Raw genomic sequence first — 56,338 nt, forward strand, 5'->3', positions numbered from 1 at the left:
TACTACGTTGGAATTTCCCTCATTGCTGCCGCCCGTTACGACAAGGCGGAACTCATATTCCGTTCCTGGGTTCAAGCCTGTTACGGTTGCGGTAGTCGAATTCGTTGCAATCGGACCGCTTGTTGTCGCTATTTCCCACGTGCTCGCGCCTTTTAACGACTGCTCGACTACTATTCCCGTCGCACCCGTCACTGCGCTCCAGCTAAAGTCAGCCGTGGTGCTCGTCTTCCCTGTACTCGCAAAATCGCTGACCGGTACCGCATCTGTCTTCACAGTTACTACGTTGGAATTTCCCTCATTGCTGCCGCCCGTTACGACAAGGCGGAACTCATATTCCGTTCCTGGGTTCAGACCCGTGACGGTTGCGGTAGTCGCATTCGTTGCAATCGGACCGCTTGTTGTCGAGGCTGCCCAAGCGTTCGCGCCTTTTAACGACTGCTCGACTTCTATTCCCGTCGCGCCATTCACTGCGCTCCAGCTAAAGTCAGCCGTGGTGCTCGTCTTCCCTGTACTCGCAAAATCGCTGACCGGTACCACGTCCGTTTTCACGCTGACTACGTTGGAATTTCCCTCATTGCTGCCGCCCGTTACGACAAGGCGGAACTCATATTCCGTTCCTGGGTTCAAGCCTGTTACGGTTGCGGTAGTCGCAGTCGTTGCAATCAGATCGCTTGTTGTCGAGGCTGCCCAAGCGTTCGCACCTTTAAGCGTCTGCTCGACTACAATTCCTGTCGCGCCCGTCACTGCGCTCCAGCTAAAGTCAGCCGTGGTGCTCGTCTTCCCTGTACTCGCAAAATCGCTGACCGGTACCGCATCTGTCTTCACAGTTACTACGTTGGAATTTCCCTCATTGCTGCCGCCCGTTACGACAAGGCGGAACTCATATTCCGTTCCTGGACTCAAACCCGTTACGGTTGCGCTTGTCGCATTCGTCGCAATAGTTCCTGTTGTCGAGGCAGACCACGTGTTCTGACCTTTCGGGGACTGCTGAACGATAATTCCCGTCGCACCTAATGTTGCGCTCCAGCTGAAGTTTGCTGTTGTACTCGTCTTCCCTGTGGTCGCAAAATCACTGATCGGAGCTGCGTTCGTCTTCACGCTGACTACGTTGGAATTACCTGCATTGCTGCCTCCCGTTACGACGAGCCGGAAATCATACTCCGTTCCAGGGGTCAAGCCCGTTACTGTCGCACTTGTCGCATTCGCCGCAATCGGACCGCTTGTTGACGATAAGGTCCACGTATTGGCATTTTTCGGCGACTGCTGAACGATAATTCCCGTCGCACCGAATGCAGCACTCCAGCTAAAGCTCGCTGTCGTGCTCGTTTTCCCCGTACCTGCAAAATTGTTGATTGGTACCGCATCTGTCTTCACGCCTACTACGTTGGAATTGCCCGCATTTCGGCCATCTGTTACGACGAGCCGGAAATCATACTCCGTTCCAGGGGTCAAGCCCGTTACTGTCGCACTTGTCGCATTCGTCGCAATCGTTCCCGTTGTCGATGTTGTCCACGTGTTTGCGCCTTTCAGCGACTGTTCGATGACAATCCCCGTCGCTCCCGATGCGGCGCTCCAGCTAAAGCTAGCCGTTGTCCCCGTCTTCGCCGTGTTAACAAAGTCGGCAACCGGGATCGGAGCTGGAGGGACAACCGTCCCTGCCTTGAATAGGCCAGATGCAAAAGCAAATACGCGATTATTAGCCGCTACCACATTCACGAAATTAGTCGAGGAGCTGGTCAAGTTCTCTGTTTCCCAGTTCACTCCATCAGCAGAAGAAATAATCGTTTCTGAAGTGCCGACGGCATAAAACTTACCGACTCCAAACGTTACCGCTGTGAAGATCTTGCTTGCAGTTGGAGCATAAGTGACTTCCGACCAGCTTAAACCATTGTCGGAGACATAGATGTAACCGCTATAACCTACAGCTACAAATTTCTCATTCCCGTATGCAATTCCTCTCAGTTCTTTGCCAGGGTTCGTTACTACTTCCCAGCTAAGGCCATCCGAAGAAGAATAAATATAAAATGAAGTTGAAGATGTCTTACCGACTGCATAGAACTTACCATTTGCGTAAGTTACGCCGTAAATAGCTGTTTTCGTGGAAAATGACACATCTGTAAAGCTGTTTCCTCCATCCTTTGAGGTCATGATCGCCCCATCCAGACTGGTATTCGGTTTCTCGCCTGTAACCACGATCGTTCCGTTCCCGTCGTGAGCAATCCCTGTCATGCCAGAGCCATTCACCGCTTTTCCGCGATTCACCCAATTCCCCTTTATCAGCGGGTCAGCACCATAGGCTAGCGTATAGATATCGCCGCTTGTGCATCCCATCACCCATATGCTCCCCGTAAAGCGCATACTTCTCGCCTGACATCCGAAATTTTGACCTTCTGATTTTGTCCAGTTGTCTCCATCCGTCGAAACAACGGGGTCGCCCGCATTCGTGACCATTACCCAACGTCCCCCGGGAACATCATTCCCGTAATCCGTTCTGTAAAAGTCTGTAGTACCGTTAGTTATCGTAACGTTCCTCCAAGTGCCCGTTGCCGCCTCTGCCGTATATACTCTTGCCCCCAGCCCTAATGATGTTAGTAGAACCGCAAAAGCAAGCACAGCTCGCATAACCTTAATAAAGCGCATAAGATCCCTCTTTCCACCAGTTCTACTTTCCTGCCCTACTAGAGGGCAATAAGGCCATTGCATGTCTATAGTCCTATATAAACTTCAGCGGCTGCCCCCTCTCAAAATTAAACTCGCATTCTTTTCACAACAACCGACAAATTTAGTAGAAAAAAGTCGAATGGCATGTCATTATAGATATAGGATTTATTTTTCTCGTTTGCATAAAAATTCTAGTTGAACATCTGATATGATTCTACTATGAAGCGAGATACAAATCTAGTAATTTCATCCTAATTGCCTCAAAGGAGATGCAATGATTCATACGTATCCTGTCGGAGAAGCTGACTCTCAATTTCTTTATGAGCTTTACGTTAGTACACGATGGGAAGAAGTAAGGTCTTGGGGTTGGGAGGAAACGATGATTCACCCGTTTCTGAAGCTGCAATGGACCGCTCAACAGCATTCCTATTCGCATCAGTATCCCGGAGCGGAGCATCTTATTCTTGCATATGACGAACAGAAGGTTGGACAAGCACTAGTAGCTAGAAGCGGCTCAAGCTTATCGTTGGTTGACCTGTCTATGCTTCCGGCTTGGCGCAATCGAGGGCTTGGTACATTGTTTATACAAGAATTGCAAGCGGAAGCCACCGCCGAGTCCATTCCGATCCGTCTCAGCGTCCTGCAGAACAACCGAGCGCTGCGCCTTTACGAGCGCTTAGGGTTTCGACACAAGGCCTACAACGGCCTGCATATCCAGATGGAATGGAGCTCTCTGCCTACAAAGTAGAAGACTCTCCCATATAAAAAATTAAGAGGTGAACATTGATGAGCGAATCCTATTTGGGCGAAATCCGTATGTTTGCAGGAAACTTTGCTCCTCAAGGCTGGGCCCTTTGCAATGGGCAGCTCCTCAGCATTGCGGAGAACGAGGCATTATTCGCTTTAATCGGCACGACCTATGGCGGTGACGGGCAAACCACTTTTGCTCTGCCTGATCTGCAAGGGCGAATCGCGGTGCATCCTAACTCCAGTCTGCCGCGAGGAAGCAAGGCCGGTACCGAGACGGTAACGCTTACGCTAAATCAACTGGCCCCCCACACCCATGTGCCTAATGCCATATCAGCATTTGGGCAAGGCGATAGCCCCAGCAACTCCGTATGGGCGCAAACCAGCTATTCCAACTACACCAACCCTACCGGTAATACTCTTGTTGGCATGAACGCCGCGGCGCTATCACCGGTTGGGGGCAATCAGCCGCATGATAACATGATGCCTACCACCGTTATATCTTTCATTATTTCTCTCTACGGGCTATTTCCGCCGCAGCCTTAATCGACAATTACCTAACTAGGAGGTCTTTCTATGTCTGAACCGTTTATAGGTGAAATTCGTTTGTTTGCCAATAATTACGCTCCGCGAGGCTGGATGTTTTGCGAAGGACAGATCCTGCAAATCAATACGAACCAAGCTTTATATTCCATATTGGGCAATGTATACGGGGGCAACGGCGTAACGACCTTCGCGCTACCCGATTACCGCGGCCGCGTCCCGATTCATGTCAGCCCTACGATTCCGCTTGGAACAAGCCAGGGAGAAGCGGCGCACACCCTTACCGTCAATGAAATCCCGCAGCATACCCACCAAGTTTCAGGATCGTCCAATCCGGCAAGCGCTCCATCGCCCCAAACCAACGTTTGGTCGGTCATAGACAACGCCTATGATCCGGCAGCAACGCTCGAGAATATGAGCAGCAGTGCGATTGGCATTGCCGGCGGAGGGCAAGCTCACAACAACATGCAGCCATACTTGGTTCTTAATTATGCAATCGCAGTTCAGGGAATTTTCCCAAGCAGAAACTAATAAGGAGGTCTTCACATGGCAGACGCGTATATCGGAGAAATTCGAATTTTTGCGGGTAACTTTGCCCCGAAGGGCTGGGCGCTTTGCAATGGGCAGCTTATGTCTATTGCCCAAAACACCGCGTTGTTCTCGATCCTAGGCGTACAATACGGCGGTGACGGAAAAACGACTTTTGCTTTGCCTAATTTGATGGGCTCCGCTACCATGAATCAAGGCAGCGGCGCCGGACTTACGCCGCGCAGTATGGGACAAAAGGTTGGGAGCTCCGCTGTTACGCTGCTCACAAACCAAATTCCTAGCCATACCCATATACCGCAAGCTGTCGATGCTTCAGGAACAGCCAACACTCCGGGACAAAACGTCTGGGCACAAAACCCGCCGCTTGACGACTTTTCGCCGCCTCAGAACTTGTATGATCCTGCAGTTAACGTCCAAATGTCTCCTGTTGCTCTCAATGTAGCAGGTGGTTCTCAGCCGCATAACAATATGCAGCCTTACATCGCACAGAACTTTATTATTTGCTTAAGCGGCGAGTTCCCATCGCGGGGTTAGCAAGCCGAGCAAGTTCTTATAGGCCAGCATCATAAATGAATTAGGAAACCCTTGATCCTTCAGGAACACTGATGAATCAAGGGTCTTCTTTTCTCTCGGCTTGCGAATCATTGAATCGTTTAGTTAAATTGTTCCCACGAAAGATAAACGGAAATCATGGCGACAGCAAAAAAGAGCAATGCAATTCGAGTACTTCTGCGAAATTTAATCCCATACGCCATAAAAAATATAGCTGCTGCTATTTTTGCTGCACCCTGGTAATAACCGTTAAAAGACGAGCTGCTAAACACGATCGCAATCAGCAGCATTGCGGAAATAACGATTTTAAACCACAAAGGCTCGCTTAGAAATTGTCGGTACATAAATTTGATTCGATTCATCGCCATTCCCCCCCATAAAATAAAACCCCCTTGAATCATCATGGTCTTACCGATGAATCAAGGGGAACCAACTAAATTTTATAAGCCTTCATCGCCTTGCGAATCTCTTTCCAGCTAGGGCGCTTGCCGTACATCAGCACGCCTGTGCGGTAGATCTTAGCCGATACATAGACCGCAGCGTAGATGGCTACGAGCAGAAGCACGATCGATACCGCGACTTCCCAGAACGGCACGCCTGTCAGACCGAGACGAAGGAGCATCACGAACGGCGAGAACAGCGGAATAAACGACGTTACTTTAACCAGCATGCTGTCCGGCGTATTCAAGCTGAAGATTGCGATATAGAAGCCGGCCAGCGAAATAATCGTCATCGGCATCGTCGCTTGGCCGAGATCTTCCGTGCGGCTTACGATCGAACCGACTGCCGCGTATAGTGTCGCGAACAGGAAGAAGCCAGCCAAGAAGTAGATAATCGCGTAAATGAGCAGCATCGGATCGATTTTGGACAGGTCGATGTCCAGGTCAAGCAAAGCGCCTTTGTTATGCGGCATCGAAGCGTTAACGAGCAGCACGATCACATAGACGGACACTTGGCTCAGCACGACGATGAACATACCGAATATTTTGCCGAACATTTGTTTAAGAGGGGCAACGCTCGTAATGAGAATTTCCATGACGCGGGAACTCTTCTCCGCCGTAATTTCGGAGGCGATAAGCTGCCCCGACGTCATAATGGCCATGAACAAGAAGATGATGATGATATAGATCAAGCCCATGTTGACCCCTTGCTCCGCCGGCGTCTTGCCTGATGTTTCGCCATCCACCGTGGAGATTTGAACCGAATCGATCTCGATTGGAGCATTCAGCATGCTGAGCTGCTCATCCGTTAATCCCGCATCCTGCAGAACAGTTGTGGTGCGAATCGTTTGCAGCGCGGTTTGGAGGTTGCCCGTCAGCGAAAATTCCATCATTTTCTCCGACTTATACGTCATCTCGGGGAAGCCGTTGCCCGTTGCATTCGAACCGAAGTCCAAATAACCGCTTATTTGTTTATCTTGAATAGCTTGCTTCAGCTGTTCTTCGTTAGCCGCGGAATCGCCTTTGTCTTCGTACGGCACAAGTTTGATATTCGCGCCCTCTTGCGCCTCGAAATACGTCCTCAGGCTGTCGCCTGTAGCTGAACCCGCTGCGAGCTCTTCCCGCGCCGACTGAATATACCCGACGCTCGTCACTTTGTCGCCTTTATCGAACTGCGAAAGAATATAAGGAAGGTTAACCCCGACACTCAAAATGATTGCAATGACTAATGTTGTAATGAGGAATGCTTTGCCCTTGAATTTGTTGCGAGCCGTAAACCCTACTACTGTCCAGAAACTATTCATGGCGATCACCTACCGTTTTTATAAAGATTTCGTTCAATGTCGGTTCCTTAATCTCGAATCTCGTAACCGTCGACTGCGCCATCGCATGACGCAATATATCTCCGCCTACCGCTTCGTTCTTAATCCCAATCTCATACCCGTATTCGTGAACGACCACTCCTGTTACGCCGGAAATGCTCTCCAGGCCCTTCACTTCGCTCTCGACAGCCAAAATCACTCTTTCTCTCGGGAACTGCTTCTTCAGCTCCTTGATGTTGCCTTTAAGTACGGTGTTCGAACGATGCAGAATCGTGATATTCCGGCACAGCTCCTCAACATGCTCCATTCGGTGAGTCGAGAAGAGGATGCTCGTTCCGGAATCGCGCAGCTCCTTGACCGTTGATTTGAGCAGCTCGACGTTTACCGGATCAAGACCGCTGAACGCTTCATCCAAAATGACGATGCTTGGTTTATGATTCACGGCGGCGATGAACTGGATTTTTTGCTGGTTTCCTTTCGAAAGCTCCTCGACCCTCTTATTGTAGTACTCGGGAACCTCGAACCGCTCCAGCCAATATTTCAGGTTTTGATCGGCATCCTTTTTGGACATACCCCTCAGTTGGGAGAGGTATAAAATTTGATCGCTGACGCGAACCTTCGGGTAAAGCCCTCTCTCTTCCGGCAAATAGCCTAGCGTGCGAAGCAGCTCTTTGCTGTACGGCTTACCGTGATAGTTAATGCTGCCGGCATCCGGATAAATGAGACCCAATACCATACGCATCGTGGTTGTTTTGCCGGCGCCGTTCGCACCTAGCAGACCGTAGATTTCTCCTTCGCTCACTTCAAAGCTGATGTTGTTCACCGCCGTTTTGTCGGCGTACTGCTTCGTGACTTGCTCCACTACCAATGGTTTCATGCCATATCCCCTCGCTTACGATTTTCGTTTTCCTCTTTGATCCTGCAATAATAAAGTGCTCATTATTTCATCTAACTCAAGCGCTTGCCGGCTTACGATTTGAAGCCCCTCCGCTTCGCACCACTGCTCGGCATCAAATGCCCGGTTGGTCGTAATTCGGAATGTGCTGCCGCCGATCGAATCGACGCCGCACTGTCCCGGGATGCCCGCAATCTTATGCTCCGCAAGGCCTTCGCCCCTGACGAAAAACGTAAACCAGCTGCTGAACAGTTCATCCTTCTCGTAGACGCCGAGCACTCGCCCCTGCGCCATAAAGACGATATAGTCGGCAAGACGTTTAACCTCTTCGACAATATGGGAGGTCATCAGAATCGTTCGGTCTCCAGGCTCCATGTAGCGGTGAAGAAGCTCGATCATCGTCTTCCAGGCGAGCGGGTCAAGCCCGGAGGACGGCTCGTCGAGGAGCAGCAAGTCCGGCGAGTGGGAGAGCGCGATTGCGAAGTCGCATTTTCTGCGCATCCCTTTGGACATCTTGCCGAGCGCCAAATTATCGTTGACCTGCAGCGTCAGCAGCAGCTCCTGATAGCGGTTCACATCCCAGCTTTCGTACCAGAAGCTGTTGAACCGCGCCTTTTCACTCGCCTTAAGCTTGCTCTCATGCTCGGACGGCTCCTCCGGCAAGTAGCCGATGCGCTGCTTCATATGCGCATCATCGCTACGGCCAACTGCATGGCCGAGCACAGTGACCGTACCGTCATCCGGCTTCTCTAGATCGAGCGCCATCTTGAACAATGTGCTCTTGCCGCTGCCGTTTGGCCCAACGATAGCCGTAATATAGCCTGCCGGTATTTCCAGCGTTATAGGCCCGAGCTTAAAATTCGGCTTCCTCTTGGCAATGCCATTGAATCGGATAGCCGCTTCCTCCCTCAGCTCCTCCATCATATCGCTCCGTCTCCTTGCTTATAATGTCTAACCATCGCTTCCTGGAACAGTTCCTTAAGCTCCTCCTCCGAGCATTGCATCCGTTTCCCCGCCGTAACCGCCTGGTCCAGCGCTTCGATAACCGAGGAAAGCCTATGCCGGTCCCTCTCCTGCTCGCCGACCTTCGCGACGTAAGTACCCGTTCCTTGCCTCGTTCGCAGCAAGCCCTCGTTTTCAAGGTCGCTGTATACGCGTTTTACGGTAATTACGCTGCATTTTACGGTTTGAGCCAGCTCGCGTATAGATGGAAGCAACGTGCCTTCCTCCAGTTGCCCGCTGACAATCAATGCTCTTAGCTGTACCTCGATCTGATGATAAAGCGGCTCTGCGCTTTGTTCATTGATCTGTATGGGCAGCCGCATCGCCTCACCTTCCTTCTAATCTAGCTGGTAAAACTTCTTGTTCTCACTTTCTTCTCCATCAAAGGCGGCATGGCCGCAAAAGCCGCTATCGCAAGAGCGACGCCAATTAACGCCAGCCACCATCCGCCATCCTCGATGAATCTGTAGCTGGATAACACAAAGCTTGTTTTAAGCAAGAGGGTGGTTACAACCATAGCCGCTAACAGACCGACTGTTACAGCCGTACAAAACCAGAAGTACTTAATGCCCGAAACGCCGGTTTCGAAATAAATAAAGATAACGCTTCCGGCCACGGCGTATCCTGCCCAAAAGATCGCAAAAGGAATAAAGGCGTAGGGCTCGATACTCGGGTTATTCGCATGGCCGATAAAATAAAAGGCGATAAAAAATAGGATAAGTGCGGGTATCGCGTTCGACAGTAGCAGCAGCAGCCTTCCCCAAACAATTTGTCTGATGGGAATCGGCATGACGCGCCAGCTTGCCAGCTTCTTTGTATTTGTGTCTGTTTTCCAGTAATATCCTTGCTGATTAGACATTAATCCTAAACAGGGGAGCAGAGATACCGTAATAAAATCCACGGACCAGAACACGATCCTGATATCATCCTCCCCTTTTAACGCATCGGAAAACATCGGGACGATGAACAGAATCAAATATCCAATAAAAACGATGGTGATCAGATGCTTCCATCTCGTTCTTCTTAACTCTTCCTTAGCCAGAAACCAGGCGCCTTGCCATGTCTTCATTCTTACGCTCCTTCCCATTTGCTGTGCTCACTGTGTCTGTTTATATACTGTATATATCTATATACACAGTATATGCATACTTTCATTCCTTGTCAACATTCTCCATTCCTTTTTCGCAAAAAAATAAGCCGTTCTCTAAGAGAACGGCTTAACTTACAAATCGTTAACCGAAAATCGCTTCGAACAACGGTTTGGCGTCAGCAGCTGGATATAGAACATATAGAATCGAATAAACCGCTACGCCAGTGATGGCTGTACAAAACCAAATGACCGAGGTTACTCTTCCAAGCTTCCGATGCTTGGCGAACTTCTTCCTGAAGCCGAGAACAATCGTCGTAATCCCGAACACCGCGGCAACGGTGGCCATCACGATATGGAATAGAAGGAAGGCCAAATAATAAGGCTTTAGGCCGTCCGGTCCATTATATGGCGTGCTGCCGATTACCAGCGTTCTTGTCGCGTAAATGATAAAAAATAAAATTGCCGCAATTGCGCCTGCTATCATCATCTTCTGATGCTGCTCCAGCTTTCGCTGGATGGCCAGCCTCCAACCGATCGCAACCAGAATGGCGCTTAATGCGATAAAGAAGGTGCTAATCGTCGGCAATATAATGTTCAAGTCCATGTTAATCCTCTCCGGCATTCAATTTAAGCGGTCTCTGGATTCGGCAATTCGTCATCAGCATGCTCGCGCTTGAACCATTGCTTGAAGATGTACGCCAATATGATGCCATACATGAGCTCTTGCACAAGCTTCATTACAATCCCGCCAAGCTGCTGGTCATCCGCTGTGCCCAGCATATTAAAAAACTCCGGTCCGCCGAACTGACCGATCAAGTAGCTGGTATCCCCCGACATGCAATATCCCATTGCAGTCGCCCAAACCTCTGGATCGTTATACGTTGCGTACATGCCGCCGTCCGAGAAAATAATGAGCGCGCAGGCAGGCGTCAATAACACGCCGTTGGCAAATACATACGCCATTCTTTTCACGTCGGTCAGCTTGCTCCACTCCGGCACGGGACATGCGATCTGCCACCACATCATGAATGCAGTAATAAACAGAACGACATAATAAAGACGATGCACGGTGAAATTCGTCATCACGTAGTCATGCACCATCGGCACATGATAGATCGAGAATAACATATTGAACAACACTAGAGTCATGATTGGATGCATGAGAATTCGAAGCTTTCTCCAAAAGCCGGCCGAAAACGCCGCACGCCATAAAAATGCCGGTATCCCCAGTAAAATCATCGGTGGAACAATCAAATACGAGATCGACATATTCACCATATGGAACGTGAACATCAGATGTCCTAGAAGATTCAGAGGACCGCCGTGGCACAAATAAACGAGAAGAATTCCCCCGACAAAGAGCGTCTTCTGCATCCCTGTTGCCGCTTCCGCTTCGGGATGGCGCTTCTCTCTCCAAGGTCCAATCATATAGAAATAGAGGATGATAAGCCCGATCATCGCAAAGAAAAACATAGGCGACCACAACTCAGCAAAGGAGAAATATTTGTTCAAGTCTAGCATTGTGAAGCTCCTTTCTCATGCATTCCACTTCAGACATGACTATGAAAGAAGAGGGACCCGAGAACCGGGACCCTCCTCCGCCAGCTTTACCACCAAACCCAATATTCGGCCATGATGACAGCGGTGAAAACGACAAACACGCCGGATAGTATTCCAATTAGCGCGAAAGTGTGACCGCGGTCTTTCATATGCATCCAGAATGCCATCTGTACGAATACTTGCAGAATGGCTGTACCGACCAAAATGATGTAGATAAAGTCTTTGTTAATCTCGCCGCTTATGACTGTCGCGAATGCGATGAATGTCAACAGGATCGAAAAAATAAACGCGACAATGTGTTTTTTTGGACCTTCAACCTTATGACGCTTGGTGTTTTGCTCTGTGGCGGAATGATTGCTTGCCATTCGTTAAACCACCTTTCCCATCAGGTATACAACCGTGAAGATGAATACCCAAACAACGTCGATAAAGTGCCAGTACATACCGGCTACATAGGTTTTCGGTGCCGTTACGACCGTCAACCCTTTGCGAGCCAGCTGAATAATCAGCAGCGTAATCCACAGGATACCGAACAAGACGTGCGCACCGTGGAAGCCGACCAGCGTATAGAAGGAGGAGCTGAACGCGCTTGTCGTAAAGCCGTGTCCTTCATGAACGTAATGGTAAAATTCGTAAATCTCGAGTCCCAAAAAGCATGCGCCAAGAACGACTGTTACAATCAACCAGTTGATTAAGGCCTTAACCTTATGCTGATGCATCGCTTGAATCGCGAATACGCTCGTCAAGCTTGATGTCAGCAGGATCGCGGTTGCTGCTGCAACCAGCTTCAAGTCAAACAAATGATCCGGTGTTGGACCGTCAAGCACTTGATCGCGGAGGGCCAGGAACGCCGCGAACAGCGTTCCGAACAATACCGTCTCGCCGCCAAGGAACAACCAGAAGCCTAATACTTTATTGCGTCCCTCAAGGGTTGCCTTCTCCGGCTCATGAGGCAACCCACCTTCTACATGCGTATGCGCGCTCATGCTTTACCCCCTAGATCCTTCAAAATTTCTTCCTCTTCGATATGGAAGCCATGATCATCGATTACGGAACGGAGAAGCATACAGATCAAGACGATCGCCAATCCGAAGATACCAAGCGCGTGGCCGTTCGTTAGATCCGTGCCTAAGAAATGTCCCCAATCCGGCGCGTACATAAAGCCGAAGCCTGCAATGAAGAAGCCAAGACCCATAAAGAACGGCAGAATCGATGGAGAAGGCATATGAATCGGACCAATCGGTTCTGCTGGCGTCATGCCGCTGTGGCCGTCCATCTTCTCTTTCCAATAAGCGTCATAACCGCGCACAAGCGGCGTTTGGGCAAAGTTGTATTCCGGCGGCGGAGATGGGATCGTCCACTCCAGCGTACGGCCGTCTTCCCAAGGATCGTTCGCTGCATTTTTCGGTTTAACTGCCGTAACCACAACGTTGATAATAAAGAAGATTGTACCAAAGCCCATCAAGAAAGCGCCGATCGTACTAATCATGTTCATTTCATTAAAGCCCATGCCGTCCAGGTACTGCCAAATACGGCGCGGCATACCCATCAGACCAAGGAAATGCTGTACAAAGAACGTCAGGTGGAAGCCGATAAAGAATGTCCAGAACGTCAGCTTGCCAAGTCCTTCGTTAAGCGTGCGCCCGAACATCTTCGGCCACCAGTAATGCAAGCCGGCGAAAATACCCAAAATCAAGCCGCCTACGATTACGTAGTGGAAATGCGCGACAACGAAGTAAGAGTCGTGATATTGGAAGTCAGCCGGCGCTGCAGCCAGCATAACGCCCGTTACGCCGCCCATTACGAAGGTTGGGATGAAACCAACCGCGAACAGGTTAGCAGCTGTAAATTTAATCGAGCCGCCCCACATCGTGAAGAGCCAGTTAAAGATCTTAATACCTGTCGGTACAGCGATAAGCATCGTCGCGATGGAGAACAGCGCGTTCGCTACCGGTCCAAGACCTGCTGTGAACATGTGATGCGCCCAAACCATGAAGCCCAAGAAGCCGATCAGAATGGTTGCGAACACCATGGAGCTGTAACCGAACAAGCGCTTCCGCGAGAACGTACTGATAACTTCTGAAATAACGCCGAATGCCGGCAGGATAAGAATATAAACCTCAGGATGCCCGAAAATCCAGAAGATATGCTCCCACAGAACCGCGTTACCGCCAGCCGCAGGATCAAAGAAGTTGGCATCGAACAACCGGTCGAACATCAGCGCCGCAAGTCCGACTGTCAGAGCAGGGAATGCGAACAGGATAAGAGCAGACGTAATGAACGCCGTCCATGTGAACAGCGGCATACGCATAAATGTCATGCCCGGCGCTCTCATGTTGATAATCGTAACGAGGAAGTTGATACCCCCGATTAGAGTACCGATACCCGCTATCTGGAGACCTAGCACATAATAGTCCATCCCATGATCGTCGCTGTAAGTCGTTCCGGCAAGCGGAGCATAGGATGTCCAGCCTGCGTCAGGAACATCGCCGATAATCCAGCTGACGTTGAGCAGCAGTCCGCCGAACAGGAATGTCCAGAAGCCAAGAGAGTTGACGAACGGGAACGCGACGTCGCGCGCGCCGATCTGAAGCGGTACAACCGCATTCATTAAGGCAAATAACAATGGCATCGCTGCCAAGAAGATCATCGTTGTTCCGTGCATCGTAAGCAGTTCATTATATGTATCTGCTCCAACGAAATCATTTTGCGGCTTCCAGAGCTGTACGCGGATCAGTATCGCTTCCAAGCCGCCTACCAGGAAGAAGAATCCTCCCGCAATCAAATACAATATACCGATTTTTTTATGGTCAACCGTTGTCAGCCAGTCCATTATGCCGCTGTAACGTTTGACCGCATGCCCGTGTGCGTGTGCATGAGCCAAGGTAGGTACCTCCTTCAATCACTGATGATCGTATTATTGTTCGTAGTCAAGCGTTAGCTCGGAAAGATACTGCGCAATACCTTCAAGCTCTTTTTCTGTCAGGTCCACCGTTGGCATCATATTGCCTGGCTTCACTTCTTGCGGATCTTTAATCCACTTGTAGAGGTTGTTGTATACGGTATCTTCATTGGCATACTTCTTATCATCAGCTTCCACATTGACCAAGATGCCGCCTACGCTCTCACGGCTGCCGATACCTGTCAAGTTCGGGAATGCCGGGCCGCCCAAATCGCCTACAGCATGGCAAGTCAAGCATTTGCTTTCGAAAGCAGCCGCTACTTCAGGATCGCTTGGAAGCGCTACAGGCTCTTGAATCGCCGCAGCCCAGCGATCGAACGAAGCCGGATCAACCGCTTTTACTTTAAAGTCCATCAAGCCGTGCGAAGGTCCGCATAACTCGGCGCACTTGCCTAAGAATACGCCTTCTTTCGGCGACGAGAAGTACATATGGTTCGTGTTGCCGCCTGGATTCGTATCGATCTTACCAGCCAGGGACGGAATCCAGAAGGAGTGAAGCACGTCCGCCGTCTTCGCTTCAACTGCAATCGTCTTTCCGGTTGGAATAACCAGCTCTTGGGCTGTCTTAATGCCTAGCTCCGGATATTCGAATTCCCACCAATACTGATGAGAAGTCACGATTACTTTAACGGCTTCAGGATCATTGCTGTAATCCTTCGACAGGTTGAATACCGATTGCACCGTCGGCACGCCAAGAATAATAAGCAGGATTATCGGAATAACGGTCCAAATAACCTCCAGCTTATGGTTACCTTCCACTTGCTTTGGAATCGTCTTGTCTCCAGAACGTCTGCGGAAACGAATAATTACATACAAAGAAATTGCAAATACGACAACAATTACGAGCGACATGATCATTATTGCCGTCTTCATCAGCCCGAATTGCTCTTCCGCTACTGGTCCCTGGGGATTCAGCGTAGACAGGTCTTCCCGTCCGCAAGCGGCCAGCACTAATACCATGAAGGCCATTAGCGGCGCAAGCCGTTTCATAAATTGCCACCGATTCATCATTAATCAACCCCACTTTTGACGTTTTCGCAGCTGCCTAATTTCACGTGGCAAGCGGCTTTGCTGCGTGTTTTCACAGATGTTATGACAACTCCTGTAACTTAAATCACTTTATTAAATATAAAGTTGGGAACCCTATTTGTCAATGTTCCACAGAGAGTTCACAAATTGTTCTCAAAGCTGTCAAAAACGCATAAGATCGCCGTTTTTCAGCTCTTGCATCTTGTCGAATGAACCCCTTTTCGGAGGCTCCGTCAGGAGTGTTCTCCCTTTCATTGTGCACCAAACCCATGGTCGATTATGTATACCCGCAAAACGTATATTTCCTCTTCCGTAATCAACACTAAGAGCACGACATTATCATGAAATTGGAGGTCTGCTGTTTATGATCAGACGAATGGCCTTTATCCTGCTCTCCGCGGCGGCGATCAGCTTCATGACCGGATGCAACTACAAGCAGCTTGTCCGGCAGAGCGATTACGACTATGGAAGCCGGAGCGCGGACGATCCGAAAATGCTCGGACCCAAAGCTTACGGCACGCTCTCGAGCAATCCATACCACCACGACAATGCCTTTTTCGAATACAGCTCTGTTCTTTCCAATAAAGTAAGCTCATTAAACGGCATTTCAACGGCAATCGTTATGCTGACGGACAAGAACGCTTATGCGGCAATTACGCTGGATTGGACCGCCGTCGGTACGAAAGGAAACACGGGCACCGATGAGCAGAATAACACCGGCACCAACTCGGGCACCTTTAACGCGGATAACGGAAGTCCGTACAGCGACGGCAGGCTCCATGTCTCGCCTTACAATTCGTATTACACCGTAAACGATCATCATGAACTGTCGCATGAGCTGAAACAGACAATCGCTTCCGTGATCCGTGAATATGTGCCGAACGTTCAGGAAGTGCACATATCGGCCAATATGGAATTTGTAAACTATTTTACGGAGTTCGCGAAGGAAGCCTGGGGCGGACGCTCTCTCACTCCATGGATTGACCAGTTCAATACCGTTGTTAAATATCATTTCGACGGGGGGACGGTCATGCCCGAACCCATTACGCAGCGCGGCCCGCAAAATGTTCCTACCGACTGGCAAAGACGCCGCTAAAAAAATCGCTTCCTATATATATGCACCAAATGCAATGCATCAGAGAGGCGGGCAATTGGATAGCCCGCCTCGGCATTTACTCCGATTCGCGATGATTCATTGCCATTTCTTGTTTTAATCCCATAGCGTCTAGGCTTTGCTGCAGGTGAAATTGGGCCGACTGATACATCTTACGGTCAGACTCGTTCCGGGCCATTAACTCCATGCGCCTGAATTCCTCTCGAAGCCCGCTGGTCAGCCTTTTGACCTTCTCCTTCGAATGAGACTGATGCTCCCCTGTTATACTCCGGCCGTCCATCGTGTGGATCATCATGCTGCCGTCATGGTTTAACTGCCATAATAAGACGTCCGCCTGTTTCAAATTATGACGTCTCAGCACATGCTTTAGCCATTCTTCATCATGCCCAGAAAGCGAAAGCTCGCTCTGAATGAGGTCGCCGTCCATGATGATCGTTCGAGGAGGATCGCTTTTGCTCATCGTCCAGCCCAGCATGTCCGGTGAAATCGGCTGATACTGCCTTTTTAATTGAACATTGAGCTCCCCGCTTGACTCCATGACCGCGAACTCCACGTCCGCTACGCGAAATACGTTTCTCTTCCGCAGCTGTTCCAGCAGCTCGTCAAGCGTTAGTCTTTCCTTGCGGAGCTTATCCTTTAACAATTGGCCGTCCTCAATCAGCACGGTTCCTTTGCCGTCGATTATATCCCGCGCCGTTTTGCTTTTCATCGTCAAGAGCTCGATCCCAACGGAAAAGCTGACCCACACAAACAGCGAAATGATGCCCAGATACCAGGTCTTTTCTAAATCGAGAGAGATATAAGCCGCTATATTGCCGATTGAAATGCCTGTCACATATTCAAACAGCGACAACTGGGATATTTGTCTTTTCCCGAGCAGCTTTGTCATTAAAAACATAACGACGATTGCCGCCAGTGTTCGAATACTAATCTGCACCCATTCCGGCACATTCTCCCTCCGTTCCTAGGTTTAGCTTGTCCATATCGAGGAAATAAATTCGCCTATTGCCATAATGCGAATGATGTGATATAGTTATGAGATTGTAGTATTTAACCCCTATAAAGATCCCCAGTTAGATTCAATTTTCCCTCTAATCTTGATTTCTTGACTGACAATTCCGGGCACATGTTTTACATTTCGTCATTCTGATTCACACTGGCGCGGTCATTGGAGCCGCAAGGACGAAAGAGAGGTAGGGCTTTCGTTGTTTTAGGATAGAAGTTTTCACAGCTTGGCATACATGTAGTTTGCGTTTTGAGCGGGGATGTTACGTTCTGCTGTTTCTGCAGACCGGTTAAATACAATAAATAAGGGCTGTCAGATTGGTTTGCGTCAAACGCATTGCCAATCCGGCAGCCCTGTCCAATTTCTATAGGTTAAACCCCTCGTTCTTAGTTTACGACATCATAGCCTTGATCCTCGATCGCAGCCTTCAACGCCTCCAAAGTCACCTTCGATTCATCATATTCGATTTCCACTTTCTTGCTAGCCAAATCTACTTTCCCGCGCGCTCCCGCTTGATCAAGCGCCTTCTCGACTGCGCTTACGCAATGTCCGCAGCTCATGCCTTCCACTTTCAATACGGTTTGTTTCATTATCCATTCTCCTTTTCACTTCATTAATTTATTGACGGTAACCATCAGCTCTTCAATAACCTCATTCTCCCCTGCCTGAATACGCTCAATGACACAGGATTTCAAATGGCCCTCGAGCAAGAGCTTAGCGACGCTCCCTAATGCGGACTGAGCCGCGGCGATCTGATTCAGCACATCGTCGCAATAGGTATCTTTCTCAATCATGCCTTTAATTCCGCGAATTTGTCCTTCAATCCGATTAAGCCGGGAGGTAAGACCCTGCTTCATTTTGTCGGAATGATGGCTTTTCCTCTCCTCGCCTGGCGTATGGCAGCAAGCATCGTCCACTGCGGCAGCTGTTTGATTCATTTCATCCATCCCACATACCTCCATAGGGTATTTTTCGCTTATATGCATCTTACCATACCCCCTTAGGGTATGTAAAGTGTTAGTCTTACAACAGTTCTATATAGAAATGGTACTATGACAACCGAATGGATTATGCTACGATCCAAATGATGGAGCAGCGATTTGATACTCTCTTTACAGTTTAGAGCTATAGTGGAACGTAAAGCTAAAGTACATACCATTAGAGAGGAAGTGGCCGTTTTGATTCAAACCATTAATTTTGCCCATCGAGGTGCAAGCGCTTATTGCCCGGAAAATACGATGGCTTCGTTTCGTAAAGCGCTTGAACTTGGCGCGGACGGCATAGAGACAGATGTGCAGCGCACAAAGGATGGCCGGCTCGTGCTGATTCACGACGAATCGCTGAAGCGGACAACCGGCGATGACCGCTTGGTAAAGGATGTCACGTATGCGGAGCTTGCGGCTTTGGACGCGGGAAGCTGGTTCGATACGGCCTTCGCGGATGAGAGAACTCCCGCCCTTGAGGAACTGCTCGCGCTCGTCAAAGATAAAGGAACTATCATTAACCTTGAGCTGAAGAACGGCGTCGTGTTTTATCCCGGCATCGAGGAGCAGCTGATTGAAGCCGTACGCGCCTTTGACTTAAGCGAACAGGTCATTATCTCCAGCTTTAATCATTATTCGCTTGCGCTCTGCAAACAACTGGCGCCTGAGATCAAAACCGGCATTTTATATATGGAAGGGTTATACCGGCCATGGGATTATGCCGCTACACTCTATGCTGACGCGCTTCATGCATACAAATATGCGGTTCTCCCGGAATGGGTTGCGGAAGCCGCCGCTCACGGTATCGCCTACCATCCGTTTACGGTTAATGATGAAGCCGAGATGGTTCGCCTCCTCGATTACGGCGTTTCAGGAATTATTACGGATTACCCGGATCGGCTGAACGCACTGCTCGCGAAGAGAGGAGCTACAGCTGAATGAAAAAAACTTGGCTATTAGGCTTAGGTTTTTTCAGCATAAGCATTACGTGGGCTTTATATAACGCTTTTGTTCCGTTTTTTCTGGAGAAATATATTACCACCATAAGCCTGGTCGGCTTCATGATGACCCTCGATAATTATTTTGCGATCTTCCTGCAGCCGTTAATCGGAAGGAAGAGCGACCGCACCAACACGCGGTTTGGCAAGCGGATGCCGTTTTTGATGATCGGCATGCCCCTTGCCGCCGTGTTCGGCGCGCTCATTCCTTGGCACAACGGACTTCTCCTGCTTGTCCTGTTCATGGTGCTCATGAATTTATCCATGAGCTTGTACCGTTCGCCGACTGTAGCGCTCATGCCGGATATAACTCCGTCTCACAAGCGGACGCAAGCGAATGGCATTATTAACTTTATGGGCGGTATCGGTTCGATCATCGCTTTCGGAGCCGGCTCTTTCTTGTATGACCAGCATCGTTCGCTGCCTTTCTTTACATCATCCGTTCTGACATTGCTTTGTCTAGCTGCGCTGATCTTTGTTATCCGGGAGAAACGCGATGCCGTGGCATACGTGCCCGCCGAATCGCAATCCTTCTCCAGCTATAAGCGGGAATGGAATATGCCGACTCTCTTTCTGCTTGGCGCTATCTTTTTCTGGTTTTTCTCGTATCAAGGCGTTGAAGCTCTCTTCACCTTATACGGCAAAAACCACCTTGGGCTGGAGGAATCGCAAGCTTCCTTCTCGCTGGCTTTCTTCTCGCTGGCGTTCGTTATTGCGGCGATCCCGAGCGGCCTTCTGGGCAGACGGTTTGGGAAAAAGCCGGTTATCATGATTGGCATTATCGGACTGATTATTATCTTCGCATCCGTCACCTTTGTAGAATCGCTGCTCGCTCTACGGGTCATCCTGCTGATCGGCGGCGTCTTCTGGGCGCTGATCAACATTAACTCATATCCTTTTATTGTAGCGCTCGGCAAAGAAAGCAGCATCGGAACACGAACGGGGATTTACTACATCGCCTCGTCCCTAGCCGCAGTCTTGTCGCCGCCGCTTATGGGCGGACTGATCGATCTGTTCGACTACTCGGTCTTATTCCCCGTCGCGTCCGGCGGCATGATCCTGGCCCTGCTCTGCCTAATGGGTGTGAAGGATAACGGATTATCAAAGTCTGCTCATACGGATGCTTCAACAAACGTCGTTTCATAGCGCATCAAAAAAGGGTTGTCCCTAAGCCGTAACCACGGCCGGTGACAACCCTTTTCCTTAGTGAATGCTGCTTTTGCTGAAATTGCCGCCCATCACATCGGACACATGCTCGACGGCGATAAACGCTTTTTCATCGACAGCATGCACGATACTTTTTAATTTAGCCAGCTCGAGACGGGATACGACGCAGTAAATGACCTGCGTTTCGTCTCCGGAGTACCCTCCGCGCGCTTGAAGCAGCGTCGTGCTGCGCCCCAGCCGGTCCATAATCGATTGGGAGATTTCCTCGTATTCCTTCGATATAATCGTGACCGATTTGGATTCTTCTAAACCTTCTACAACGATATCGATGACTTTAATCGCGATATAATACGTAACCATCGAATACATGGCAGACGACCATTCAAACACAAATCCCGCAATAAGGAAGATGACGACATTAAACAGCATAATAATTTGGCCGACTGCCATACGCAGCTTTTTCGAGATGAGAATGGATACGATTTCGATGCCGTCCAGCGCTCCACCGTACCGGATTACGAGACCGACACCGGCTCCGAGGATCATCCCCCCGAACAGAACCGCCAGCAGCTTATCGTCCGGGAAGGCATCCACATGATGCAGGAGAGCCGTCGTGATCGACATAATGGTAATGCCGTATAACGTGGAAATCGCAAAGGTTTTGCCAAGCTGCTTGTAGCCGAGTATGAGAAACGGAACGTTAACGATAAATAAGTACACGGAAAGCGGCAAAGGCGTAAGCGCGGATAACATAATGGATACCCCGGCAATGCCGCCGTCAATCACATCAAACGGAACAAGGAACAGCTCTAGGGCTACGCCCATCAGGACGGACCCAATCGTTATAAATACAGCTCGAATTACTATTTCGGTGAATGTCAGTTTCTTATGTTCTTTATGCGCCAATATCGTTTCCCCCTATAATGATGAATTAATCGATATAACCAGCCAATCCTTTCTCCGTCAAATAGTCCATCTCCAGCTCCAAAATTTCTTCCACCTGCGGCTCATGAAGCCCGATATCCCGCTTGCTCAGTATATAGTCCACCAAGTCGTCGATGTCGATATCGACTTCCCCGTTCTCGTCTGCTTTGGCTTTCCCGATATATTCTTGCTCGTACCGCAGCACGCGTTCAATCGCTTTCTGATCCAGCTTTGCGCGGCCGGCGATATATGCGGTCAATTCCTTCTCATTCAACTGCTCGCTCATCTGTCGCATCTCCATTCCTATCTGTTTACTATTCTTATTATACACAAAATGTATAGCGACACGCACGGCTTGAAATCTGCGCACGCAAAGTGACAGAATCGTCACCTGCCGAACCGCTAACTCGATGGATAGAAGCCGGCAATCGATATATAGTAAGGAAAAGAAAGGAGAGAACAAGATGAATGCGATGATACGCGCAAGCCAAGTTACCAAAACCTATGGCAAAACACAGGTGCTCAAAAGCATCGATCTCACAATAAACGCCGGGGAATTCACCGCTATCATGGGTCCGTCAGGCTCCGGCAAATCGACGCTCATGAACGTGCTTTCCACCATCGACCGACTATCCGGCGGAGAGGTATGGCTGGATGGGCAATCCTTACTGGATCTGGACAAAAAAGCGCTTCGGAAATTCCGCCAGGACCGTATGGGCTTTATTTTCCAGGATTACAATTTGCTTGATACGTTAACGGTGAAGGAAAATATTTTGCTCCCGCTGTCGCTTCGAGGGATGAAGACGCAGGAGATGGAGGATCGCTTGAAGCCTCTCGTCCAATCCTTGCACATTGAGAAGATACTGGATCAATACCCGAGCGAAATATCCGGAGGGCAGAAGCAAAGAACGGCATCCGCCAGAGCGCTCATTACGAAGCCTGCCGTCGTCTTTGCGGATGAGCCGACCGGCGCGCTCGACTCCCGCTCCGCAACGGAGCTGCTGGAGGAGCTGTCTCAGCTGAACAAAGCTTTTGGAGCGACTATATTGATGGTCACGCATGATCCTTACGCCGCTAGCTACTGTCGGCGCGTCATCTTCTTGAGAGATGGCAGCATCGTCAATGAGCTGTATGCGGGCGAACAATCGAGGAAAATGTTTTTCGACCGGATCCTGGAGACGCAAAGCCTGCTTGGGGGGGCTTACCGATGAGCTTGATGGAGCTGACGCTCAGAAACGTTAGGCGGAACTTTCGCATTTATACCATTTATTTGCTTGCGATGATCGCCGGCGTTGTCATTCACTTTACGTTTTCGTCGCTAATGTTCAAGGAAGATATATTGTCCGCAATGCGCAACAGCGCGAACTTCCAGACCGGCGTCATGATCGCGTCGGCCGCTATCTTTCTATTTATTATATTTTTTATCCTGTACGCCAATTCGTTCTTTATGAAGCAGCGAAAAAAAGAAATCGGCCTCTACCTGCTGCTTGGCATGAGCGAGAGTCAAGTGACCCGTATGCTGTTCTATGAAACCATTGCGCTAGGCGCCGTATCGCTGGTCAGCGGCATCCTGCTTGGCGGCCTGCTGTCCAAATGGTTCGGCATGCTGCTCATGAAGCTGATGGAGTATGACCAGACCGTATCGTTATCCTTCCCGATCGAAGCGATCGGAACTACGGTTGCGGTTGTTCTCGCGATCGCGGTCATCATCAGCGTCCAAAACCTGGTGATGTCGCGCCGCGTGCAGCTCGTCGAGCTCTTCCGCGCCAAAGCCGCAATGGAGAAGCCGCCCCGCATCTCGGCTTGGCTTGCGCTGCTTGCCGTCCTGCTTCTCGGCGAAGCATACGGCTTGATCATTGCCGGCAGAGGCTCGTATATGTGGGTGAATCACGCGCAGCTTAGTCTTGCGCTCGTTGCCGCTGGCATCATCGCCGGCACTTGGCTGTTTTTCCGCCAATTTACCGGCTGGATGCTGCTTCGTCTGCAGAAGAGAGCGCGTTATTTCGAAGGCAACCAGATGCTGTGGACGTCAGCCCTGCGGTTCCGCACGCGCAGCAGCGCCATGAATTTGAGCTTTATTACGTTATTCAGCGCGGCGCTTATTCTGCTCACTTCATTTGTCGCGATCAATTACAGCGTACAGTTTACCGCGACGGCTGCTAATTTGCCGAATGACATTGCGTTTGAATCGTTAGGGAGCGGCAAAGATAAGGAGCTCGACCAATTGATCCGGTCGTCCACCGAGCATCCCGTTACCGATTACCGGGCGTTGGAGGCCATAAGGGTCACACCGGGAACCGGGATGGAGAGCGCGTTCGAAAACGCGGAATATTTCGAAACGGAGCCTTTGCTGGTTCCGCAAAGCGTATACCAGGCATTTATCGAATTTCGAGGAGATGAAGAGCGGGTTCAGCTAAGCGGAAACGAAGCGGTCGCGCTGTCGCAAGGACGCGATATGAGCGTCAGTTATAGCAGAGACGATGCTCCTGCCTTTCCCATTCAAAGCGGCAGCAACGCCATCGAATTGTCGATAGTTGCGCTGAAGGATTACGCGCTGCTCGGCTGGGCTAGCGATCCTCTCACGTCCATGTCCAAGAAACCAGCCGTGCTTGTCGTAACGGATGAAGTCTATAACAGCCTTCGTCAGGGCGGCGCCGAGGTCCGTACCTATCATATTTATGAAATCGAAGATGCAGGCAACGCGGAGCAGCTGTCTGCGCAGGTTCATGCCGTGGTGAAGGAAGCGAATCCGAACGCGTATTACTCCTCCTTCTCCGATGTGTATTCCAAACAAATCGAAGGCTCATCGCTGATGCTGTTCTCCGCGGCATTCCTTGCGGTTATCGCGTTATTCACGCTTGCGAGCGTCATCTATTTCAATCAGCTTCGCGAAGCGACGGAGGAGCAGCGGCAGTACAGCATATTGCGAAAGATCGGCGTCCAGCACCGTCACATTGTGAGCACGATTCGGAAGCAGCTGCTGTTCGTTTTTGCTCCGCCGCTTGTTCTTGGTCTTCTGCACAGCTGGCTAATTATCGATTCCTACATCCTCGAATCCGTCCAGGGCTACGAGCATATAACCGGCATCATCGCAGGAACGATGCTTGCTTATTTCCTCATTTACTTTCTGCTTTATTCGTCCGCCGTCAACGTATACAGCCGGATCGTCAACCGGAAGCCTTAGCGCTTCCGGTTAACGCGTCCAAATAGGGATCATGATTGATCGGGAAATGGATCGTCATCTCCGTAAAGCTGCCGGGAGAGGATCGGCACGTCAAATAATGCCCCAGCTTCCGGGAAAGCTCCTGCGCAAGAAACAGGCCCATCCCCGTCGATTTCACCTTTGTCCGCCCGTTCGTTCCGGTAAAGCCCCGATTGAAAATGCGAGGCAAATCGGCGGCTTCGATGCCGACGCCGTTATCCCGCACCGTAAGCAGCTTCTCTTTCCCCGTTACGCTTGCCGTTATCGTAATCTCGCCTTCTTCTTCCGTATACTTGAGGCTGTTAGACAGCAGCTGGCTCACAATAAATTCAAGCCACTTCGAATCGGTATGCACCTCAACGCCGCCAAGCGTCATGGACATTTTTATTTTTTTGGAAATAAACGCCTTTGCATATTGCTTCACAACTTTCCTGACAATAGGCTCCAGCTCGCGCGTGCCGATCGCATAATCCTGATGGAAGCTGTCCAGCTTGGCGTAATAAAGCGCCATATCGACATAATGCTCGATGCGGCTCAGCTCCTCCTCGACGCTTGCCGGATCCAGCTTCGTCTGCTGCAGCAGCCGCAGCACCGCAATCGGCGTCTTAATCTCATGAAACCATGACACGATAAAGTCATACGTGTCCCGCTGCTTAGCCTGCGCTTCATTCATCGCCCGAATATGCGCGGTCTCTTTCCTCTGCAGCTCCTTCCGGTAGCCTTCCGACTCCAGCGACATCGGTTCCGTATCCTCATCCCCCATACGAGAGAGGGAGCGTTCCGTCCGGTAATAGCGATAAATAAAAAAAAGAGCCGACATCCCGATCCAGAGCGCCGCTCCATACCAAAACGTGTCCCAATGCCATTTCGACCGGGGATCGGCATAAAATATACCGATTGCAAGCGCATAGCTGGCCGCGCACAAATACAAATAAGACCGTTCATAAGCAAGAAACCGCAAAAATCTCATTCGACGATGTACCCCATTCCTTTGCGAGTCCCGATAAAATCATCCCGTCCCATCTCCGCGATTTTCCGGCGAAGACGATTGACATTAACGGTAAGCGTATTGTCATCGACAAATTGGTCGTCATGCCATAACGCCTGCATCAATTCCTCGCGCGATACGATTTTGCCTGCATTGCGCATGAGCAGCTGCAAAATAATCGATTCGTTGCGCGACAATTCCGCGACAGCGCCGTCCAGCTGTACGGTTGAATTCGCGAGATTGAATGCAAGCTCCCGGTGCTGCAGCTTCAGCCCATCGTCCTGATACGTATAATTGCGTCTTAAGACCGCGCTGATCTTGGCCACAAGCACGGACAAATCGAACGGCTTCTGCACATAATCGTCGCCGCCCATATTCATTGCCATAATAATATCCATGTTCTGATCGCGGGAGGAGAGGAAAATAATCGGCACATGAGAGACGGCGCGAATTTGCTGACACCAATAATACCCGTCGAAGGCAGGCAAATTAATATCAAGCAGCACCAAGTGAGGCTGGTGCTCCTTGAAATCCTCCAGCACCCGTTCGAAATCCGTCCCCTCGAACACTTCGTATTTCCACTTACGAAGCGTATCGGTCACGATACCGCGAATTTTCTCGTCATCCTCTACCAGCATGATGCGGAACAAACCGATTCCCCCCTTTTAAGCCACTATCACCTTATACCTTCGCAAGCAGCTTTTTTATAGGCTCTTCGAGCTTCTCGGGCTCCTCCGTAGAGCCGTAACGCTTCACCACATTCCCTTCACGGTCGACCAGAAACTTCGTAAAGTTCCACTTGATCGACTTCGACCCGAGCACGCCGCGCGCTTCATTCGTCAAATATTGAAATAACGGGTGAGCGTCGCTGCCGTTCACATTAATGCGCGAAAATAACGGGAAGTTTACGCCAAAGTTAATCTCGCATGCCTGCACGATATCGCGGTCATGCTCCTTCTCCTGATTCGCGAACTGTGAGCACGGAAAGCCCAGCACGGCGAAGCCTTGATCGCGGTACTTGTCATGCAGCAGTTGCAGTCCTTTGAACTGCGGCGCAAATCCGCAGCCCGTCGCCGTATTGACGATGAGCAGAACCTTGCCTTTGTAGGAAGCAAGCGTCTGCGTCTCTCCTTGGATGGTTTTGACCTCGATGTCATAAATGGACATAGGAATCCCCCTCGGTTACTAGATCTATCTCCATTGTAAGAGAATTCGCGAGCGCCATCAAATCCGTGTTCCTTCCCAAAATGATGAAGGGCTCCGGAGCAAGCCTTGCTTCCCCCGAAACCCTTCGAATGTAATCTATAGGTGGACCGCAGCCTGAATCTGCTTCGTGTAGAACAGCCGTACAACGAAAAAATAAATGATTTGTATAAGGAGGAAAACGCCAAGCACAATCGCGGATTCCTTGGCCAGATTATAGAAGAATAGGTGGGATAGCGCCGTCAATGCGACTGCCCCGTGTATCAGCGCAACGATAATCGGAGCGAAAAACAAAATCGCCGTTTGCCGGGTGAGCACCTTTTTCAGTTCTTTTTCGCTGAGACCCATCTTCGCAATCATTTTGAACTTCTGTTTATCTCCATCCACATCCGTATACAGGCGGAAATAAAGGAAGCTTCCGGCCGAGACGAAAAAGACGATGCCGATAAACAATCCGACAAACATAATCGGTCCATACCCTTTATTTAATTGGTAAATGTCATATTCGCCGGAAGTCACCTCATACGGCAATTGCTGATACAGCTTTTCCGCGGCCGAGAGAACATGCTGCTTGCCTTCCGTCGCTTGCCAGGCATGGTAGCTTTTAATGTCAGCCGGGGCGGGAAGCTTCTCGTAATCGTTGTCCGAGACGATATAATAGTCCGACGACGGCAAAGCGCTTGATTGCAAGATTTCCTCCTGGTCCAGCACAACGCCTGACTCTAGTTCAATCGCCCGATTCTGCTGCTTATTTGGCAGTCCAAACGTTAAGGCTTCTGACTTCACAAGGAACGTTTGTCCGTCCTTGACGTTAACCGTCTCTTCGCCTATCAGCTCCGCAAAGCGGTTGTAATCGGATTGTTTTACAATCAGCACAGAATCGCCCGCTGCATCGTAATAGTGAAGCTCGGCATGCGCTTTGTTCGCCTTCATATGTTCTTCCTGCAGCGTCGCGTTAATCCGCGCAACATCCTGCTCTTCTTGCTCATCCCCGTAATAAGTGAACGTGTTCGGGTTCGCTTTTTCGATGCCTGCGCTCAAAAAGGTTTGAAAGCCGTATAATGTCCCGATTGCGCTAAACGCAACAGTGGAGATAATGGCCACAAGAAAGAACGTCCGGGCATTATCTTTCATCCGGTAAGAGAGATCGGAGAACAGAATCATATTGGTATGGCGCCAGGAGAAAGACTCCTTGTTCTTTAGCCGCCGGATGACAAAGACGCTTAATTGCGTAAAAAGCAGATACGTGCCGATAATCACCATTACAGTCACGGGCAGCATCGCGGCAATGACAAGCATCCCCTTCACGACGAACGCAATCGCATAGCCCCCGCCAAGCAATAAGGCCGCTAATAGGGTTAACAACAAACTGGCCTTCGGTTCCCCTTTTGATTTTTTGTCTCCTTTGAGCAAATCGATCAGCTTTCCGCTTCGCAGCACGAAGGAAACAAAGACGGAAATAAAGAAAAACAAAACGATAAAGGATACAAAGGTTAGAACAACCGCCTGTGACGGGATATAAAAATTTAACTTGTTATCGATAATCAGCACATTCTCGGCCAGCAGCAATATGGCTTTTGCAAAGACCAGCCCAAGCACAATACCGCCTAGCGTAGCAAAAAATCCGATGATCATATTTTCAAGAAACACCATGGAGCGGATTTGCTTCATCGACATCCCATGGATCATCAGCAGCCCGAATTCCTTCTTTCGCGACTGCAAAAAGGAGCTCATCGAATAAAGGATAAAGAAGAAAGAGAACACATAGATAATGCCCGCGGCAATATTCATGCCTTGCGCAACGCTGCTGTTCATATCATCTCCGCTCAGCGCAGGATGAAAAGCGAATATGGAAAACGTGAAAAAAACCATAACCGTGAACATGCTGCTTAAGAAATAGGCGGCATACAGCCTTTTATTTCGGGCGACGTTATTGAACGCGAATTGACGAAAGGTCATTGGCGTGCCCCCCCAACAAAGCAAGTGTGTCGATAATCTTCTGGAAAAAAGCTTGACGGTTGTCTCCTCTACGAATTTCCGTATACAGCCTTCCGTCTTGAATAAATACGACCCGGTTACAATAGCTTGCCGCCAGCGCATCATGGGTGACAAGCATCATGGTCGTCCGCTCGTTCCGGTTGATGGATTCAAGCATTTCCATCACATCCTTGGAAGCTTTGGAATCCAAATTCCCGGTCGGTTCATCGGCAAGAAGCAGCTTAGGCGAATGGATCATCGCTCGGGCAATCGCCGTTCTTTGCGCTTGTCCGCCGGAAATTTCATACGTCCGCTTTTTCATAATTCCCGTTATGCCGAGCTTGCCTGCGATGTCATACGCTTTTTGTTTCATTTCCGCCACTTTGCCGCCATCCAGCGTTAGCGGGAGCACGATATTTTCTTCTACCGTCAACGTATGAAGCAGGTTGAAATCCTGAAAAACGAAGCCGAGCTCGCGGCGGCGAAATTTGGCCAGCTCCTCCTTTTTTAGACGGTGGGGGTTGTTTCCGTTTATCAAAACATCGCCAGCCGTCGGTTCGTCAATCGTTGCGATAATATTAAGCAGCGTCGTTTTCCCGCTTCCGGAAGGCCCCATTACACCAACAAATTCACCCTGTTGAATCGTTAAATCGATATCCGTTAAAGCGTTATATGTGACTTTTCCTTCATAGACTTTGCTCACCTGTTTGACATGCAGCATACGTAAAATCTCCTCTCCGTTTCTTTCATTGGATCTATTACTAGCATACCGCCGCCTGCCGCGCTTTAACTATCGATTATTCTTTCAGTTATCTTACAGGGGTGTAAGGTTCGGTTCCCTTTCCATAAAAAATAACCCGGCAAGCTTCAAGCCTGCCGGGTTCCTTTTATTTTGAAGTGAGCGCTCCGAGTAGTCCAATGCAAGCGCCGAGCAGCGCGCCGGCCGCAACCTCGCCCGGCTGATGGCCCAGCGATTCCTTCAGCTTCTCCTTTCGGCGCTTATGGTATATGCCCGGATGATGGCCGGCGAGCCGTTCCACATCGGCATCCAAATCGTTGACTTGGATTGCAATTTCTCCCGCGTGCCGGCGAATGTTCATAGCGTCGTACATCACGACAATACCCAGCATGGAGGCAATCGCAAACTCCGGCGTACGGATGCCGAACTTTGTCGCCGTATACGTCGCAAGCGCGGTAACCCCGCTTGAATGCGAGCTCGGCATGCCGCCCGAACCGACTATTTTCCGGTAATCCCATTTTCCCGTTTTCCGGTAATGCCAAGGCACCTTTAACAGCTGTGCGGCCGCTACCGCTACAAGCGCCGTCGTCAAACCTCGATTAGGCATAAATAATGACCTCCTTAAATTTTTGCGTCAGCAAAAATACTTCGAAAGCATTCATACGTAACATAATCATGTTCAGTCAGTGTTCCCTGCGGCGCGCCGTTACATGCGGACGATCGCCATAAAGGCGGAACGGGATGAAATGGCCGCAAAAAAAGAGCTGCTCCGCCGCTAATCGCCGCAGAAACAGCTCTTCAAACCTTATTCTCTTACTGCCGCATCAATTTCGCTTACCATCTCCGCTACCGATACAAGTCCGCCGCCGGACAGATACCAGTATTGCGGATCAAGATAAACGATGCCGCCTTCTTTAAACGCATTCGTATTTTTGACCAAATCGTTTTCAACAGACGCTTTCGCTCCCGCACTGCCGCCGACTACCGCGCTGCGGTCCACGACAAACAGATAATCCGGATTTTTCTCCGCTACAAACTCGAACGAGATTTCGTTGCCGTGTGTGTCCACTTTAATGCTAGGATCAGCTGGCGCTACGCCGAGCACATCATGGATGATGCCGAAGCGCGAGCCCGGACCGAAAGCGCTGATTTTGCCTTCGTTGTGCAGGATAATCAGACCTTTCTTTCCGCCTGCAGCCGCGCGTTCATTAACCGCTTTGATGGAGGCTTCGACTTCAGCGAGCGCCGCTTCCGCTTCCGCTTGTTTGCCGAAAATTTCGGCTAACGTCTTTACGTTTGTTTTGAATGACTCCATGTAGTTCGTTGTGTCGACGCCCATATAAATCGTCGGCGCAATTTCGGACAAAGCTTCGTAATGAGCGGACTGACGGCCGGAAATAATAATGAGGTCCGGCTCCATTCCGTCGATCGTTTCGAAATCGGGCTCCTGCAGCGTGCCCGCGTTTACATACTTCGCATCTTTGTACTTCTCAAGATAAGCGGGAACATTGGCTTGTGGAACGGCTGCAACTTCAACGCCCAGCTTATCCAGCGTATCCAGGGAGCCGTAGTCGAATACGACGACCTTGCTTGGGTTTGTTTTAACCTTCGTCTCGCCAAGCTCATGCTTCACTGTCAGCTCCGCCGGAGCGGCCGATTCCGCAGGCGCCTCTGCCGACGGTGATGGAGACGGCGAGCTGGATGCGTTCCCCGCTCCGCTCGTATTATTGTTACCGCCGTTATTGCCGCCGCATGCGGCGAGTACCATAGCAAACATAAGAATAATAACGGTAAAGCTGAACTTTTTTTTCATTTCTACCCCACTCCTTATAAGTATATAAGCTTATTTGAAATAGACGCCGATGCGGTTGCCGTTCACCAGCTCGATCGGAATGTCCATATCGTAAATATGTTCCAGCACGTCGCTGTCGATGATCGTTTCGGTTGAGCCTTCCCTGACGATCCTGCCATCCTTCAACGCCACGATATAGTCCGAGTAGCAAGAGGCAAAGTTGATATCGTGAATGACGAGAATAACCGTTTTGCCCAGCTCCTCTACCAGTCTGCGAAGCACCTTCATAATTTGCACGGAATGCTTCATATCCAAGTTGTTGAGCGGCTCATCCAAAAAAATGTACTCCGTGTTCTGCGCGATGACCATCGCGATGAACGCCCTCTGGTTCTGACCGCCGCTCAGCTGATCCAGAAATTTATGCTGGATGTCGGTCAGGTCCATATAAGCGATCGCCTCGTCGACCTTCTCCCAATCCTCCTTGGTCAGCTTGCCTTGCGAATAGGGAAAGCGTCCGAAGCTGACCAGCTCTCTGACCGTCAGACGCAGATTGATATGATTGGATTGCTTCAATATCGAAATTTTTTTGGCAAGCTCCGTGCTTTTCCACTGCGAAATGTCCTTTCCGTCCACCAGCACCTCGCCGCTATCCTTCTGAAGAAGCCTGCTCATCATCGAAAGCAGCGTGCTTTTACCCGCTCCATTCGGCCCGATGAAGGAAGTGATGCAGCCCTCCCGAATTTTTAGCGAGACATTCTCGATAACCGGCTTGCCGCCGTAGGCTTTGGATACCTCTTTGACTTCGATCATGCTTTACTCTCCCTTAGAAGCAGATATAAGAAATACGCTCCGCCGATAAAGTTGATAATGACGCTTACCGTCGTTTCGAAGGTGAACACGCGCTCCACGATCAATTGCCCGCCGACGAGGGCAATGATGCTGATCAGCATCGCGCCTGGAATCAGGATGCGGTGACGGTATGTCCGCATGAATTGATAAGCGAGATTAACGACAAGCAGCCCCAGGAACGTAATCGGTCCAACCAGCGCCGTCGAAACCGCAATCAGAATCGCGACGATGACCAGCAGGTTTTTGACGACGAAGTTATAAGGGATGCCGAGGTTAACCGCATGCTCTTTGCCAAGCGATAAAGCATCCAAATACTTGGAGAACCGCATCGCGTACAAGGCGACAGCCGCCAGAATCAGGACGGAAATGAGCAGCAGGTCTTCGTTCACGTTATTGAAGCTGGCGAACATTTTGCCCTGGACGATTAAGAAATCATTCGGATCGATAAGCACCTGCATGAAGGTCGACATGCTGCCGAACATCGTACCCATGACGAGACCGATAAGCAGCAGGAAAAACAGGTTATTGCCTTCCCGTTTAAAAATCAGCTTGTAGAGGAGGCCGACGAACAGCATCATGATGCCGACAGTCAGCGTGAAATTGACGCCCTGATTCGTGCTCGGCAAACTAACGACTCCGAACGCGAAAATAACAAAAGTTTGAATAAGCATGTAAAGCGAGTCCAGCCCGATGACATTCGGCGTAAGTATCCGGTTGTTCGTCATCGTCTGGAAAATCAGCGTCGCATAGGCGATGGCCCCGCCGGTTAACGTGATGGCGAGCACCTTCTTGAATCTGCGAGGCAGCGCGTAATCCCAGTTATGCGGCAGATCAATGAACAAAAATGCGGCTATGACAAGGGCGGCGGCGACGGCTAGCAATGTAAGTTTAAGCTTCATAGGCTTTTCTCCTCATGAGCAGGAACAGGAATACGATACTGCCGATCACGCCGACCGTAAGTCCAATCGGCACCTCATACGGATAAATGATCAGCCTGCCCAATATATCGCACACGAGCACAAACACCGCTCCGAGCACAGCCGTATGAATCAAGCTTTTCCGCAAATTATCGCCGACGTATAAGGTCACGATGTTCGGAATAATGAGACCGAGGAACGGAATCGTGCCGATGGTCAAAATCACAACAACCGATACGAGCGCGACGATCGTTAATCCGATATTGACGACCAGCCTATGGTTCATGCCGAGATTAACCGCGAACTCCTCGCCCATGCCCGCAATGGTAAATTTATTGGCATACAAGTATGCGATAATCAGCAGCGGAAGGCTGACATAGAGAAGCTCATAGCGGCCGGACATGACCGACGAGAAGCTGCCTTGAAGCCACGCCGTTATGTTCTGAATCAAATCGTTCTTGTAGGCAAAAAAAGTGGTCGCCGCGTTGATCACATTGCCGAACATCAGTCCGACCAGCGGGATAAAAATCGTGTCTTTGAACTTCAGGCGGTCAAGAAACTTCATAAATACGTAAGTTCCCGCCATCGCGAACGCAAACGCGATCAGCATCTTCTCCATCGTCGTCGCGGAAGTGAAGACGAGCAGAGACACAAGTATGCCAAGCTTGGCGGCGTCATCCGTACCTGCCGTCGTCGGAGAGACGAACTTGTTTCGGCTGAGCTGCTGCATGATCAGTCCGGAAATGCTCATGCTGACAGCCGCGATCAGGATGCTCACCAGTCTTGGAATCCGGCTGATGCTTAGCACCTGCCACTGCTCCGGCGTTAAGCTGAACAGATCCAGCGGCGATATATCCTTCACTCCGATAAACAGCGATACGACCGACAAGACCGCAAGCGCGATAACCAGCATCCATATCTTCATGTCTCAACCTCGAATCTTGGATTCCGCAGTCCACTAGAAAAGATAATCATTCTCAATAAAAATCAAAAAAAATAAGAATCCTTTCATTATCATTTTACCGCGGTCATTCTCAATGATAATGATTATCATCAGCATGTTTATTATGCCATGCGCTTCTACCTCCGTCAACTAAGAATTAAGCGCTTCAAGGAAGATATTAGGAGGTGTGACAAAAACGTGAACGGCAGGCCCGGCATCATAATCCCTCTAGCCGCGGATGTCCAAGCAGGAGCAGCCGCAGCTAGAGTCTGGATTCATGCCGATTCATGAGGAAGTTCGAGCGATTACAATTGCGTAATGCGATGGAAGGATGCTTTCGGCTGATGCGAACGATCGAATACGAGCGGCCAGTTCCTTCTTCCGCGCACGGGGAAATCATGCAGCCAGGTATAGTCATCAGCCGCGCCCCAGAACGTCACCGAATCAATGACGTCGCGGTATTCCCGGAACAAGGCGAATACGTTGTCATACCGTTCCGCCTGCAGCTCCATCATTTCCGAAGTCGGCTCTGTCAGATCCGTTCGCTTATCGTCAAACCCGAAGACGGAAATGTCCAGCTCCGTAATATGCAGGCGCAGCCCAAGCGAGGCGTAGCTTTCGATCGCCTGCCGGATTTCCTCTAAGGACGGCCCCGCCAAATTCCAATGCGCCTGCAGGCCCATTCCATGTACAGGTACCCCTTTGTCGAGCAGCCCTTTCAGGAGACGCATGATCTTATCCCTTTTCTCCGGCTGGCATTCGTTGTAGTCGTTATAGAACAGCTGAGCGCTCGGGTCCGCGGCGTGGGCGAACTCGAATGCTTTCCCGATGAAATCTTCGCCGATATTGTCCAGCCATGGCGACTGCCTAAGCCATACATCCGCTTTATCCTCGATCACCTCGTTCACGACATCCCAGCAGTAGACGCGCCCCTTGTAGCGGCCGGCGACGGTATCGATATGCTCTTTCATCGTCTGCAGAAGCTCCTCGCGGCTTACCGGATTTCCGTCAGCGCCTTTAAACACCCATGCCGGCGTCTGGTTATGCCAGACAAGCGTATGGCCGCGCATTTTCATTCCGTTATCCGAGGCAAATTGCGCAATGCGGTCAGCGATCTCGAACGTATACACCCCCGGTTCAGGGTGTATACGCTCAAATTTCATATCGTTCTCCGCCGTTATACTGTTGTAATGCGTCTGAAGCAGCCCTTTGCTTGACTCCAGCGTCGATGCGTTGATTGCCGCGCCGATATCGAACATTCCCCGATAAGTCTCTGCAAGCGACACAAACGACGACCGATTGGCATGTTGATTACTCATGAACTGATCTCCTCCATTGTCTAAAATTTAATAAATCGTCCGCCCTTGCTCGTCCGAGATGCCCGACTTCCGGTAGAAATACGTGTTAATGACATCCCGCCACAGCTTGGCGTTCTCCAGCTGTTCCTTCGCCCTGCCGGTTACATGGCGGAAGCGTTCCTCGTCGATTTTGCCTTCCAGCGAAAGCCAAGAAGCGAGCTGCGCTTCCACCCTCTGAACGCCTTCGAAATGGGTGTCGTAAATATGTTGAATGACGGTTTTCCCCGAATGAAGCTTATGAATATAAGGGACGTGATGGAAGAACAACAGCAGTTCGTCCGGGCAGGTCGCCAAATTTTCGTATACCCTGGCATTCTCCGCTTCATATTGGGCGGTGTAGCCCGTGCCTGTCGCTTGGGTCCGGTCGACGCCGATCCCTTTCCAATCGGCAAAGTGGTACGTCCCCCACTTCGAGTATTCATAGCCGTCGACATCGGGTCCGTAATGGTAATGCGGCGTCACCATCCAGCCGACGCCAAGCGGGGCGGTATAGCTCTCATACGTGCCCCAGGATTCCATGAGCCAGCCGGTAATCGTCTCAACGACCGCCGCATCGCCGCCGAACGTCTGCCGGGTCCATTCCTCCGCGATCGCCTCCGCTTCCAGGTCCGGATTCCACATCAATCGGCCGTAACCGTACAAATTGGACTGCGCGAGGTGGTGGCCGGTCCAGTTGTCGTCATCCCCGATGTTGGATACAGCCGTTACACCGCAATGCGTATACGGATGAACTTTGCCGGCTGCGAGATCCTTCACCCGCGTGCCTTCGCCCTTCAGGCGGGTGTCGAAATCCAGCACTTCCTTCCATTGCGGGACAAGAAAGCAGACATGCCGCTGCTGGCCGGTATATTCCTGCGTCACTTGGAACTCCATCATATGATTCGTATTCGGCATCGCGCCGAAAAGCGGCGATACGGGCTCCCTTACCTGGAAGTCCATCGGGCCGTTCTTAATCTGCAAAATAACGTTATCTCGAAACCTTCCATCGAGCGGTCTGAAATGGTCATACGCCGCTTTGGCGCGATCCGTCGACCGGTCTCTCCAATCCTGCTGGCAGTTATAGACGAAGCAGCGCCACAGCACGATTCCCCCGTATGGCGCGAGCGCGTCCGCCAGCATATTGGCGCCGTCCGCATGGTCGCGGCCGTAGGTGAACGGACCCGGCCGGTTCTCCGAATCCGCCTTCACGAGGAAGCCGCCGAAATCCGGGACGTAGCTGTAGACCTCATTCGCCCTTTCCTTCCACCATGCCTGTACGCGTGGATCCAGCGGATCGGCCGTATCCAGCTCGCCAAGCTCAAGAGGACCCGCAAAGTTTACGCTAAGGTACAGGCGAATGCCATACGCCCGGAACGTATCCGCGACCCGCGCGACATCCGGCAAGTAACGCTCCGTAATTAGCTTCGTCTCTTGGCGGTGAACGTTCACGTTATTGATCGCAATGCCGTTAATTCCGACCGACGCGAGAAGACGCGCATAATCCTTGATTCGCGGCGAGCGGGCAAGCAGCTCGTAATTCCGGTAAAAAATCGATCGGCCGGCATAACCGCGCTCCACGCTTCCGTCCATATTGTCCCATTGGTTCAGCATGCGAAGGCGGAAGGCCGGCTGTTCGACCACGTTGAAGCCGTTCTCTCCGATGCCCTCTGTCTGAAGCAGCCGCAAGAAATGAAAAACTCCGTACATAAGCCCGCGTTCGGAGCGGCCCGCGATCGCGATCGAACACAAATCGCCGTTGTCAATCGTCCGGATAATAAACCCTTCATCCGGAAGCTGCTCTGCCTCTGCTAGAGATATGGCGAGGCCATCCAGCGGCATCGCGCCGATGATACCGGCCGCAATACATCGTTTGCGGTCCACAGCGGAAGCCGCATCGGTCACCTCCGGCTTGTTCCCCGTCAGCGCCTCGATACCGGACGCGAGCTCGCCGATTGCGGTGTTCAGCACGCCGCCTCTTTCGCCCGGGATGCAAATAATTGAGCGGAAGCAATCCGCCCATTTCGCTAAACCTTTATTTGATAATTGACCCTCGTAGTGAAGCCAAGCTTTATACCCTCTGCTGCTCATGTCCGCACCTCCGTTTTATACGAATAGATTCATATTCTTAGTAAAAAAGAACATAGGCGGCCTGATTCGACGAACCAAGCCGCGCATGTTCTTTATGGGGTTTAACCTTTTACGCCGCCTACCGTCATTCCTTTAACAAAATATTTCTGCAAGAACGGGTAAACCAAAATGATCGGCAAGCTCGCCACAATCGTCATCGTCGCGCGGATCGACGTCGGCGTCACCGCCGTTACCCCGCCCATCGCGCCGGCGAAAGCGTCTGCAGCAGACTGCGAGCTGCTGGCCGTATTCGTCGTCTGCAAAATTTTCATCAGCTCATACTGCAGCGTGCTCAGATTGATATTGGATGAGTTATAAAGAAAGACGTCAAACCAAGAGTTCCATTGGCCTACCGCAACGAACAGCGAGACAGTCGCAAGCGCCGGAACCGTCAGCGGCAATATGATCCGTATGAACGTTGCGAATTCGCCCGCGCCGTCGATCCGCGCCGATTCCAGAATGCCCTCCGGCAGTCCTTCAATGAAGGAGCGGATAACGATCATGTTAAATACGCTGATAATGCCTGGAATAATATAAACCGCAAACGTATTCAGCAGGTTCAGGTCGCGAATGAGCAGGAAACCCGGAATGAGTCCGCCGCTGATGTACATGGTCAGGATAAACGTAATGGTAATAAACTTGCGAAGCACGAATTCCTGACGGCTTAGCGTATAGGCCAGCATCGCCGTACAGAATACCGACACGATGGTGCCGACAATGGCGCGCGACGCGGATACGAACATGGAGTGGAAGATGGTCGCTTCATTAAATACGAATTTATAGTTTTCCCAGGTGAACATGCGCGGCCAAATATGGATGCCGCCTCTCACCGCGTCATTCGCGTCGTTGAGCGAAACCGCCGCCATGTTCAGGAACGGATACAGCGTCACGACAACAAGACAAAGCATAAAGATCACATTAAGCGTGTCAAAAATACGGTCGCCCCAGCTGTTGTACCGACTCCGGGATGCGCTGATGTTGCTCATCGAAAGTTCCTCCTATCCTAGCGCTCTTGCAAGCTGCGGTTAATATAGTCTGCTCTCGCCGAGCTTCTTCGCGATCGAGTTGGCGGAGATCAGGAAGACGCAGCTTACGACTGTCTTGAACATACCTGCGGCCGTTGCGAGCGAGAAATTGCTCTCTTCGATGCCGTATTTCAACACGAATATTTCAAGGTTATCGGAGTAATCGGACGTCATGCCGTTGCCCAGCAGATACTGCGGCTCGAAGCCGGCCTCCAGAATATACCCTAAGTTCATAATTAACAGTACGACGATCACCGGCTTGAGGCCAGGCAGCGTAATGCTCCACATGCGCTGGAGGCGGTTTGCGCCGTCGATTTCGGCAGCCTCGTATTGGGAAGGATCGATTGTCGTTATGGCCGCCAAATAAATAATGGTATTCCAGCCTACATCCTTCCATACTTCGGTTCCGCCGAGAATGCCCCAGAAATATTCGCCTTTCGCAAGCCAAAGGATAGGCGAATCGAGCACGCCGATTTTCATTAACAGAACGTTAATAATGCCTTCGTTCGATAGAACGGTTGTGACGATGCTTGCCGCCACGACCCAAGAAATAAAGTGCGGCAAATAACTGATCGTCTGCACGACTCTTTTGAAAAAAATGTTCCGCAGCTCGTTCAGCAATAGCGCCAGCACAATCGCAGTAACAAACCCGAGCACGAGCTTGATCGAGCTCATGACAAACGTATTGCGCAAAATTCTGTAGAAGGATTCATCCGTAAACAAAAAGTTGAATTGATCAAATCCGATCCATTCCTGCTCGGAAAATTTTTTGTACGGCTTGTAATTTTGGAAAGCCGTTAACCAGCCCCAGAGCGGAACGTATTTAAAAATAAACAGCCACAGTAGGAAGGGTACAGACATGAGAACTAGCGCTCGCTGCTGCATCAGTCTCTTCAGGAACAGCTTGAAGCCGGCCGGTTCGGCCTTAGGGCCGCGAGACGTTTGAATAACGGGTTCTGTATAATTCTCCACTACGATTTCTCCTTTCCGCTATCCAATCTGGAAGAGGAAGGGCCGGAAATATGACATCTCCGGCCCTCCCGATTGATGCTATATTACCACTTGCCTGCGATACGGTTCTGAATCATTTCGTTCATTGTTTTCTCATAAGTCGCTTTGTCGAGCTTGTTGAACTCCTTCATATACTCAGCCCAAGTCGCTTCGAATTTATCCGGAGCTTCCATGATCATCTTAGGCAGATATTTCTTCTGCAGATCATCGGACTTCGTTGTAAAGATTTGCTCCGGCGTGCCTTGGCCCAGATTGATGGACCATGCAGGGTACCAAGGACGGTCATCCGGATCGGAGAAGTAATCCGAGAATGTTGCTGCATCATAAGCCGCAAGCAATTCTTTATCGCCGTCTGTGAAGCCAGATGCCGCAACCTCAGGCTGGTTGCCTACGCCGTAGGAGTTGCCGTCAGCCAGCAAGGAGTTGCTGCCGTAACGCGGCCAGCCGTATTCGAAGTATTGGAAGCCGTAGCTCAGCTTAAAGTTCGTGTCGTCACGGTTTTTCTGCTGCTCTTCGGTCATGAAGTAACGGCCTTTTTCGTCAACGCTGTACGTTACGTCTTTCTCGCCCCATTGCACGAGAATTTGGTTTTCTTCTTTCAGCAGATTGTCGAAGTACTGGATGATGCGAACCGGATCCTTCGCGTCAACGGAGATGCCTACGCCGCGGTTATTGACGAAGGAAGGCGGATCGACGTACTGGTCTTTAATATTTTCGTTGAACACGACCGGAAGCGGAGCATAGCGCTTCTCGTCAATGCCTGCCGTCTTCAGGTTGTTCGTCGCCTCGCCGATTTGCCAGTTGTAAGCAAAGTAGCCGAGCAGTCGTCCGGAAGTGACCTTCGCCATAAATTGGTCTTTGTTCATCGTGAACGATTCCGCGTCGAACAAGCCTTCCGCGTAAATTTCGTTCAGCGCCTTCATCCAAGGCTTCTGAATATCGTCCGTTCCCGCTACAACCTTCGCTTCATGCGTATCCATATTCACGTATACGCCGCCGTCGTTCGGATAACCGGCCAGATGCACCGCCGCGTTCTGAATGTTGTAGAACGTATCGGATGGCGCGAATACAGCGAAACCGATCGTGTCTTTGCCTTCAACTTGCGGATGCTTCTCTTTGTACTGTCTGATCAGATCGAAATACTGATCAAGCGTTTTCACTTTCGGATAACCGAACTCCTTCAGAACGGAGCGCTGCATCCAGAACGCGCCTTGGCTAATATTCGGATCGCCGATATAGCCTTGGTCCGCGGAATAGGGCAGGAAGTAAATTTTGCCGTCTGCTTGACGGAACTTGTCGAAGTAAGGTCCGTATACGCGCTTAATGTTTGGTCCGTATTGCTCAATCAAATCGTCCAGCGGCATAAATGCGCCAGCGTCCAGAAGCTTGTCTATTTGGCCTTCAGGCGCGATAACATCCGGGTAGTCGCCGGAAGCGATCATAACGCCTGCTTTCGTATCTTCTTCGCCAACCAGGTATTCCATTTTCCAATCAACGCCGGTTTGCTCTTGCAGGATCTTACCGATCGTTGTCTCGCTTGCCATGACATCTTTGCCTCTAGATTGGAAGTTGAAGTACGTGAAGGTTACAGGCTCAACCGACGCCGGCTGATCACTGCTTGCAGGCGCTTGCGACGCAGACGTTTCGTTGTTCTTGTTCGAATTGCCGCCGCTGCAGCCAGCCAGCGCCGATGCTGCTATAAACAGCGACATCGCGATGGTAACCAGCTTCTTTTTACCCATACAGATATGCCCCCTTAATCATTTGTCGCTTTTTGTTGTAAGCACTTTCATTATAAAGCGAAAACGTTTTCTTTCGTTACCCATCAATCTATAGTTCGTCCTTAGTAAATCATAGGCAATCGAATTTCAACTTTCGTGCCCGCTCCGGGCTCGCTTTCCAGGGAGAAATGGAACTCTTCCTTATAGCACATCCGCAGTCTGGCATACGCGTTTTTCATCCCGACATTGTCCCTGCCCTCTTCTTCTTCCTGCTGCAAATAACCTAGAATGTCCTCTCGTTTGCCCGCATCCATGCCGATGCCGTTATCGGTCAAGCGGAATACAAGATCGTCTCCCGACTGTGAAATATCGATGGTAATCAGCCCTTTGAAAGGCGACTTCTCTATGCCGTGTATGCTTGCGTTTTCGACAAAAGGCAGGAACGTCATTTTCGGGATCGTCAGCTCCCGCAGCTCTTCGTCAACATGAATCGTATACTCGAGCTTGTCCCCAAACCGGTATTTTTGAATTTCGAGAAAGCATACAATCAGCTCGATTTCATCTTTTATCGATACCCAATCCTGTCCCCAGGTAATCGACTTGCGAAATATTTTGGACATATCCATAATGATTTTGGCCGTTTCCTTCTCGCCTTTCATCAAGCTCCGCATTCGAATCGTCTCCAGCGCGTTGAACAGGAAATGGGGATTGATCTGGCTGTGCAGCGCGCGAAGCTGAGTCTGCCTCCGCTTCAGCTCCAAATCCTTCTTTTCGATATCCGCAATATAGACGTCGTCGATTAGGCTTTTAATCCGGTTCGTCATCCGGTTGAACTCCATCGTCAATTGTCCGATCTCATCGCGGCTTTCCTTTTTCGGAATGGGCTCGAACGTGCCGCTTTTCACCTTTTTCATATGCTTTAAAATACGGACGAGACGGGTGTTCACCGATCTGGAGATCAATGCGATGATGATCGTAGGCAGAACGAAATTGATGATGGCCAGGTACAGCACGAACGATCTGGACTTATGCACTTCCTCAAGCACATACCGTTCATTCATAATGCCGTGTAAGGTCCAGCCCCTCATATATTCTTCAGCCAGCGTCATCTCGAAAGGAATCATGTCCTCCGATATCGGAATGGAAGCATAGTCCGCTTCTTCCTCGCTAAGGAAGGTGAATGGATCGGTGCTGAAGGCGATTCGATTGTCCGGACCGGTCAAGTAAAGCTGACCGTCAAACGGGGAGTGCTGAAACAACGTGCTCATTTCGTCCCTATTCAAATCGATCTTCAGAATGTGGGTATAGGGCGATTCGGGATCGTAGTGGTTAAGCGCCTGAATCATGCTGAAGGAGCCTTTGTTGAAATAGACGGTCGGGTGCTTCAGATGCGCCTCATTGAAGCTCCGGTACCACGGCTCGCGCATGACATCCTCGGTTAACCGCTCGATATTGCCGGAAGTCAGTATCGTATCATTGCTTGTGTAAATGGTCAGCTTGCCGACGGCATCGTACGTCTGGCTGTAAATGGACAGCGGCCCGCGCAAATACGCTTCATACGCCTCGATATAGGAGATTGGCGTATCGTACGTTCGATTCATAATTTCGTTGAAGCCGAATTCCAAATAAAAATGATACGAAATGCCGACCGCTTCATCAAAAACCGTCTGCAGCTCGCCGATCGTTTTCTCCAAAGCAAAATTGGCGTCTCGTATTTTTTGATTTTTTATATTGGTTGCCGTTACATGATAGAAAATGACGTTTGTCAGCACGATCGGAATTAGAACCGACAATACATACATAATCAGCAGCTTGTTCCGGAGCCTAATATCGTTGAAGCTAAAATTAATCATCCGTATATTCCTCCGCTTTTCGCCACGTCTTTCTGCCGAATTATGCTTTTTGGATCAGCTTGTTGCGGTATTCCTTAGGCGTCATGCCTTCCTGCTTCACGAACTGCGCGACGAAGTAATCGGCGTTCTGGAAGCCGACCTTGCTTGCGATTTCGTACATGCGCATATCCGTTAGACGCAGCAGCTTTTTCGCCTCCCCCATCCGGAGCGAGAGAAGGAAATCGTTGAAATATACGCCGTACGTCTTCCGGAACAGCTGCCCGAGATAAACCGGGTTCATATAGAAGTGCGCGGCGATCGTCTTCAAGCTGATATTGTCCGAATAATTCGTTTCGATATATTTGCGGATCTTTTCAATGCCGCCCTTCGATTGCTCCTGCCGAAGAAGACTAATGCATTCCGCTGCTTCGGCTACAAAGCCTTGGAACAGCTCTTCAAGCTCCCTCGCCCCCATGCTGCGGTGCTCCCAATCCTTGACGGCCTGGAAGGAGGCGAGCTGCTGGGCATTGCCATCCATCTCCTGGATAACGCGTATAATCGCTATCATACCGCGATGAATAGCGCTCCAAACGGCGCTTGGGTCAAGCCGGTCCTTGCGGAAGGAGTCGAACATCGAGCGGACCGCATCCCTGCAGCCCTCCGCGTTATTCTCCTCAAGCTGTTCCATAAGCCGGTCATAGAACGCATCGCTTAGCATCCTTTCGTGGAGCGGTTTGCCGCTGATTTCTTTATAGTGGATATACGGTCTTTGTTCCTCCGCATATTTGTGTTTTACGGTTTCTGCGGCAGTCTGGTAGGAACGCCTAATATTGAATAGGCCGTTCACCGTCAACCCGGCGAACAACGCTACCGGCGTGCCAAGCGCTTGCGTCAGCCCCTTCGCCAAGCCGCCCAAGCGGTCATCCAGCAGCTGATCCGCCGCTGACCTCGTCAGTCCGGCGCCTGCTTGCGCCGGCGGTAAGGCAAGCAGAAGTCCGTAGCGGCCGTCGCTCTGTTCGTAGACAGGCACAAACCGATCCGTGTCACGCGGCATGCGCGCATCATTTTCCGTATCGCAGTTCGCCTTGCACACCGCCTTTACCGCGGCCGCGATTTCTTTATAGCCGACCGCCCGATCATAGACCTCGATAACGACATAACAATATTCTCCGTCCATTTTCACGTCTAATGCCGACGCAACGGCCGCGACGGCATCCTCGTCCGCTGTGCCGTGAATGAGCGCCTCCATCACCGAATCGGCCAGCTGCTGTTCCCTCGCATTTTGTGTCAGCTTCTTCCGGCTAAGGGTGCACGCCAGCTTTTGAAGCGTTGAACGAAGCTCTGCGTCGTCTATCGGCTTTAAAATATAGTCGAGCACTCCAAACTGAATCGCCTGCTTCGCGTAAGCAAAGTCATTATAGCCGCTAATTAATATAAAGGAAGGATCCAGACCCGGAATTTCCACTGCCCGGCGAATGAGCTCAAGCCCATCCATAAGCGGCATACGAATGTCCGTAATGACCAGGTCGGGCTGCATATCGATGATTTGCTTCAGCGCATCCTCGCCGTTCTCCGCTTCACCTGCGACTACAAACCCCAGCTCCTCCCATTCTATAAGATTGCATAAGCCTTTTCTTACGAATACTTCATCATCAACAAGGAGAACCTTGTGCATGGATTAACCCCCTTATTAAGCTCCAGCCGGTCGTTTTCGCGCTCCGACGTTCGTTGCGGTTAAATTCACCCAAAATTTGAAATCGTTTTCATTTCATTATAGACCTCAGCCGATTGCACAAAATACCCAATAAACTTTAGATTTTATACCAAAATATTTAGATCGGATAGTCCCTATCATAGTAGGAATGACGAGCTGCGGCAACTTCCACTTTTCGCCTTGTATACTTGTATGGTAGTATGGCAGTAAGAAGTGGAATACGATTACATCACGAAAGGAGGAACACGCGTGAATGGAATACGCCGCCGTCAAGGTGCCGTTTCAACAAGGGATGCCGTCTATATGTCGCTTCGGGAGAAGATTTTAAGCCTTGAGCTGCCGCCCGGCACTCCGCTTTCGGAGAACGAGACGTCTCAGCAATTCCAGGTCAGCCGGACGCCGGTAAGAGAAAGCTTTATGAGATTGGCGCAGGAAGGACTCGTTCAAGTGCTCCCCCAGCGAGGCACCTTCGTCTCGCTTATCGATACCGCGCTGGTAGAGGAAGCCCGGTTTATGCGCGAGCATCTGGAATGCGCGGTCATTGAACTGGCTTGCACCGAATTTCCAGCTGACGCGCTGCGGCAGCTGGAGATGAATCTTGCGCAGCAGCAGGTCAGCATACGGCTCGAAGACGAAGACGCCATGTTCGAGCTCGATCAGAGCTATCATCGCATTTTGTTCGAAGGCTGCGGTAAGAGCTATACGTGGAACGCGCTTAGCCAGCTAACCGTCCACCTGAACCGCAGCCGCAGGCTTAAGCTCGCAGCCGATCATAACTGGCAGCATCTCTACGAGCAGCACCGCGAGATGGCGGACGCAATTATAGCCAGGGACGCCGAGAAAGGCCGGCGCATCATGAAACATCATTTGACCCTGAACATAACCGATCAAGCCGTATTGAAAGAACAATATCCCCACTATTATAAAGACTGAGGCTAGGCAACGCTTACGAGGCTGTCCGCCTAGAGCCTTGGCAGATTATTGAGGAGGCTTGTATTTTATGAAAATGACATTCCGCTGGTTCGGCGAAGGCAACGATACGGTCCCGCTTCGCTACATTAAGCAAATACCCGGCACGGAGGGCATTGTTTGGTCCCTGCACGACGTTCCTGCCGGCGAAGAATGGCCGATGGACAAAATTGTCGAGGTAAAGGCTCAAGCCGACGCGGCAGGCCTCCATATCGACGTCGTTGAAAGCGTTAACGTCCATGAAGACATTAAGCTTGGTCTTCCCTCGCGCGAGCAATATATCGAAAATTATAAACGGACGATTGAAAAGCTCGGCAAGGTCGGCGTCAAAGTGATCTGCTACAATTTCATGCCGATTTTCGATTGGTTAAGAACGGATCTGCATAAGGAAATGGAGGACGGCTCAACCGCTCTGTTCTATGAGCACAGCCGCATCGCCGATACGGATCCTTTCGAACTTGTACGGCAGATTAACGCCAACTCCGCGCTGACGATGCCGGGCTGGGAGCCGGAGAGGCTGCAGCATCTGACGAAGCTGTTCGAGGCTTACCAGGGCGTAACGGAAGAGCATCTCTGGAACAATCTCGCTTATTTCTTGCAGGAAATCATCCCGGTAGCGGCGGAGAACGGCATTCGGATGGCCATCCATCCTGACGATCCGCCATGGTCGATCTTCGGCCTTCCGCGCATCATGACTTGCCAAGACAATTTCAGACGGTTCTTGAAGCTGTACGACCATCCGGCTAACGGCATTACGCTGTGCAGCGGCTCCTTGGGCGCGAACCCGGACAATGACATCATCGCGATGATCCATGAATTTAAAGACCGGATTCCGTTCGCTCACATTCGTAACGTTCGGCGTTATGACAACGGCGATTTTATCGAAAGCTCCCATCGGACGCAGGACGGGTCGGTGGACATCGCCGGCATCGTCAAGGCTTACCATGATATCGGCTTCACTGGCTACGCAAGACCCGACCATGGCCGCCATATTTGGGACGAGAAATGCCGGCCGGGCTACGGCTTGTACGACCGCGCATTAGGGATTATGCATCTGTGGGGGTTATGGGATGGATTCGAATACGCCAAAAATGGCAAGGAAGGAGTCAATCGCGCATGAGTGAGCAGCTTCGATTACCGATCCATGAAGCTTTGAAAGGAAAGGTAGCGGTCGTTACGGGAGGAGCCGGCGTGCTCTGCCGCGCGATGGCGGTCGAGCTTGCGCGCCAAGGCGTGAAGGTCGCCATTCTAGGCCGTACGCTTGCGAAGAATGAAGCCGTCGCGGATGAGATTAACGCGGCCGGCGGCACCGCCATCGGCGTCGCATGCGACGTGACCGATGCAGAGAGTACGCGGGAGGCCAGCCGCATCGTGCTTGAGAAGCTCGGACCATGCGATATTCTCATTAATGGAGCCGGCGGCAACCACCCAAGCGCCAATACGACGAATGAAACCTATAAACCGGAGGACCGGACGGCGGAAGGCGTGACCAGCTTTTTTGATCTGAGCATTTCGGGCTTCCGTAATGTGCTGGATTTGAATTTCGTCGGCACGCTCATTCCTTCGCAAATCTTTGCCGCGCAAATGCTGGATCGCGACAACCCGGTCATTATTAATATCTCTTCGATGAGCGCGCCTTCCCCGATGACGAAGGTGCCCGCCTACAGCGCAGCCAAAGCGGCTGTCGATAATTTTACGCAGTGGCTGGCGGTTCATATGGCCGATGCCGGCATTCGCGTCAACGCGATTGCGCCGGGCTTCTTCCTGACAGAGCAGAACCGCAAGCTGCTTACGAACGAAGACGGCTCGCTCACCCCGCGCTCCGATAAAATCATTTCGCATACGCCAATGCGCCGCTTCGGCAAGCCGGAGGATCTGCTCGGCGCGCTGCTGTGGCTGGTGGACGATACGACTTCCGGCTTTGTGACGGGAACAACGATTCCGGTCGACGGCGGATTTATGGCCTATTCCGGCGTGTAACCGCATCAAGGCAATTGGAAAAATAGAAAGCTCCCCTTCCCGGCGTTCGGACGCATGAGAAGGGGAGCTTTTCGCCATTATAACGGAGGAAGGGAGGTGGATGACCATGACTACGTCCAAACGGCGCAGAGAGAACGCTTGGCATCAGCGGAAGCATTCCCAACGCCCTCACGGCAAGATCAAATCGATGGATGAGCTCGCTGCGGAGTACGATCAAGAGCATTCGAAATCTTAATGCCCTCTTATGGATCATCAATCTAAATTTATTAAACCACTTCCATCTTGATCTCTTCGTAACGATCGTCGAAGGAGATGCGCAGTTCCTTGTTGTCCACGTACCAGACATTGTCTTCTTCCATGAAGAAAGTAATGCCTTCCGTTTGCTGGATGAGCCCGGGATTCCGCGGCTCCTCCTTTGCGATTCCAAGCGATAAGCCGGGATGTACGCTGCCGCAGCCGCCTAGCCGGATAAAAATGCGTAAGCTGTCGCCGTCGCTTAATCCCATCTGATCTTTATACCATCGCGCCGCCGCCTGCTCTACTGCAAGCTTCATCGCTGTCAGCTCCTCTTCTAAAGACATCTTGTAAAGGATTAAGGATTACCCTTACATGAAACCATTATAACCTAAGGAGCCTGATCAATCGAGAGCCGGCTGCCGCCGAAGCAGCGCCGATGATCCGGCGATTCCTGCCGCAATGAGCAGAATCGTAACGCCAATCGACCATCCGAAGCTTGCCGATGCATCGAAGCCGCCTTGTACCGCTTCGTACGCGAAGCCGGTCAAGGAGCTAGGGCTCCAGCCCATATACTTCGGCGCTATCCCCGATAAAGCCGTAAGCAAAAGGGCCAGCCCAAGAGCCGAGAAAGCAGCGCCCGCCGCGCTGCGGAGAAGCGTGCTGAACAGCAGAACCGCGGTAAGAATAAAGGTGAACCATAAACCGTACAATACATAGCTGAGCAGAAAAGGGGCAAAATCAACGGTCTCGAACAGCAGCCACGTATAATACCAGGATGCGGCGTAGCCTATAAGCAAAGCTCCCCAAAGGAGCGTCATCATCCCGAGCCACTTCGACAGGATGAAGGAAAGGAAGGATACCGGCTTTACAAGCACAAGAGACGCCGCTCCGCTATTGCGGTCACCCGATACGGCACCCATAAAAGCGAGCGCAAGAATCAGCAGGCCGATCATTCCGAATTGCGACAGCGTACCCGCGAGCACCTCCGCTCCGCTCGGCACCGGCATTTCAATAACGGCGCCTTCCGGCATGTTCCCAGCTTTTTCAATAATGACCGGCATATAATAGTTGGTTAAAGGCTGCATAATACCTAATAACGCAAAGACGAGAGGAATCCAGATCAGTTTAAAGCTTCGCAGCTGCTCGAGCCATTCTTTCCGCACCAAAGTCATCAGCTTCACCGCGCTCATTCGCCCACCACCTTCATAAACAAATCCTCCAGCGAGGAGTAGCCGGCCTCCAGCCGGCTGAAGCGAACCTTCTCCTTAGCCAGCTCTTCCGTCAGCGCTTGCCTAGCCTTGTCCATATCTTTGACCGTAAGTCGAAGCATAGTACCCTGCCGCTCGATTTCTTCGATGGTTGCGCTTAGACGTTCGTCAGCGCTCGTCCTTTGTTCGAAGCCTGCCGCCCATTCCAGCGACGGAGCATGCTCCTCCAGCTTCAGCTCGATAATAGGACGGCGATGCTCGCTCCGTATTTGCGGCAGCGCGCCTTGCAACGCAACCTGCCCGCTTCGAATAATGATGACATCATCGCAGAGCTCCTCCGCGTCATGAAGCACATGCGTGGAAAACAAGACGGTCGTCTCCGACTTCAGCTCCTTCAGCAGCCCGAGCACTTCCCTGCGGCCAATCGGATCAAGCGCGGATACCGGCTCATCCATAACAAGCAGCTTCGGCCGATGGACGAGCGCCTGCGCCAGGCCAAGCCTTTGCTTCATCCCGCCGGAATAACCGCCGATACGGCGCTTGGCCGCCTCCGCCAGACCTACCCGCTCGAGCAGCTCCTTTGCCCGCTGCTTCGCCTCTGCTGGGCTGAGGCCGCACAGTCTTCCGGCATACACAACATACTCCATGCCGCTCATCCAGTTATGGAAGGCAGGCGATTGCGGCAAGTAACCAAGCAAGCTTCTCCGGTCTTCGCCTGCGCGAAGCCCATGAAATTGGATGCTTCCCGCAGTCGGCTTGAGCAGGCCGGTAAGCATCCGGATCGTCGTCGTCTTCCCTGCGCCGTTCGGCCCGAGCAGCGCTGTGCAGCGGCCTTCCTGAATGTGAAAGCTGATACCCTTGACGGCCTGGGCCTGTCCGAAGGCTTTAACCAATCCATTAACCTGCAGCAGCTCCTTCATTACACTTTCCTCCTGCCGAACAGGAAGAAGGCAACAGGGCCAAGAAGATTAACAAAAAGAATGATAAGCACCCACATGACCTTCGGGCCTCTCGTTTCCTCCGCCTTAATGCACTGAACCAGCGCAATAATCATAAGGATAAATTGTATAATAAGAACGGGCGCTAGAATCCCTATTAATTTGTTTAACTCCAGCGTTTCATTCATGATGGTCTCCCCTTTTTTATTTGCGTCTCCGCTCTTTGATCCGTCCGAGCAAGTCCTTCCTCACGATAAGCCAGTACAGGATCGTCGGCAGCGGGAATTGAATGAGCCCCCATATCCCCCAAAACCAAGGCATGCTGTCACGCTTGCGGGCGTCGAGAAACAGCCATGTCGACTGCGTCAGCAGAATAGCGGCGATCAGCGCCCAGAACCAGAAGGAATGCTTCAGCTGTTCTTCCATAACCGCTTCACCTTCTTGCCTAAAGTAATGCCGATATATCCGATCGCTCCTAACCCAGCCGCAGCCTGAAGCGCCGCAAACAAAGCCAAGCTGCGGTTCAGCGCGCCCAAAACGACGACAAGAACAATCGCTGCGACGATCCAGAAAAACGCTAACTCCCGCCACAGCTTCCTTTTCATCTCTTGACGGTGATTCTGCACAAAAGCTTCCAGCTGCATAGGGTCTAATTCCGGCTGTTCAAAAGCTTGATCGAATCGAGACAGCTCGCTGCGCATATGCCGATCGAACCATAGTTGCTCCTCATCAGGAGCTCCGTTCTTGTTCATGATGGGTCATCTCCTTCCTCAGCTGCTTGATGCCTGCGTGTATGCGCGATTTAACCGTACCGACCGGCGTATCCAGCATCTCTGCAATTTCTTCCTGGGAATAGCCGTAATAATATTTGAGCAGTACGGCCATGCGCTGATTTTCCTCTAATTGCCCTAGCGCCTCCAGCGCATCCGGCCAATCGTTCATTCGTCCCAGCGTCTCGTATCGAAGCGAACGAGCCGATCCTTCTTCCTGCACGTATTGCTGCTCCCGCTTGTAGCGTCTTGCCCGGTCTATCGACAGCCTGGATGCGATGGCGATCAGCCAAGTCGAAAATTTCGACTGTCCCTTGAAGGTGCCGATCTTTTCAATCGCCTTCAGCATGGTTTCCTGCGTCAGATCCTCGGCTTTGCCTTTATCCATCGTGAGCTTCAGGACATATTGATAGAGGAAGGAATAGTGCTGGCGCAGCAGCTCCGACAGCGACTGCACGTCGCCCTTCGCCGCTTTTTTCACAATCGCTGCCTCATCGTACACTGCGTAAGCTCCCTTCTTCTTGATGTCTTATGAATTGGACGATTGAGCGGTTCATTTCGTTCGCGTGGGAAAAAAATTTTTTTCCTTCGCCCTTGGGGCTCAGATAGGGATCGTTCCTGCGATTGCTGCCGCTCTCCGGAACGATCCCCCTCTCTTCGCCTGGGGCGAATGGGGTACCCCCTGTGGGGGGCCTTTACGGCGAATAATACTCAATAAAAAATAGTAGACCGGCACTCCTTATAAAGCAAGGAGCACCGGTCTTTTTAATGAGCCAAAATCGATCGCAATCGATGCTTGTTTATGATAAAGGAAGCGTCAGGCTATCCGCATTCACGACAGTTAGCAGGATGACTAACGCCATAAATACGATTGCCGGCGCGGTTTTGCTGAATGAGTCTTTAACCCTGACATGCGCGAGGCATGCTGCGACCATCGTGATTCCGAGCCAAACGCCGGCCCATGCGACCGCCCCATCATACCAGTAGCCGATGATGAGAGCTGCCGCGCCGGCTAACTGGACGGCGCCTGTGACAACACGAAACCACTGCGGTAGTCTCAGATTTTCGAAAATATCGGTCCAATACTTCGCCCCCGCGATCTTGGCGCTCCCCGAAAAGGCATAGTAGATGACCAATAGGCTCTGTAGAACGATCGAAAAAACAGTCATAAGAAACCCCTCCTAATACTCCTCAGATTCATTTTCCGGGACACCCTTCGAATCCGTCTTCTATCCGGTTTCCCTTGTCACTAGCTATGTCGGAAGCCAACGAGGAAACGTGACAGTTATGGCGAAAAGAATTTTAAGACGAAAAAAATTAATCCAGCATACCAAAGTCACATTTGTAGAGGTTCGAACGACATATAAGTAAAAAGGAATCTCCGGGAAGGAATTTGCGATATGAACGAACAGGATTGGCTTGCGGAACAATTCGAAGCGCATCGGAATCACTTGCAAAATGTGGCTTATCGGATGCTCGGATCTTTGAACGAAGCGGATGACGCTGTGCAGGAGTCATGGATACGCCTTAGCCGCACTTATCATCATGAAGTCGAGAATATCGGGGGATGGCTGACAACGATCGTCTCGAGGGTTTGTCTGGATATGCTCCGAGCCCGCAAAACGCGGCGCGAGGAGCTTATATTGGAAAGGGTCGCTGAACCGGTTAACAGCAGCCCAAACGAGGAGGACCCCGAACACGAGGCGCTGTTAGCCGACTCTGTTGGTCTTGCGATGCTGATGGTTCTTGGACATTTGAATCCAGCCGAACGTATCGCTTTAGTTTTGCATGATATTTTCGCTTTGTCTTTCTCGGAAGTCGGGCAAATACTGGGCCGCAACGAGGCGGCAGCCAGACAGCTTGCAAGCCGCGCGCGCCGCCGGGTTCAGGGAGCGAGGGCGACTGCGGATTCGGAGGAATTCAACCGAAGGAAAGAACTTGTCGATGCTTTCCTTTCAGCGTCGCGTGCGGGAGATTTCGAAAAGCTTCTCGCGGTATTAGATCCGAATGTTGTGCTTCGCCAGGACCCGGCCTTTCCGCCGGTCAAAGCTTGGCCCGTTGTTCACGGCGCGGAATCTGTTGCCAAAGGCTTTGCCGGCCGCGCGCAAGGCGCAAGGCTGGTGCTCGTAAACGGCTCCGTTGGCGCAGTCGTAGCTCCTCGCGGTCAAATGCTGTTTGTACTCGAACTCAAGATTGTGGATGGCAGGATCACCGAGATCGAAATGATTGCGGAGCAATCGCGGATTCGCGAGCTCGACTTGGCGGAAATGAAGGATTGATGCGGTAATAGACGGAAGAGAACAGCCGAGAGGATCAGCTGTTCTCCAAGACGACATCCCAGCGATGTCTGTATTCAGCAAGCTTCGGGTGAGGTTCTTTGGGCGGTTCGTTCAAGATCAGGCGGACCTTTCCGATCCACTCCTCAAAGGAAGAAAACGAGGCAAAAGCGTTTGCTGTTTCCGGCGACAGATAGAGGAACAGCGGCTGCGGATACTTTTCCGCCAGATGGCGGAGCGCCGCCTCGATCGGCGTATATTTTTTCCGCTTCCCTTCCCAATTCTCTATTGTAATTTTCGCTTCGTCTTCATGCCCCCGCCGCCATTCGAACAAGCGGTCCTCCCGCTTATAATAGGGGTCAACCATGCGCTTCCACATGCGCCTTATCGTCTCCTCGTGCAGCGGGTAGAGCACGAGCTTCGCAAACCCCCGCGTTTTCGCCTGCTCGGCAGCGCGCTCGAGCTCTAGATCGGATACGTCTTGAAACATATCGTAATAGACCAGCGTGCCCTTTCCCGAATAGGTATCCGATTCCACGTGACCGAATGGCACCTTCTGAACGCTTCGTTCCATAACATCCCTCCGTCATTCTTATCCTCAGCAGCTCGCGTCATAGTATACCCATCCGTTATTTCAATCTAGTCTGGACGAACTCTACTCATCGTCTTCTGCCTCATTTGAATAAAGGAGCTTATCTACTCTAACCCACTCCTTTAATTCCTCCCTTAGCCTCGGATAATTCATTTCTAGATGACCATTCTCCTGTAAAAAGATCAATCCTTTATGAGTTAACCTTGCTGGTTTTAAAGACATTTGGTCCCCAGCCCGTAACACGCGTTCAATATATCCTTGGCGTTCAATCAAGTTGATCATTCTTGCGAATTCTTCATCTTTTAATCCATAATCCGAGGCAGCTAATTCAGGCGTCTTTTTATGGATTTCCTTCATAATGCTAAACCCGACTCTCATTGCCAACACCTCGAATTGCAATTCTTATAGGAAAAATGCTCCCATGAAAAAGAACCCGCGGCAGCAGTCTACTTTTCATTGGAAGCATCCATCGATCGAATTCTATTGTTTTTGTTCCGGCTTGCGCGGCAGCGTCCGGCTGAACCAGTTCCAGATCGGCTGGATATCGTTATGATCCATGCCGGCCACTTTGTAGCCGAAGGGGCTTCCGAGGACATTGACCGATAAGGAGCCGACGCCTTTTCGCCGTTGACCGCTTGTTCGTCTCACTTTCATGACAACGATTCTTGGCCTGCGGATGTAGTAGGTGCTGCGGCCGAAAACGCGATGTCTCATCGTCAGTTGACCCTCTTCAAGCAGGAGCCCGGCTGCCCGGTGACTGCTGATGCGCCACCATAGCGTAAGCGGCAAGAGGACAAGCGACCAAGCGCCTGCCGCTCCGAATATCGCAATTAGCGAAGCGCAGACCACCAGCGCAATTAACATCGGGATGCGTACGTAATAGATGAGCGCCTTGCGAGGCGACAGCGACATCCGGCTTGCCGAATGAACACGCATCCCGGGCACAAACCCGTCCAGAAGCTCTTGAATCTCCGAGAACTTAATGAATGGATGAAGCATGAGCTGCTCGTTCTTGTCAGACGAGACGACCTGAAGCTTTACTTCCGAATAACCAAAAGGCTGTCTCAGCCAGCTTTCGTTCACGATCACAGCCTGCACATTGGCGGGGTCAAAGAGAACATTTTTCTTCTCCAGCAAGCCGTACGAAAGGGACACTTGCTTGCCGTCCCTCCTCAGCGTAAATCCGCTGTATTTCAATATGTATAAAAGAATGGACAGCACCCATGCCAATCCGATAATCAGTACCGCGGCTCCAACGATGAGCAGGATGTTCGGCGTATGGCTGATTGAATCTTCCACGATATCCTCGAAGAAATGATCCGGAAGCAGCAGGTCAAGAAAATCGTCGGCAAATGAATACAGACCGCCTATAAACGCCGCGGCTAAGCCGAAGTTCAGCGATGTTGCGGCTGCCTGGAACAGCTTCCCCGCATCCAAAGCTACCGCCGCGTCGGGAGTATCCGCGCGATCGAATGCGGCATATGCATTCGAACCGGTATTTCCGACCCTTGTCCCGTTTCCTTCGGATATAGCTGCGCCAGCCAAAGCATCGCTTTCGGCCTGGACTTCGCCATATACAACAGCATTCGAGATGCTCATTTGTTCCGCGTCCGCGGTAACGATGCCTTCCTGCCGCCCTTGGGATGGAGCGCGCCTTAACAGCTCTTTGATGCGGTTCGCTTCCTCCATTTTCAGCGTATGAAGGATGCCGTCGGCTTTTTTGTTGCCGCCCGGCGTCTCAATTTTGAGCTGGACAACCCCGAGCATACGCTGAATAAGCGGCTGCTCGATATTAACCGAATGGATCCGGGAATAATAAATCGTTTTCTCTTCGCGGAACACCAGTCCCGAGCGAATGATGATTCGGTCGTTCTCCAGCCAAAAGCCGAACCGGCGCCACTGCAAATAGCTGATAAAAGCAAACAGCAGCAAAGCACCGCCGCCGCCCGCAAACCAATACCATTCGAGCCCCTTCCCGTTCGCCCCTCTGATCAAGGAAATGAGAATAATCGGCAGGAAGCCTTTTAATATGGATAAAACGCCAAATCCGATGTATGCGGGGTGAAGCGTGCGCCGTTCATTCATCATCCGCTTCCACCTTCGCGAGCTGGCCGATGCGCCGCTTGAGAGCCTCCGCTTCATCCCGCTTCAAGCCAGCAATTTTATGTGTTGTCGCCGCAGTCACGACGGATACCGTTGCGAGTCCGAACTTCCGCATAAGCGGGCCGCTCCCTAGCTCAACATGCTGCACCCGCACCATCGGCACGAGTACGTTGCTGATAAAGATAATCCCCGATTCGATCTCCAGCTCTTCCTCGAACAGCTCATATCGAAACCGCTTGTATTTAACTGCCGGCACCAGCCATGTGAATACCAATAGGGACAATACTAGCAAGCCGGCACAAATCCATACCGGAATCAGCGTCCAATCCTGCCACAGCGCCACG

At 51.0% G+C, this 56,338-nt stretch carries 61 protein-coding genes (1 of these 61 cut by a window edge); 14 read left to right on the plus strand and 47 right to left on the minus strand.

Annotated elements, in window-relative coordinates; all coding sequences use genetic code 11:
- Positions 1-2,640, minus strand: a 2,640-nt coding sequence (locus D3P08_RS18535; protein WP_206098979.1) for a beta strand repeat-containing protein, incomplete at its 3' end; no start/stop codon positions are given.
- A gap of 295 nt (positions 2,641-2,935) precedes the next feature.
- Here D3P08_RS18535 and D3P08_RS18540 point away from each other — a divergent pair.
- The 4 genes from D3P08_RS18540 to D3P08_RS18555 are packed head-to-tail and all read left to right on the plus strand — an operon-like array spanning position 2,936 to position 5,034.
- Entirely contained in the window at positions 2,936-3,409 is a 474-nt protein-coding gene (locus D3P08_RS18540) for a GNAT family N-acetyltransferase (protein ID WP_119601290.1), read from the plus strand.
- Positions 3,410-3,447: 38 nt separating this feature from the next.
- Entirely contained in the window at positions 3,448-3,954 is a 507-nt protein-coding gene (locus tag D3P08_RS18545; protein ID WP_119601292.1) for a phage tail protein, read from the plus strand.
- Between the two features lie 30 nt (positions 3,955-3,984).
- Positions 3,985-4,482, plus strand: coding sequence for a phage tail protein (locus D3P08_RS18550; RefSeq protein ID WP_119601294.1), 498 nt, complete (start codon positions 3,985-3,987; stop codon positions 4,480-4,482).
- Between the two features lie 15 nt (positions 4,483-4,497).
- On the plus strand, positions 4,498-5,034 hold the full coding sequence (locus D3P08_RS18555; RefSeq protein WP_119601296.1) for a phage tail protein: 537 nt from the start codon (positions 4,498-4,500) through the stop codon (positions 5,032-5,034).
- Positions 5,035-5,153: 119 nt separating this feature from the next.
- On the opposite strand, the gene D3P08_RS18560 is transcribed toward D3P08_RS18555, so the two are convergent.
- The 12 genes from D3P08_RS18560 to coxB all read right to left on the minus strand — a co-directional run bounded on the left by D3P08_RS18560 (position 5,154) and on the right by coxB (position 15,334).
- Positions 5,154-5,414 carry a hypothetical protein gene (locus tag D3P08_RS18560; protein ID WP_119601298.1) on the minus strand — a complete coding sequence of 87 codons (261 nt, stop codon included), beginning with the start codon at positions 5,412-5,414 and terminating at the stop codon, positions 5,154-5,156.
- A gap of 71 nt (positions 5,415-5,485) precedes the next feature.
- Complete coding sequence (locus D3P08_RS18565; protein WP_119601300.1) at positions 5,486-6,796, minus strand: ABC transporter permease; 1,311 nt, start codon at positions 6,794-6,796, stop codon at positions 5,486-5,488.
- Positions 6,789-7,691, minus strand: coding sequence for an ABC transporter ATP-binding protein (locus D3P08_RS18570; protein ID WP_119601302.1), 903 nt, complete (start codon positions 7,689-7,691; stop codon positions 6,789-6,791). The genes D3P08_RS18565 and D3P08_RS18570 overlap by 8 nt, the downstream gene beginning before the upstream one ends.
- 15 nt (positions 7,692-7,706) lie before the next feature.
- Entirely contained in the window at positions 7,707-8,633 is a 927-nt protein-coding gene (locus D3P08_RS18575; RefSeq protein WP_240647645.1) for an ABC transporter ATP-binding protein, read from the minus strand.
- Positions 8,630-9,034: a GntR family transcriptional regulator gene (locus tag D3P08_RS18580; protein ID WP_119601304.1), complete on the minus strand. Its 405-nt coding sequence runs from the start codon at positions 9,032-9,034 to the stop codon at positions 8,630-8,632. Before D3P08_RS18580 ends, D3P08_RS18575 begins: the two co-directional genes overlap by 4 nt.
- 20 nt (positions 9,035-9,054) lie before the next feature.
- Positions 9,055-9,780: a hypothetical protein gene (locus D3P08_RS18585; protein WP_119601306.1), complete on the minus strand. Its 726-nt coding sequence runs from the start codon at positions 9,778-9,780 to the stop codon at positions 9,055-9,057.
- A 163-nt stretch (positions 9,781-9,943) separates the two neighbouring features.
- Positions 9,944-10,405: a DUF420 domain-containing protein gene (locus D3P08_RS18590; RefSeq protein WP_119601308.1), complete on the minus strand. Its 462-nt coding sequence runs from the start codon at positions 10,403-10,405 to the stop codon at positions 9,944-9,946.
- A gap of 23 nt (positions 10,406-10,428) precedes the next feature.
- Complete coding sequence (gene ctaG / locus D3P08_RS18595; RefSeq protein ID WP_119601310.1) at positions 10,429-11,322, minus strand: cytochrome c oxidase assembly factor CtaG; 894 nt, start codon at positions 11,320-11,322, stop codon at positions 10,429-10,431.
- Between the two features lie 86 nt (positions 11,323-11,408).
- A complete protein-coding gene (locus tag D3P08_RS18600) occupies positions 11,409-11,726 on the minus strand; it encodes a cytochrome C oxidase subunit IV family protein (RefSeq protein WP_119601312.1) in 318 nt (105 codons plus the stop codon).
- 3 nt (positions 11,727-11,729) lie between these two features.
- On the minus strand, positions 11,730-12,347 hold the full coding sequence (locus tag D3P08_RS18605; protein WP_119601314.1) for a cytochrome (ubi)quinol oxidase subunit III: 618 nt from the start codon (positions 12,345-12,347) through the stop codon (positions 11,730-11,732).
- Complete coding sequence (ctaD, locus tag D3P08_RS18610) at positions 12,344-14,194, minus strand: cytochrome c oxidase subunit I (RefSeq protein WP_119601619.1); 1,851 nt, start codon at positions 14,192-14,194, stop codon at positions 12,344-12,346. The genes D3P08_RS18605 and ctaD overlap by 4 nt, the downstream gene beginning before the upstream one ends.
- Before the next feature lie 84 nt (positions 14,195-14,278).
- The gene (gene coxB / locus D3P08_RS18615; protein WP_119601316.1) at positions 14,279-15,334 is read right to left on the minus strand and encodes a cytochrome c oxidase subunit II; all 1,056 of its coding nucleotides are present in this window, start codon (positions 15,332-15,334) and stop codon (positions 14,279-14,281) included.
- 382 nt (positions 15,335-15,716) lie between these two features.
- Here coxB and D3P08_RS18620 point away from each other — a divergent pair, with 382 nt between their 5' ends.
- A complete protein-coding gene (locus D3P08_RS18620; RefSeq protein ID WP_119601318.1) occupies positions 15,717-16,448 on the plus strand; it encodes a hypothetical protein in 732 nt (243 codons plus the stop codon).
- Positions 16,449-16,524: 76 nt separating this feature from the next.
- Here the strand turns inward: D3P08_RS18620 and D3P08_RS18625 are convergent, their stop codons facing one another.
- The 3 genes from D3P08_RS18625 to D3P08_RS18635 form a co-directional block, all read right to left on the minus strand.
- Positions 16,525-17,415 (minus strand): DUF421 domain-containing protein, encoded by an 891-nt coding sequence (locus D3P08_RS18625; RefSeq protein WP_119601320.1) that lies wholly within the window; start codon positions 17,413-17,415, stop codon positions 16,525-16,527.
- Positions 17,416-17,858: 443 nt separating this feature from the next.
- Positions 17,859-18,062 (minus strand): cation transporter, encoded by a 204-nt coding sequence (locus D3P08_RS18630; RefSeq protein WP_119601322.1) that lies wholly within the window; start codon positions 18,060-18,062, stop codon positions 17,859-17,861.
- Between the two features lie 15 nt (positions 18,063-18,077).
- Positions 18,078-18,410, minus strand: a complete 333-nt coding sequence (locus D3P08_RS18635; protein ID WP_276311173.1) for a metal-sensitive transcriptional regulator — start codon at positions 18,408-18,410, stop codon at positions 18,078-18,080.
- Between the two features lie 240 nt (positions 18,411-18,650).
- Between D3P08_RS18635 and D3P08_RS18640 the strand changes: the two genes are divergently transcribed.
- Together D3P08_RS18640 and D3P08_RS18645 are read left to right on the plus strand one after the other, a co-directional pair.
- On the plus strand, positions 18,651-19,397 hold the full coding sequence (locus D3P08_RS18640) for a glycerophosphodiester phosphodiesterase (RefSeq protein ID WP_119601324.1): 747 nt from the start codon (positions 18,651-18,653) through the stop codon (positions 19,395-19,397).
- Complete coding sequence (locus D3P08_RS18645; protein ID WP_119601326.1) at positions 19,394-20,599, plus strand: SLC45 family MFS transporter; 1,206 nt, start codon at positions 19,394-19,396, stop codon at positions 20,597-20,599. The genes D3P08_RS18640 and D3P08_RS18645 overlap by 4 nt, the downstream gene beginning before the upstream one ends.
- Positions 20,600-20,656: 57 nt before the next feature.
- Here D3P08_RS18645 and D3P08_RS18650 read toward each other — a convergent pair whose 3' ends face one another.
- Together D3P08_RS18650 and D3P08_RS18655 are read right to left on the minus strand one after the other, a co-directional pair.
- Positions 20,657-21,526 carry a YitT family protein gene (locus D3P08_RS18650; RefSeq protein ID WP_420819046.1) on the minus strand — a complete coding sequence of 290 codons (870 nt, stop codon included), beginning with the start codon at positions 21,524-21,526 and terminating at the stop codon, positions 20,657-20,659.
- A gap of 25 nt (positions 21,527-21,551) precedes the next feature.
- Entirely contained in the window at positions 21,552-21,830 is a 279-nt protein-coding gene (locus tag D3P08_RS18655) for a hypothetical protein (protein WP_119601330.1), read from the minus strand.
- Positions 21,831-22,008: 178 nt separating this feature from the next.
- Between D3P08_RS18655 and D3P08_RS18660 the strand changes: the two genes are divergently transcribed.
- Both D3P08_RS18660 and D3P08_RS18665 read left to right on the plus strand, forming a co-directional pair.
- Complete coding sequence (locus D3P08_RS18660) at positions 22,009-22,755, plus strand: ABC transporter ATP-binding protein (RefSeq protein ID WP_119601332.1); 747 nt, start codon at positions 22,009-22,011, stop codon at positions 22,753-22,755.
- Complete coding sequence (locus D3P08_RS18665; RefSeq protein ID WP_119601334.1) at positions 22,752-24,728, plus strand: ABC transporter permease; 1,977 nt, start codon at positions 22,752-22,754, stop codon at positions 24,726-24,728. Before D3P08_RS18660 ends, D3P08_RS18665 begins: the two co-directional genes overlap by 4 nt.
- Here the strand turns inward: D3P08_RS18665 and D3P08_RS18670 are convergent.
- The 17 genes from D3P08_RS18670 to D3P08_RS18750 form a co-directional block, all read right to left on the minus strand.
- Entirely contained in the window at positions 24,712-25,716 is a 1,005-nt protein-coding gene (locus D3P08_RS18670) for a sensor histidine kinase (RefSeq protein WP_119601336.1), read from the minus strand. The two genes, D3P08_RS18665 and D3P08_RS18670, sit on opposite strands and share 17 nt — an antisense overlap.
- Entirely contained in the window at positions 25,713-26,384 is a 672-nt protein-coding gene (locus tag D3P08_RS18675) for a response regulator transcription factor (RefSeq protein ID WP_119601338.1), read from the minus strand. Before D3P08_RS18675 ends, D3P08_RS18670 begins: the two co-directional genes overlap by 4 nt.
- Positions 26,385-26,415: 31 nt before the next feature.
- Positions 26,416-26,901, minus strand: coding sequence for a glutathione peroxidase (locus D3P08_RS18680; protein WP_119601340.1), 486 nt, complete (start codon positions 26,899-26,901; stop codon positions 26,416-26,418).
- Between the two features lie 135 nt (positions 26,902-27,036).
- A complete protein-coding gene (locus D3P08_RS18685; protein ID WP_119601342.1) occupies positions 27,037-28,896 on the minus strand; it encodes an ABC transporter permease in 1,860 nt (619 codons plus the stop codon).
- Positions 28,868-29,635: an ABC transporter ATP-binding protein gene (locus D3P08_RS18690; RefSeq protein ID WP_119601344.1), complete on the minus strand. Its 768-nt coding sequence runs from the start codon at positions 29,633-29,635 to the stop codon at positions 28,868-28,870. The genes D3P08_RS18685 and D3P08_RS18690 overlap by 29 nt, the downstream gene beginning before the upstream one ends.
- A 166-nt stretch (positions 29,636-29,801) precedes the next feature.
- The gene (locus D3P08_RS18695; RefSeq protein ID WP_119601346.1) at positions 29,802-30,260 is read right to left on the minus strand and encodes a divergent PAP2 family protein; all 459 of its coding nucleotides are present in this window, start codon (positions 30,258-30,260) and stop codon (positions 29,802-29,804) included.
- 198 nt (positions 30,261-30,458) lie between these two features.
- Positions 30,459-31,466: a siderophore ABC transporter substrate-binding protein gene (locus tag D3P08_RS18700; protein WP_119601348.1), complete on the minus strand. Its 1,008-nt coding sequence runs from the start codon at positions 31,464-31,466 to the stop codon at positions 30,459-30,461.
- A gap of 30 nt (positions 31,467-31,496) precedes the next feature.
- A complete protein-coding gene (locus tag D3P08_RS18705; protein WP_119601350.1) occupies positions 31,497-32,255 on the minus strand; it encodes an iron ABC transporter ATP-binding protein in 759 nt (252 codons plus the stop codon).
- Positions 32,252-33,193 carry an iron chelate uptake ABC transporter family permease subunit gene (locus tag D3P08_RS18710; RefSeq protein ID WP_119601352.1) on the minus strand — a complete coding sequence of 314 codons (942 nt, stop codon included), beginning with the start codon at positions 33,191-33,193 and terminating at the stop codon, positions 32,252-32,254. Before D3P08_RS18710 ends, D3P08_RS18705 begins: the two co-directional genes overlap by 4 nt.
- On the minus strand, positions 33,183-34,136 hold the full coding sequence (locus tag D3P08_RS18715) for an ABC transporter permease (protein WP_119601354.1): 954 nt from the start codon (positions 34,134-34,136) through the stop codon (positions 33,183-33,185). The genes D3P08_RS18710 and D3P08_RS18715 overlap by 11 nt, the downstream gene beginning before the upstream one ends.
- Before the next feature lie 323 nt (positions 34,137-34,459).
- Positions 34,460-35,473 carry an endo-1,4-beta-xylanase gene (locus tag D3P08_RS18720; RefSeq protein ID WP_119601356.1) on the minus strand — a complete coding sequence of 338 codons (1,014 nt, stop codon included), beginning with the start codon at positions 35,471-35,473 and terminating at the stop codon, positions 34,460-34,462.
- A 27-nt stretch (positions 35,474-35,500) separates the two neighbouring features.
- Positions 35,501-37,579, minus strand: coding sequence for an alpha-glucuronidase family glycosyl hydrolase (locus D3P08_RS18725; protein WP_119601358.1), 2,079 nt, complete (start codon positions 37,577-37,579; stop codon positions 35,501-35,503).
- Between the two features lie 101 nt (positions 37,580-37,680).
- Positions 37,681-38,604 (minus strand): carbohydrate ABC transporter permease, encoded by a 924-nt coding sequence (locus D3P08_RS18730; protein ID WP_119601360.1) that lies wholly within the window; start codon positions 38,602-38,604, stop codon positions 37,681-37,683.
- Between the two features lie 39 nt (positions 38,605-38,643).
- Positions 38,644-39,615, minus strand: coding sequence for an ABC transporter permease (locus tag D3P08_RS18735; RefSeq protein ID WP_240647646.1), 972 nt, complete (start codon positions 39,613-39,615; stop codon positions 38,644-38,646).
- An 83-nt stretch (positions 39,616-39,698) separates the two neighbouring features.
- Complete coding sequence (locus tag D3P08_RS18740) at positions 39,699-41,396, minus strand: ABC transporter substrate-binding protein (RefSeq protein ID WP_119601362.1); 1,698 nt, start codon at positions 41,394-41,396, stop codon at positions 39,699-39,701.
- 101 nt (positions 41,397-41,497) lie between these two features.
- Positions 41,498-43,228 (minus strand): sensor histidine kinase, encoded by a 1,731-nt coding sequence (locus tag D3P08_RS18745; RefSeq protein ID WP_119601364.1) that lies wholly within the window; start codon positions 43,226-43,228, stop codon positions 41,498-41,500.
- A 40-nt stretch (positions 43,229-43,268) separates the two neighbouring features.
- Positions 43,269-44,882, minus strand: a complete 1,614-nt coding sequence (locus D3P08_RS18750) for a response regulator transcription factor (RefSeq protein WP_119601365.1) — start codon at positions 44,880-44,882, stop codon at positions 43,269-43,271.
- A gap of 288 nt (positions 44,883-45,170) precedes the next feature.
- Between D3P08_RS18750 and D3P08_RS18755 the strand changes: the two genes are divergently transcribed.
- From D3P08_RS18755 to D3P08_RS27735, 4 genes are all read left to right on the plus strand, one after another.
- Positions 45,171-45,854, plus strand: a complete 684-nt coding sequence (locus tag D3P08_RS18755) for a GntR family transcriptional regulator (protein WP_276311170.1) — start codon at positions 45,171-45,173, stop codon at positions 45,852-45,854.
- 67 nt (positions 45,855-45,921) lie between these two features.
- Positions 45,922-47,010 (plus strand): mannonate dehydratase, encoded by a 1,089-nt coding sequence (uxuA, locus tag D3P08_RS18760; protein WP_119601367.1) that lies wholly within the window; start codon positions 45,922-45,924, stop codon positions 47,008-47,010.
- The gene (locus D3P08_RS18765; protein ID WP_119601369.1) at positions 47,007-47,870 is read left to right on the plus strand and encodes an SDR family oxidoreductase; all 864 of its coding nucleotides are present in this window, start codon (positions 47,007-47,009) and stop codon (positions 47,868-47,870) included. Before uxuA ends, D3P08_RS18765 begins: the two co-directional genes overlap by 4 nt.
- 106 nt (positions 47,871-47,976) lie before the next feature.
- Entirely contained in the window at positions 47,977-48,105 is a 129-nt protein-coding gene (locus D3P08_RS27735) for a DUF6254 family protein (protein ID WP_240647647.1), read from the plus strand.
- A 31-nt stretch (positions 48,106-48,136) separates the two neighbouring features.
- On the opposite strand, the gene D3P08_RS18770 is transcribed toward D3P08_RS27735, so the two are convergent.
- From D3P08_RS18770 to D3P08_RS18805, 8 genes are all read right to left on the minus strand, one after another.
- Complete coding sequence (locus tag D3P08_RS18770; protein ID WP_119601371.1) at positions 48,137-48,424, minus strand: HesB/YadR/YfhF family protein; 288 nt, start codon at positions 48,422-48,424, stop codon at positions 48,137-48,139.
- A gap of 84 nt (positions 48,425-48,508) precedes the next feature.
- On the minus strand, positions 48,509-49,297 hold the full coding sequence (locus D3P08_RS18775) for an ABC transporter permease (protein ID WP_119601373.1): 789 nt from the start codon (positions 49,295-49,297) through the stop codon (positions 48,509-48,511).
- Entirely contained in the window at positions 49,294-50,235 is a 942-nt protein-coding gene (locus D3P08_RS18780; protein ID WP_119601375.1) for an ABC transporter ATP-binding protein, read from the minus strand. Before D3P08_RS18780 ends, D3P08_RS18775 begins: the two co-directional genes overlap by 4 nt.
- Positions 50,235-50,441: a PLD nuclease N-terminal domain-containing protein gene (locus D3P08_RS18785; protein WP_119601377.1), complete on the minus strand. Its 207-nt coding sequence runs from the start codon at positions 50,439-50,441 to the stop codon at positions 50,235-50,237. Before D3P08_RS18785 ends, D3P08_RS18780 begins: the two co-directional genes overlap by 1 nt.
- A 16-nt stretch (positions 50,442-50,457) precedes the next feature.
- Positions 50,458-50,679, minus strand: coding sequence for a sigmaY antisigma factor component (locus D3P08_RS18790; protein ID WP_119601379.1), 222 nt, complete (start codon positions 50,677-50,679; stop codon positions 50,458-50,460).
- Entirely contained in the window at positions 50,664-51,005 is a 342-nt protein-coding gene (locus tag D3P08_RS18795) for a DUF5345 family protein (RefSeq protein ID WP_119601381.1), read from the minus strand. Before D3P08_RS18795 ends, D3P08_RS18790 begins: the two co-directional genes overlap by 16 nt.
- On the minus strand, positions 50,983-51,525 hold the full coding sequence (gene sigY / locus D3P08_RS18800; RefSeq protein ID WP_119601383.1) for an RNA polymerase sigma factor SigY: 543 nt from the start codon (positions 51,523-51,525) through the stop codon (positions 50,983-50,985). The genes D3P08_RS18795 and sigY overlap by 23 nt, the downstream gene beginning before the upstream one ends.
- Before the next feature lie 298 nt (positions 51,526-51,823).
- Positions 51,824-52,192, minus strand: a complete 369-nt coding sequence (locus tag D3P08_RS18805; RefSeq protein WP_119601385.1) for a DoxX family protein — start codon at positions 52,190-52,192, stop codon at positions 51,824-51,826.
- 231 nt (positions 52,193-52,423) lie between these two features.
- On the opposite strand from D3P08_RS18805, the gene D3P08_RS18810 reads away from it, so the two are divergent.
- Positions 52,424-53,302 carry a sigma-70 family RNA polymerase sigma factor gene (locus D3P08_RS18810; protein ID WP_119601387.1) on the plus strand — a complete coding sequence of 293 codons (879 nt, stop codon included), beginning with the start codon at positions 52,424-52,426 and terminating at the stop codon, positions 53,300-53,302.
- A 34-nt stretch (positions 53,303-53,336) separates the two neighbouring features.
- Here D3P08_RS18810 and D3P08_RS18815 read toward each other — a convergent pair whose 3' ends face one another.
- The 4 genes from D3P08_RS18815 to D3P08_RS18830 form a co-directional block, all read right to left on the minus strand.
- Positions 53,337-53,873, minus strand: a complete 537-nt coding sequence (locus D3P08_RS18815) for a hypothetical protein (RefSeq protein ID WP_119601389.1) — start codon at positions 53,871-53,873, stop codon at positions 53,337-53,339.
- A gap of 81 nt (positions 53,874-53,954) precedes the next feature.
- Positions 53,955-54,269, minus strand: a complete 315-nt coding sequence (locus tag D3P08_RS18820) for a YjcQ family protein (protein WP_119601391.1) — start codon at positions 54,267-54,269, stop codon at positions 53,955-53,957.
- Between the two features lie 102 nt (positions 54,270-54,371).
- A complete protein-coding gene (locus D3P08_RS18825; protein WP_162848527.1) occupies positions 54,372-55,979 on the minus strand; it encodes a PH domain-containing protein in 1,608 nt (535 codons plus the stop codon).
- Positions 55,969-56,338, minus strand: partial view of a PH domain-containing protein gene (locus tag D3P08_RS18830; protein ID WP_119601395.1) — the 3' portion only. The gene runs 110 nt beyond the window's last position; only the last 370 of its 480 coding nucleotides appear in the window; its start codon lies off the right edge, out of view — the gene reads right to left on this strand; the stop codon is at positions 55,969-55,971. Before D3P08_RS18830 ends, D3P08_RS18825 begins: the two co-directional genes overlap by 11 nt.

The sequence above is a fragment of the Paenibacillus nanensis genome (assembly GCF_003583765.1).
GTDB lineage: Bacteria > Bacillota > Bacilli > Paenibacillales > Paenibacillaceae > Pristimantibacillus > Pristimantibacillus nanensis.

Coding starts and splice junctions, on each gene's coding strand:
- uxuA (WP_119601367.1), top strand. CDS start 45,922: ATGAAAATGACATTCCGCTGGTTCGGCGAAGGCAACGATACGGTCCCG.
- D3P08_RS18710 (WP_119601352.1), bottom strand. CDS start 33,193: ATGAAGCTTAAACTTACATTGCTAGCCGTCGCCGCCGCCCTTGTCATA.
- D3P08_RS18545 (WP_119601292.1), top strand. CDS start 3,448: ATGAGCGAATCCTATTTGGGCGAAATCCGTATGTTTGCAGGAAACTTT.
- D3P08_RS18815 (WP_119601389.1), bottom strand. CDS start 53,873: ATGGAACGAAGCGTTCAGAAGGTGCCATTCGGTCACGTGGAATCGGAT.
- D3P08_RS18600 (WP_119601312.1), bottom strand. CDS start 11,726: ATGGCAAGCAATCATTCCGCCACAGAGCAAAACACCAAGCGTCATAAG.
- D3P08_RS18725 (WP_119601358.1), bottom strand. CDS start 37,579: ATGAGCAGCAGAGGGTATAAAGCTTGGCTTCACTACGAGGGTCAATTA.
- D3P08_RS18775 (WP_119601373.1), bottom strand. CDS start 49,297: ATGAGCGCGGTGAAGCTGATGACTTTGGTGCGGAAAGAATGGCTCGAG.
- D3P08_RS18680 (WP_119601340.1), bottom strand. CDS start 26,901: ATGTCCATTTATGACATCGAGGTCAAAACCATCCAAGGAGAGACGCAG.
- D3P08_RS18820 (WP_119601391.1), bottom strand. CDS start 54,269: ATGAGAGTCGGGTTTAGCATTATGAAGGAAATCCATAAAAAGACGCCT.
- ctaD (WP_119601619.1), bottom strand. CDS start 14,194: ATGGACTGGCTGACAACGGTTGACCATAAAAAAATCGGTATATTGTAT.
- D3P08_RS18720 (WP_119601356.1), bottom strand. CDS start 35,473: ATGAGTAATCAACATGCCAATCGGTCGTCGTTTGTGTCGCTTGCAGAG.
- D3P08_RS18790 (WP_119601379.1), bottom strand. CDS start 50,679: ATGGAAGAACAGCTGAAGCATTCCTTCTGGTTCTGGGCGCTGATCGCC.
- D3P08_RS18565 (WP_119601300.1), bottom strand. CDS start 6,796: ATGAATAGTTTCTGGACAGTAGTAGGGTTTACGGCTCGCAACAAATTC.
- D3P08_RS18665 (WP_119601334.1), top strand. CDS start 22,752: ATGAGCTTGATGGAGCTGACGCTCAGAAACGTTAGGCGGAACTTTCGC.
- D3P08_RS18580 (WP_119601304.1), bottom strand. CDS start 9,034: ATGCGGCTGCCCATACAGATCAATGAACAAAGCGCAGAGCCGCTTTAT.
- D3P08_RS18745 (WP_119601364.1), bottom strand. CDS start 43,228: ATGATTAATTTTAGCTTCAACGATATTAGGCTCCGGAACAAGCTGCTG.
- D3P08_RS18805 (WP_119601385.1), bottom strand. CDS start 52,192: ATGACTGTTTTTTCGATCGTTCTACAGAGCCTATTGGTCATCTACTAT.
- D3P08_RS18655 (WP_119601330.1), bottom strand. CDS start 21,830: ATGAGCGAGCAGTTGAATGAGAAGGAATTGACCGCATATATCGCCGGC.
- D3P08_RS18585 (WP_119601306.1), bottom strand. CDS start 9,780: ATGAAGACATGGCAAGGCGCCTGGTTTCTGGCTAAGGAAGAGTTAAGA.
- D3P08_RS18715 (WP_119601354.1), bottom strand. CDS start 34,136: ATGAAGATATGGATGCTGGTTATCGCGCTTGCGGTCTTGTCGGTCGTA.
- D3P08_RS18810 (WP_119601387.1), top strand. CDS start 52,424: ATGAACGAACAGGATTGGCTTGCGGAACAATTCGAAGCGCATCGGAAT.
- D3P08_RS18540 (WP_119601290.1), top strand. CDS start 2,936: ATGATTCATACGTATCCTGTCGGAGAAGCTGACTCTCAATTTCTTTAT.
- D3P08_RS18555 (WP_119601296.1), top strand. CDS start 4,498: ATGGCAGACGCGTATATCGGAGAAATTCGAATTTTTGCGGGTAACTTT.
- D3P08_RS18690 (WP_119601344.1), bottom strand. CDS start 29,635: ATGCTGCATGTCAAACAGGTGAGCAAAGTCTATGAAGGAAAAGTCACA.
- D3P08_RS18700 (WP_119601348.1), bottom strand. CDS start 31,466: ATGAAAAAAAAGTTCAGCTTTACCGTTATTATTCTTATGTTTGCTATG.
- coxB (WP_119601316.1), bottom strand. CDS start 15,334: ATGATGAATCGGTGGCAATTTATGAAACGGCTTGCGCCGCTAATGGCC.
- D3P08_RS18780 (WP_119601375.1), bottom strand. CDS start 50,235: ATGAAGGAGCTGCTGCAGGTTAATGGATTGGTTAAAGCCTTCGGACAG.
- ctaG (WP_119601310.1), bottom strand. CDS start 11,322: ATGCTAGACTTGAACAAATATTTCTCCTTTGCTGAGTTGTGGTCGCCT.
- D3P08_RS18795 (WP_119601381.1), bottom strand. CDS start 51,005: ATGAACAAGAACGGAGCTCCTGATGAGGAGCAACTATGGTTCGATCGG.
- D3P08_RS18620 (WP_119601318.1), top strand. CDS start 15,717: ATGATCAGACGAATGGCCTTTATCCTGCTCTCCGCGGCGGCGATCAGC.
- D3P08_RS18730 (WP_119601360.1), bottom strand. CDS start 38,604: ATGAGCAACATCAGCGCATCCCGGAGTCGGTACAACAGCTGGGGCGAC.
- D3P08_RS18765 (WP_119601369.1), top strand. CDS start 47,007: ATGAGTGAGCAGCTTCGATTACCGATCCATGAAGCTTTGAAAGGAAAG.
- D3P08_RS18605 (WP_119601314.1), bottom strand. CDS start 12,347: ATGAGCGCGCATACGCATGTAGAAGGTGGGTTGCCTCATGAGCCGGAG.
- D3P08_RS18590 (WP_119601308.1), bottom strand. CDS start 10,405: ATGGACTTGAACATTATATTGCCGACGATTAGCACCTTCTTTATCGCA.
- D3P08_RS18575 (WP_240647645.1), bottom strand. CDS start 8,633: ATGATGGAGGAGCTGAGGGAGGAAGCGGCTATCCGATTCAATGGCATT.
- D3P08_RS18695 (WP_119601346.1), bottom strand. CDS start 30,260: ATGCCTAATCGAGGTTTGACGACGGCGCTTGTAGCGGTAGCGGCCGCA.
- D3P08_RS18705 (WP_119601350.1), bottom strand. CDS start 32,255: ATGATCGAAGTCAAAGAGGTATCCAAAGCCTACGGCGGCAAGCCGGTT.
- D3P08_RS18560 (WP_119601298.1), bottom strand. CDS start 5,414: ATGAATCGAATCAAATTTATGTACCGACAATTTCTAAGCGAGCCTTTG.
- D3P08_RS18660 (WP_119601332.1), top strand. CDS start 22,009: ATGAATGCGATGATACGCGCAAGCCAAGTTACCAAAACCTATGGCAAA.
- D3P08_RS18570 (WP_119601302.1), bottom strand. CDS start 7,691: ATGAAACCATTGGTAGTGGAGCAAGTCACGAAGCAGTACGCCGACAAA.
- D3P08_RS18740 (WP_119601362.1), bottom strand. CDS start 41,396: ATGGGTAAAAAGAAGCTGGTTACCATCGCGATGTCGCTGTTTATAGCA.
- D3P08_RS18635 (WP_276311173.1), bottom strand. CDS start 18,410: ATGAATCAAACAGCTGCCGCAGTGGACGATGCTTGCTGCCATACGCCA.
- D3P08_RS18550 (WP_119601294.1), top strand. CDS start 3,985: ATGTCTGAACCGTTTATAGGTGAAATTCGTTTGTTTGCCAATAATTAC.
- D3P08_RS18750 (WP_119601365.1), bottom strand. CDS start 44,882: ATGCACAAGGTTCTCCTTGTTGATGATGAAGTATTCGTAAGAAAAGGC.
- D3P08_RS18770 (WP_119601371.1), bottom strand. CDS start 48,424: ATGAAGCTTGCAGTAGAGCAGGCGGCGGCGCGATGGTATAAAGATCAG.
- D3P08_RS18670 (WP_119601336.1), bottom strand. CDS start 25,716: ATGAGATTTTTGCGGTTTCTTGCTTATGAACGGTCTTATTTGTATTTG.
- D3P08_RS18645 (WP_119601326.1), top strand. CDS start 19,394: ATGAAAAAAACTTGGCTATTAGGCTTAGGTTTTTTCAGCATAAGCATT.
- D3P08_RS18685 (WP_119601342.1), bottom strand. CDS start 28,896: ATGACCTTTCGTCAATTCGCGTTCAATAACGTCGCCCGAAATAAAAGG.
- D3P08_RS18630 (WP_119601322.1), bottom strand. CDS start 18,062: ATGAAACAAACCGTATTGAAAGTGGAAGGCATGAGCTGCGGACATTGC.
- D3P08_RS18785 (WP_119601377.1), bottom strand. CDS start 50,441: ATGAATGAAACGCTGGAGTTAAACAAATTAATAGGGATTCTAGCGCCC.
- D3P08_RS18825 (WP_162848527.1), bottom strand. CDS start 55,979: ATGATGAATGAACGGCGCACGCTTCACCCCGCATACATCGGATTTGGC.
- D3P08_RS27735 (WP_240647647.1), top strand. CDS start 47,977: ATGACTACGTCCAAACGGCGCAGAGAGAACGCTTGGCATCAGCGGAAG.